At 49.7% G+C, this 46,193-nt stretch carries 40 protein-coding genes, 7 tRNA genes, 1 rRNA gene and 1 riboswitch; of the genes, 12 read left to right on the top strand and 36 right to left on the bottom strand.

Translation table 11 applies throughout. The features are described from left to right. The first annotated feature begins 50 nt into the window (after positions 1-50). Positions 51-968, top strand: a complete 918-nt coding sequence (locus BZG77_RS11260; protein WP_077647297.1) for an IS5 family transposase — start codon at positions 51-53, stop codon at positions 966-968. Between the two features lie 360 nt (positions 969-1,328). Here BZG77_RS11260 and glmS read toward each other — a convergent pair whose 3' ends face one another. The 29 genes from glmS to rpmH all read right to left on the bottom strand — a co-directional run bounded on the left by glmS (position 1,329) and on the right by rpmH (position 22,693). Further along, a complete protein-coding gene (glmS, locus tag BZG77_RS11250; protein WP_077647295.1) occupies positions 1,329-3,164 on the bottom strand; it encodes a glutamine--fructose-6-phosphate transaminase (isomerizing) in 1,836 nt (611 codons plus the stop codon). 21 nt (positions 3,165-3,185) lie between these two features. After that, positions 3,186-3,950 carry a DeoR/GlpR family DNA-binding transcription regulator gene (locus tag BZG77_RS11245; RefSeq protein ID WP_021022743.1) on the bottom strand — a complete coding sequence of 255 codons (765 nt, stop codon included), beginning with the start codon at positions 3,948-3,950 and terminating at the stop codon, positions 3,186-3,188. 153 nt (positions 3,951-4,103) lie between these two features. Next, a tRNA-Leu gene (locus tag BZG77_RS11240) sits at positions 4,104-4,188 on the bottom strand. A gap of 46 nt (positions 4,189-4,234) precedes the next feature. Next, positions 4,235-4,321 (bottom strand) — tRNA-Leu (locus tag BZG77_RS11235). 41 nt (positions 4,322-4,362) lie between these two features. After that, positions 4,363-4,439: transfer RNA gene (locus BZG77_RS11230), tRNA-Met, on the bottom strand. A gap of 9 nt (positions 4,440-4,448) precedes the next feature. Continuing rightward, positions 4,449-4,523 (bottom strand) — tRNA-Gln (locus tag BZG77_RS11225). Positions 4,524-4,562: 39 nt separating this feature from the next. Next, positions 4,563-4,647, bottom strand: a tRNA-Leu gene (locus BZG77_RS11220). 42 nt (positions 4,648-4,689) lie between these two features. Then, positions 4,690-4,766 (bottom strand) — tRNA-Arg (locus BZG77_RS11215). 2 nt (positions 4,767-4,768) lie between these two features. After that, a tRNA-Gln gene (locus BZG77_RS11210) sits at positions 4,769-4,843 on the bottom strand. A gap of 117 nt (positions 4,844-4,960) precedes the next feature. After that, on the bottom strand, positions 4,961-6,319 hold the full coding sequence (gene glmU, locus BZG77_RS11205; RefSeq protein WP_077647294.1) for a bifunctional UDP-N-acetylglucosamine diphosphorylase/glucosamine-1-phosphate N-acetyltransferase GlmU: 1,359 nt from the start codon (positions 6,317-6,319) through the stop codon (positions 4,961-4,963). 152 nt (positions 6,320-6,471) lie between these two features. After that, entirely contained in the window at positions 6,472-6,894 is a 423-nt protein-coding gene (locus BZG77_RS11200; protein WP_077461782.1) for a F0F1 ATP synthase subunit epsilon, read from the bottom strand. Between the two features lie 19 nt (positions 6,895-6,913). Then, positions 6,914-8,317, bottom strand: a complete 1,404-nt coding sequence (gene atpD / locus BZG77_RS11195; protein ID WP_025744735.1) for a F0F1 ATP synthase subunit beta — start codon at positions 8,315-8,317, stop codon at positions 6,914-6,916. A 36-nt stretch (positions 8,318-8,353) separates the two neighbouring features. Then, positions 8,354-9,220 (bottom strand): F0F1 ATP synthase subunit gamma, encoded by an 867-nt coding sequence (atpG, locus tag BZG77_RS11190; RefSeq protein ID WP_025744734.1) that lies wholly within the window; start codon positions 9,218-9,220, stop codon positions 8,354-8,356. A 47-nt stretch (positions 9,221-9,267) separates the two neighbouring features. Further along, complete coding sequence (gene atpA / locus BZG77_RS11185; protein WP_077647293.1) at positions 9,268-10,809, bottom strand: F0F1 ATP synthase subunit alpha; 1,542 nt, start codon at positions 10,807-10,809, stop codon at positions 9,268-9,270. 16 nt (positions 10,810-10,825) lie between these two features. Next, positions 10,826-11,359 (bottom strand): F0F1 ATP synthase subunit delta, encoded by a 534-nt coding sequence (gene atpH / locus BZG77_RS11180; RefSeq protein ID WP_077647292.1) that lies wholly within the window; start codon positions 11,357-11,359, stop codon positions 10,826-10,828. A 15-nt stretch (positions 11,360-11,374) separates the two neighbouring features. Further along, entirely contained in the window at positions 11,375-11,845 is a 471-nt protein-coding gene (gene atpF, locus BZG77_RS11175; RefSeq protein ID WP_025744732.1) for a F0F1 ATP synthase subunit B, read from the bottom strand. Between the two features lie 52 nt (positions 11,846-11,897). Continuing rightward, complete coding sequence (gene atpE, locus BZG77_RS11170; protein ID WP_025672872.1) at positions 11,898-12,149, bottom strand: F0F1 ATP synthase subunit C; 252 nt, start codon at positions 12,147-12,149, stop codon at positions 11,898-11,900. A 70-nt stretch (positions 12,150-12,219) separates the two neighbouring features. Continuing rightward, the gene (gene atpB, locus BZG77_RS11165; protein ID WP_025744730.1) at positions 12,220-13,008 is read right to left on the bottom strand and encodes a F0F1 ATP synthase subunit A; all 789 of its coding nucleotides are present in this window, start codon (positions 13,006-13,008) and stop codon (positions 12,220-12,222) included. 8 nt (positions 13,009-13,016) lie between these two features. Continuing rightward, positions 13,017-13,406, bottom strand: a complete 390-nt coding sequence (locus tag BZG77_RS11160) for a F0F1 ATP synthase subunit I (protein WP_077461786.1) — start codon at positions 13,404-13,406, stop codon at positions 13,017-13,019. A 180-nt stretch (positions 13,407-13,586) separates the two neighbouring features. Then, positions 13,587-14,477: a ParB/RepB/Spo0J family partition protein gene (locus BZG77_RS11155; protein WP_077647291.1), complete on the bottom strand. Its 891-nt coding sequence runs from the start codon at positions 14,475-14,477 to the stop codon at positions 13,587-13,589. A gap of 8 nt (positions 14,478-14,485) precedes the next feature. Then, positions 14,486-15,283 (bottom strand): ParA family protein, encoded by a 798-nt coding sequence (locus BZG77_RS11150; RefSeq protein ID WP_077647290.1) that lies wholly within the window; start codon positions 15,281-15,283, stop codon positions 14,486-14,488. 13 nt (positions 15,284-15,296) lie between these two features. Then, entirely contained in the window at positions 15,297-15,923 is a 627-nt protein-coding gene (rsmG, locus tag BZG77_RS11145) for a 16S rRNA (guanine(527)-N(7))-methyltransferase RsmG (RefSeq protein WP_077647289.1), read from the bottom strand. A gap of 1 nt (position 15,924) precedes the next feature. After that, positions 15,925-17,814 carry a tRNA uridine-5-carboxymethylaminomethyl(34) synthesis enzyme MnmG gene (gene mnmG, locus BZG77_RS11140; RefSeq protein ID WP_077576850.1) on the bottom strand — a complete coding sequence of 630 codons (1,890 nt, stop codon included), beginning with the start codon at positions 17,812-17,814 and terminating at the stop codon, positions 15,925-15,927. A gap of 392 nt (positions 17,815-18,206) precedes the next feature. Further along, positions 18,207-18,659 carry an FMN-binding protein MioC gene (gene mioC / locus BZG77_RS11135; protein WP_077647288.1) on the bottom strand — a complete coding sequence of 151 codons (453 nt, stop codon included), beginning with the start codon at positions 18,657-18,659 and terminating at the stop codon, positions 18,207-18,209. A gap of 219 nt (positions 18,660-18,878) precedes the next feature. Further along, entirely contained in the window at positions 18,879-20,243 is a 1,365-nt protein-coding gene (mnmE, locus tag BZG77_RS11130) for a tRNA uridine-5-carboxymethylaminomethyl(34) synthesis GTPase MnmE (protein WP_077576848.1), read from the bottom strand. Positions 20,244-20,342: 99 nt separating this feature from the next. Continuing rightward, complete coding sequence (gene yidC, locus BZG77_RS11125; protein ID WP_077647287.1) at positions 20,343-21,959, bottom strand: membrane protein insertase YidC; 1,617 nt, start codon at positions 21,957-21,959, stop codon at positions 20,343-20,345. Between the two features lie 2 nt (positions 21,960-21,961). Further along, positions 21,962-22,222 carry a membrane protein insertion efficiency factor YidD gene (gene yidD / locus BZG77_RS11120; protein WP_077456636.1) on the bottom strand — a complete coding sequence of 87 codons (261 nt, stop codon included), beginning with the start codon at positions 22,220-22,222 and terminating at the stop codon, positions 21,962-21,964. Further along, the gene (gene rnpA, locus BZG77_RS11115; protein WP_025744540.1) at positions 22,174-22,545 is read right to left on the bottom strand and encodes a ribonuclease P protein component; all 372 of its coding nucleotides are present in this window, start codon (positions 22,543-22,545) and stop codon (positions 22,174-22,176) included. Before rnpA ends, yidD begins: the two co-directional genes overlap by 49 nt. A gap of 13 nt (positions 22,546-22,558) precedes the next feature. Beyond that, on the bottom strand, positions 22,559-22,693 hold the full coding sequence (gene rpmH, locus BZG77_RS11110; protein WP_025672864.1) for a 50S ribosomal protein L34: 135 nt from the start codon (positions 22,691-22,693) through the stop codon (positions 22,559-22,561). A gap of 702 nt (positions 22,694-23,395) precedes the next feature. Between rpmH and dnaA the strand changes: the two genes are divergently transcribed. The 5 genes from dnaA to BZG77_RS11085 all read left to right on the top strand — a co-directional run bounded on the left by dnaA (position 23,396) and on the right by BZG77_RS11085 (position 30,100). After that, positions 23,396-24,793 (top strand): chromosomal replication initiator protein DnaA, encoded by a 1,398-nt coding sequence (gene dnaA, locus BZG77_RS11105; RefSeq protein ID WP_025744542.1) that lies wholly within the window; start codon positions 23,396-23,398, stop codon positions 24,791-24,793. A gap of 2 nt (positions 24,794-24,795) precedes the next feature. After that, complete coding sequence (dnaN, locus tag BZG77_RS11100) at positions 24,796-25,896, top strand: DNA polymerase III subunit beta (RefSeq protein ID WP_077647286.1); 1,101 nt, start codon at positions 24,796-24,798, stop codon at positions 25,894-25,896. Between the two features lie 3 nt (positions 25,897-25,899). Then, on the top strand, positions 25,900-26,979 hold the full coding sequence (recF, locus tag BZG77_RS11095) for a DNA replication/repair protein RecF (RefSeq protein WP_077647285.1): 1,080 nt from the start codon (positions 25,900-25,902) through the stop codon (positions 26,977-26,979). A gap of 18 nt (positions 26,980-26,997) precedes the next feature. After that, positions 26,998-29,415, top strand: a complete 2,418-nt coding sequence (gene gyrB, locus BZG77_RS11090) for a DNA topoisomerase (ATP-hydrolyzing) subunit B (RefSeq protein ID WP_077461796.1) — start codon at positions 26,998-27,000, stop codon at positions 29,413-29,415. Between the two features lie 244 nt (positions 29,416-29,659). Beyond that, the gene (locus BZG77_RS11085; protein ID WP_025744545.1) at positions 29,660-30,100 is read left to right on the top strand and encodes an Hsp20 family protein; all 441 of its coding nucleotides are present in this window, start codon (positions 29,660-29,662) and stop codon (positions 30,098-30,100) included. A 259-nt stretch (positions 30,101-30,359) separates the two neighbouring features. On the opposite strand, the gene BZG77_RS11080 is transcribed toward BZG77_RS11085, so the two are convergent. The 3 genes from BZG77_RS11080 to glyQ all read right to left on the bottom strand — a co-directional run bounded on the left by BZG77_RS11080 (position 30,360) and on the right by glyQ (position 34,985). Beyond that, the gene (locus tag BZG77_RS11080) at positions 30,360-31,613 is read right to left on the bottom strand and encodes a valine--pyruvate transaminase (protein ID WP_077461797.1); all 1,254 of its coding nucleotides are present in this window, start codon (positions 31,611-31,613) and stop codon (positions 30,360-30,362) included. A 381-nt stretch (positions 31,614-31,994) separates the two neighbouring features. Beyond that, positions 31,995-34,064 carry a glycine--tRNA ligase subunit beta gene (gene glyS, locus BZG77_RS11075; protein WP_077647284.1) on the bottom strand — a complete coding sequence of 690 codons (2,070 nt, stop codon included), beginning with the start codon at positions 34,062-34,064 and terminating at the stop codon, positions 31,995-31,997. Positions 34,065-34,073: 9 nt separating this feature from the next. Then, on the bottom strand, positions 34,074-34,985 hold the full coding sequence (glyQ, locus tag BZG77_RS11070) for a glycine--tRNA ligase subunit alpha (protein WP_025673809.1): 912 nt from the start codon (positions 34,983-34,985) through the stop codon (positions 34,074-34,076). A 174-nt stretch (positions 34,986-35,159) separates the two neighbouring features. Then, positions 35,160-35,269, top strand: a riboswitch (yybP-ykoY riboswitch). A gap of 92 nt (positions 35,270-35,361) precedes the next feature. Here glyQ and BZG77_RS11065 point away from each other — a divergent pair. Then, a complete protein-coding gene (locus tag BZG77_RS11065; RefSeq protein WP_077647283.1) occupies positions 35,362-35,922 on the top strand; it encodes a TMEM165/GDT1 family protein in 561 nt (186 codons plus the stop codon). A gap of 35 nt (positions 35,923-35,957) precedes the next feature. Here the strand turns inward: BZG77_RS11065 and tusA are convergent, their stop codons facing one another. Continuing rightward, the gene (gene tusA, locus BZG77_RS11060) at positions 35,958-36,206 is read right to left on the bottom strand and encodes a sulfurtransferase TusA (protein WP_077647282.1); all 249 of its coding nucleotides are present in this window, start codon (positions 36,204-36,206) and stop codon (positions 35,958-35,960) included. A 122-nt stretch (positions 36,207-36,328) separates the two neighbouring features. Here tusA and BZG77_RS11055 point away from each other — a divergent pair, with 122 nt between their 5' ends. After that, complete coding sequence (locus BZG77_RS11055; protein ID WP_077647281.1) at positions 36,329-36,532, top strand: hypothetical protein; 204 nt, start codon at positions 36,329-36,331, stop codon at positions 36,530-36,532. Positions 36,533-36,703: 171 nt separating this feature from the next. Here the strand turns inward: BZG77_RS11055 and acuI are convergent, their stop codons facing one another. The 3 genes from acuI to fadB all read right to left on the bottom strand — a co-directional run bounded on the left by acuI (position 36,704) and on the right by fadB (position 41,214). Further along, positions 36,704-37,696 carry an acrylyl-CoA reductase (NADPH) gene (gene acuI, locus BZG77_RS11050; protein ID WP_077647280.1) on the bottom strand — a complete coding sequence of 331 codons (993 nt, stop codon included), beginning with the start codon at positions 37,694-37,696 and terminating at the stop codon, positions 36,704-36,706. A gap of 157 nt (positions 37,697-37,853) precedes the next feature. Next, a complete protein-coding gene (gene fadA / locus BZG77_RS11045; protein ID WP_077461802.1) occupies positions 37,854-39,017 on the bottom strand; it encodes an acetyl-CoA C-acyltransferase FadA in 1,164 nt (387 codons plus the stop codon). Positions 39,018-39,033: 16 nt separating this feature from the next. Continuing rightward, the gene (gene fadB, locus BZG77_RS11040; RefSeq protein ID WP_077647279.1) at positions 39,034-41,214 is read right to left on the bottom strand and encodes a fatty acid oxidation complex subunit alpha FadB; all 2,181 of its coding nucleotides are present in this window, start codon (positions 41,212-41,214) and stop codon (positions 39,034-39,036) included. Between the two features lie 216 nt (positions 41,215-41,430). Here fadB and BZG77_RS11035 point away from each other — a divergent pair, with 216 nt between their 5' ends. The 4 genes from BZG77_RS11035 (at position 41,431) to BZG77_RS11020 (ending at position 46,159) form a co-directional block, all read left to right on the top strand. Then, the gene (locus BZG77_RS11035) at positions 41,431-42,054 is read left to right on the top strand and encodes a YigZ family protein (RefSeq protein ID WP_077461804.1); all 624 of its coding nucleotides are present in this window, start codon (positions 41,431-41,433) and stop codon (positions 42,052-42,054) included. A gap of 85 nt (positions 42,055-42,139) precedes the next feature. Beyond that, a complete protein-coding gene (locus BZG77_RS11030; protein ID WP_077647278.1) occupies positions 42,140-43,597 on the top strand; it encodes a TrkH family potassium uptake protein in 1,458 nt (485 codons plus the stop codon). 18 nt (positions 43,598-43,615) lie between these two features. Further along, a complete protein-coding gene (hemG, locus tag BZG77_RS11025; protein WP_077647277.1) occupies positions 43,616-44,152 on the top strand; it encodes a menaquinone-dependent protoporphyrinogen IX dehydrogenase in 537 nt (178 codons plus the stop codon). 554 nt (positions 44,153-44,706) lie between these two features. Continuing rightward, positions 44,707-46,159: ribosomal RNA gene (locus BZG77_RS11020) — 16S ribosomal RNA — on the top strand. The last annotated feature ends 34 nt before the right edge of the window (positions 46,160-46,193 follow it).

Genomic DNA, 46,193 nt, shown 5'->3' with positions numbered 1-46,193 from the left:
TCACTCTAGCGGCGATCAGATCATCAAGGCCTCAAAACAGGTCACCGATGATGAGCAAAGCCAAGTACAAAATCAGCAACTGGAAGCAATACAATCAGGCATTAGTTAACCGTGGTTCGATTACCTTTTGGGTTGATGACGCCGCTATCCAGGGCTGGCACTGCAAAAAGCATCATGGCAAACGAGGCAGAGGCTTTACGTTTACCGATGGTGCCATTGAAACAGCGCTGATGGTTAAAGGTATTTTCAAACTCCCTCTTCGCGCCCTGCAAGGCTTTCTCGACTCGATATTTGGCTTGATGGACGTGCCGCTAAAATCGCCGTCATACAGTTGTATCAGCAAACGGGCGAAGACGGTTGAGGTTAACTACCGATTACCCAGTCGTGGGCCCGTTGCTCACGTCGTCATTGATGCCACCGGTTTAAAAGTGTTCGGCGAGGGGGAATGGAAAATGCGCAAACATGGCAAGGAGAAACGCCGTGTTTGGCGCAAGCTGCATCTTGCGATTGACGACAGTACACATGAAGTGATTTCTGCCGTTGTTAGCTTGGCATCTGTCGGTGACAATGAAGCCCTACCGACGCTGCTCAATCCGTTACGACGAAAAATTGCCCAAGTCAGTGCTGACGGCGCTTACGATACGAAAGCCTGTCATCAGGTGCTCAAGAAAAAAGGCATCAAACCGACCATTCCACCGCGCAGCAATGCGGGTTACTGGGAGGACGGCCACCCTCGCAATGCAGCCGTCAGCGCCTTGAAATCGGGTAACTTGGAAGACTGGAAACAAGAAGAGGGTTATCACCAACGCTCCCTGTCAGAAACAGGCATGTCTCGATACAAAACGTTAATCAGCCCTGAGCTGACTCTACGTAACTACGATGCACAAGTTGGCGAAGCATTGGCCAACGTGAAAGCGATAAACAAAGTCATAAGACTTGGTATGCCTGTTAGTTACCGAGTTGATTGATGGGAGTAATCACATTGGGATCAGTGCGTTAGGTGACTGATTTGATCAACAACGCCGAAAAGGCCAGCTCGTAATTCTTGGATTGAACCAGTTCTCACTGCTTTATAAGTTGCTGGGTATCGAGCGGTGCCTTTGAAGAGGCTTGAGCCGTATGCAGTGAAAGTTGCACGTACGGTTCTTAGGGAGACGGCACTTGGTAACAAGTGTCGTCCACCCGACATTTTCGATTTAGTAATGGCAGCGTATCAACTGTGATCGTTGCCATTATAGTATGATACTTTAATACTTAGTATGAATCTTTATTACTTGGTATGAAACTTTATTCTACTCACACAAGAGCGTGGTGATTACTAGGCAGGATTATTCCACCGTCACCGCTTTGGCGAGGTTACGAGGTTGGTCAACGTCCGTGCCTTTAATTAAGGCAACATGATACGACAATTGCTGCATCGGGATGGTGTAGAACACCGGGGCGATGATGTCATCCACGTGTGGCATAGCGATAATTTTCATGCCTTCTTCCGGTGTAAAACCGGCATCTTGATCGGCAAACACATAGAGCTGGCCACCACGAGCACGTACTTCTTCAATGTTTGATTTGAGCTTTTCCAACAGCTCATTGTTCGGTGCGATCACAATCACCGGCATGTCAGCATCAATCAGCGCCAATGGGCCATGCTTTAGCTCACCAGCGGCATAGGCCTCAGCGTGAATGTAAGAGATTTCTTTTAGCTTGAGCGCGGCTTCAATGGCAATCGGATAATACTCACCACGGCCGAGGAAGAGCGCATGATGCTTGTCAGCAAAGTCCTGAGCGAGCTGCTCAATCGCTTTATCAAACGTGAGTGCCTGCTCAATGCTAGAGGGGAGATAGTGCAAGGCATCGACAACCTCACGCTCTTTATCACGGCCGATACGCCCTTGCATTTTACCCAGCGCGGTGACCAGCATCAGTAGCGCGGACAGCTGAGTAGTAAAAGCTTTGGTCGATGCAACGCCGATTTCCGTCCCTGCTCGTGTCATAAAGGCTAAGTCAGACTCACGAACCAGTGATGAACCTGCCACATTACAAATGGCCATGGTCGCCATATAACCACGCTCTTTCGCTAAGCGCAGCGCCGCTAGCGTATCGGCCGTTTCGCCAGATTGCGATAAGGTAATGAGCACACTGTTAGGACGGGTAACAAACTGGCGATAGCGAAACTCAGAAGCAATCTCGACATCACAACTAATCCCAGCCAACGACTCAAACCAATAACGTGCCACCATGCCCGCATTGTAAGAGGTCCCGCAGGCGATAATTTGAATGTGCTGCGCTTTGGCCAAAATATCGCTGGCGCCATTGCCAATCGCATCCACAATCACATGGTCGTTGCCCAAACGGCCTTCCATGGTGTTCGTCAATGCCGTGGGTTGCTCATAGATTTCTTTTTGCATGTAGTGGCGATATTGGCCTTTATCGGCGGCATCGTATTGAGCACTGGCTTCATGCACCTCGCGATCGACCGGTGTGCCTTCCTGATTATAAATTGTCACCTCGCGGCGAGAGATATCAGCCACATCCCCTTCTTCAAGGTAAATAAAGCGACGCGTCACATTCAAAAGCGCAAGCTGATCCGAGGCGAGAAAGTTTTCTCCTACCCCAAGGCCAATCACTAATGGACTGCCCGAGCGCGCGGCAATCAACCGCTCAGGTTGGCGTCGATCCATCACGACGGTGCCGTAAGCCCCTTCAAGCTGATCGACGGTGCGTTGAAATGCATTCAGCAAATCACCACTTTGTTGCATCTCCCAGTCAACTAAGTGAGCGATCACTTCGGTATCGGTTTGCGAATCAAATTGATAGCCACGTGCTTGTAGCTGTTCACGCAATGTCTGATGGTTTTCGATAATGCCATTATGGACCACCGCAATATCATTACCGGACATGTGTGGGTGGGCATTGGCTTCGCTGGGTTCTCCATGGGTGGCCCAACGTGTATGCGCAATCCCCGTTCCTCCGGTCGGATGAGACGCTGCAACGGCATCGGAGAGCGCAGCAACCTTACCCAAACGACGAACGCGGGTTAATTGCCCCTGGTCATCCGTGATCGCAACGCCAGCAGAGTCATAACCGCGGTATTCAAGACGACGTAGGCCTTCCACTAAAATTTCAGCCACATCACGCTGCGCCACAGCGCCTACAATTCCACACATAGTCTTTCCTTATTGGGTTTATCAGGTATCGGCACAGATCACATCTGTCCCCGTCTGTTCGATCGCGCGCTTGAGATCGTCGTCGAGTTGGCTATCGGTGATCAAGGTATCGATGCTGGACCAGGCAAGCTCCAAGTTAGGAATACGGCGACTGATCTTGTCAGATTCGATCATCACCACCACTTCACGCGCGACCTCCGCCATCACCCGTGTCAGGCCCGTCATTTCATTAAATGTGGTCGTGCCACGCCCGACATCAATGCCGTCGGCGCCAACAAAGAGCTGATCAAAGTCATAGGCACGTAAGGTTTGTTCGGCTACTTGACCTTGAAAGGACTCAGAATGGGTATCCCACGTTCCCCCCGTCATTAATAAGGTGGGTTCGTGTTCAAGCTCACGAATCGCATTGGCAACCTGCAATGAGTTAGTCATCACCACTAGACCGCGCTTTTTGTCGAGCAAAGGGATTAAAGCCGCAGTCGTGGTGCCACTGTCGACGACGATACGGTTATGATCTCGAATACGCGCCGCCGCAGTATCGGCAATACTTTGCTTTTGCTTCGACACTTTCACCGCCTGCTCCGATACCATTTCTTGCGGTACAGGTACAGCTCCGCCATAGCGGCGCAGTAGTAGGCCGTTTTTCTCCAGCTCGGCTAAATCTTTACGGATAGTCACTTCGGAGGTTTCAAAGCGTTGAGAGAGGGCATCAACACTCACCTGCCCTTGCTCTGTTAGCAAGGACACAATGGTGTGACGGCGTTGTTGGGTATTTCGTTTCGACATATAACCACTGAAGTTTCGATTCGAAACTTATGATAAACAAAACAAAACAAAGTTCAAGATGAAATGGCGAAAAGTATTAGAGGGACCGAGAAGTGTGACTGGCAGATAACAAAAACGAAAAAAGCCCACCAGCTGAAGCTAGTGGGCTTAATATGGTGCGGAAGGAGAGACTTGAACTCTCACACCTTGCGGCGCCAGAACCTAAATCTGGTGCGTCTACCAATTCCGCCACTTCCGCATGTTTTTTATGATAACTTAGCGGGCGGGCTAAGTATCAATTGTCTTGGTGCGGGGGGAGGGACTTGAACCCTCACGTCCTTTCGGACACTAGCACCTGAAGCTAGCGCGTCTACCAATTCCGCCACCGCCGCAAACCGGTGTGATTCACTGCATATGCAATAAATCAGAATAATGGTGGCTACGACGGGATTCGAACCTGTGACCCCATCATTATGAGTGATGTGCTCTAACCAACTGAGCTACGTAGCCGACCTAAAGTGGCTGGGGTACCAGGATTCGAACCTGGGAATGACGAGATCAAAACCCGTTGCCTTACCGCTTGGCGATACCCCAATTTTTCATGCCGCTTTACAGCCACATGTCTTTAATAAATGGTGCGGAAGGAGAGACTTGAACTCTCACACCTTGCGGCGCCAGAACCTAAATCTGGTGCGTCTACCAATTCCGCCACTTCCGCTTTCCAAGTTGTTCATCTTACTTCATGGTAGTCGAAGAAAGATGGCGCGTCCGGGAGGATTCGAACCTCCGACCGCCTGGTTCGTAGCCAGGTACTCTATCCAGCTGAGCTACGGACGCGTTGGCTGGGGTACCAGGATTCGAACCTGGGAATGACGAGATCAAAACCCGTTGCCTTACCGCTTGGCGATACCCCAACTGAGGCGCGCATAATAGGCTGGTTTTTATCGGGAGTCAATACCTGATTTTACCAACCGCACAACTTTTCGCCTATCAAGCTAAAAAGCCGCTGTGCGCGCTCAATAGTCAGTATTCTACTTTTTTTTCGGCCGTTGCCAAGCCTCAATTGTCCTTGGTTTGGCGCGAGTGATGATTAGTTGACCATCCGCGACATCTTTACTGATGGTACTGCCCGCGCCAACGGTGACCCCTTCACCAATCACTACTGGGGCGACGAGCTGAGAATCCGATCCAATAAAGGCATTATCTTTAATCACGGTTTTATGTTTATTGGCACCATCGTAATTGCAGGTGATCACGCCAGCGCCGATATTCACGCCGCATCCCACCTCAGTATCACCAAGATACGTCAGGTGGTTGGCTTTAGAGCCTTCGCCAAGTTGGCTTTTTTTCATTTCCACGAAGTTACCCACATGGGCATTGCGTGCCATTTCAGCGCCGGGACGTAGCCGCGTAAACGGCCCAACCGTGCAGTCTTCCCCGACGCTAGCACCTTCCACCACGCTATAAGGGCGAATTAAGGTGTTGTCATCAATCTCGCAATCAATCAGTACGCTTCCGGCCCCGATAGTGACGTTATCACCCAAGGTCACACTGCCTTCGATGATGACGTTGGCATCAATGGTGACATCTCGGCCACATTGCAACTGGCCGCGTAGATCAAAGCGCGCCGGATCGGTAAGCATGACGCCGCTCAGTAGCAGTTGCTCGGCTTGCATTTTTTGATACTCACGCTCAAGACGAGAGAGCTGCAGGCGGTTATTGACGCCTTCGACTTCGACAGCATTGACGGGGTGAACCGCTTGAATAGCCCGGCCTTGTTGATGCGCCAGCGCAATCACATCCGTAAGGTAAAACTCGCCTTGGGCATTATTATTGTCTAGCTGCGACAACCAATGACGTAGGTCGCGTCCTGTTGCCACCAATACGCCGGTGTTAATTTCGGTGATCGCAAGCTGACTGTCAGTCGCATCTTTTTGCTCGACAATCGCGACCACGTCCCCTTTTTCACGCACAATACGACCGTAACCGGTTGGATCGTCCTGATGCACAGTTAACAGCCCAATCCCGCCCTCTGGCTGCCCTTCTAGCAAACGCGTTAAAGTTTGCTCTGAAATTAAGGGCACATCGCCATAGAGCACCAACACTTGCTCATCATCGGCGAAATGTGGCGCAGCTTGTTGCACTGCATGGCCTGTCCCGAGCTGCTCGGCTTGTAAGCACCAATTCACCGGCGAGTGAGCTAACACACGCTGCATGGTTTCACCACCATGGCCATACACTAAATGAATTTGCGAAGCGCCGAGGCCATGGCAGGTATCAATCACATGCTCAACCATTGGTTTACCAGCCAATGTGTGAAGCACTTTAGGGGTTTGAGAATACATGCGCGTGCCCTTACCGGCCGCGAGAATAACCGCACTGTATTGCATAGTCTTTCCGTGATGAGGGTTGATTTGAATAAATAATGAGGCTCAGTGTAACGCTTTTTGGTGGTAAGACGCACCTAGCAGATGTCACGTCGCGCGGCACATAAAAAAAGCGACGCCGAAGCGTCGCTTATATTCTTACCGTAAGTGCCTGATTAACGCTTGTGTTTGGTCAGCTCGATCACTCGAAGCTTCGCAACCGCTTTAGCCAGGTCACTGGCCGCTTGAGCAAAGTCGACGTCTTTATGCTGATTATGGATTTTATCCTCAGCGCGACGCTTCGCTTCTTCTGCCTTGGCTTGGTCTAGCTCTTCACCACGAATTGCCGTATCAGCCAGTACAGTGACTGTACTAGGCTGAACTTCAAGCGTGCCGCCAGAAAGATAAATAATCTCTTCGCTACCGCCTTGCTTGACGATACGCACCATGCCCGGCGTGATAGCGGTCAGCAGCGGTGTGTGTCCTGCGTGAATACCCAGTTCACCTTCGCTACCGGTCACCTGAATATGCTCGGCACGGCCAGAGAACAATTGTCGCTCTGCACTGACCACATCCAGATGGAAGGTTATCGCTGCCATATCGCCTCCTACTCAAGCCTTACAGGTTTTTCGCTTTTTCGAGTACTTCGTCGATGCTACCGCAGTACAGGAAAGCCTGCTCTGGAATATCATCGTACTCGCCACTGAGCAGGCCTTTGAAGCTTGCAATAGTATCTTTCAGCGAAACATAAACTCCTGGTTGGCCGGTGAACACTTCAGCGACGTGGTAAGGTTGAGTCAAGAAACGTTCAATCTTACGTGCACGTGCAACCGTTAGCTTATCTTCTTCAGATAGCTCATCCATACCCAGAATAGCAATAATGTCTTTCAGCTCTTTATAGCGCTGAAGCACAGATTGCACACCACGTGCCATATCATAGTGGTCTTGACCTACCACCAAGGGGTCCAACATACGTGATGTCGAATCCAATGGGTCGATCGCTGGGTACATACCCATAGACGCGATGTTACGTGACAATACAACCGTTGCATCCAAGTGGGCAAAGGTGGTGGCTGGTGACGGGTCAGTCAAGTCATCCGCTGGCACGTAAACCGCCTGTACGGAAGTAATCGAACCAGTACGGGTAGACGTGATCCGCTCTTGCAATACACCCATCTCTTCAGCGAGCGTTGGCTGATAACCTACTGCTGATGGCATACGACCCAACAGTGCAGATACCTCAGTACCGGCAAGGGTATAGCGATAGATGTTGTCGATGAACAGTAGAACATCACGGCCATCATCACGGAATTTTTCCGCCATGGTTAGACCGGTCAGTGCGACACGCAGGCGGTTACCTGGTGGCTCGTTCATCTGACCATACACCATGGCCACTTTTGACTCTTCAGGGTTTTCGATATTAACAACACCCGCTTCCTGCATTTCGTAGTAGAAGTCGTTACCCTCACGAGTACGCTCCCCTACACCAGCAAATACAGACAGACCTGAGTGTTGCAGTGCGATGTTGTTGATAAGCTCCATCATGTTGACGGTTTTACCAACACCCGCACCACCGAACAAACCGATTTTACCGCCTTTCGCAAACGGGCAGATAAGGTCGATAACCTTAACACCGGTTTCCAAAAGCTCAGTGGAATTCGATTGTTCTTCGTAAGTTGGCGCTTCACGGTGAATCGAGTAGCGCTCTTTTTCACCAAGATCGCCACGCTCATCAATTGCATCACCCAGAACGTTGACGATACGTCCTAGCGTTGCTTCCCCAACAGGGACTTGGATTGCAGCCCCTGAGTTTTCTACTTCGATTCCACGACGCAGACCATCAGATGAGCCCATAGCGATAGCACGAATTACGCCACCACCTAGCTGCTGCTGAACTTCCAACACCAGACGCTCGCCTTCACGTTTCACATTCAACGCATCATATACCTTCGGCACTGCGTCTTGTGGAAACTCTACGTCGACTACCGCACCGATGATCTGAACGATCTTACCTGTAGCCATCGTTATTCCTCTAAACTAGTTCGTTAACCTTTGCCTTTACACCGCACTTGCGCCAGAAACAATCTCTGACAGCTCTTGGGTGATCGCAGCCTGACGGGCTTTGTTGTACACCAACTGCAGATCATCAATCAGATTACCCGCATTGTCGGTCGCAGCTTTCATCGCCACCATACGCGCCGCTTGCTCACTGGCGAGGTTTTCCACCACACCTTGATACACTTGTGACTCGGCATAGCGAACCAACAAAGTATCGAGCAAGGGCTTCGGCTCAGGCTCATAGATATAATCCCAAGCGTGGCTAGTCTGCATATCCTCGTCGTCTGACTTGGGCAAAGGCAGCAATTGATCGATCACTGGGGTCTGCACCATGGTGTTCTCAAATTTATTGAAAACAACATATAAGCGGTCCAGCTCACCTTCATTGTATTTTTTCAGCATCACCCCGACCGTACCGATCAGGTCTTCCAGTACTGGGGTATCCCCCAAACCAGAGGTTTGTGCGACTACATTTCCGCCGTAATTGTTAAAGAAAGCGGTCGCTTTCGCCCCAACCAATGCCATATCGATCTCAGCACCTTTGTGGGTCCAGCTTTCCATATCTGTGATAACATTTTTGAACAGGTTAATGTTCAGGCCACCACACAATCCGCGGTCAGTAGAAATGATGATGTAACCAACGCGCTTGGCTTCCCGCTCTTCCAAATAAGGATGACGGTACTCCAAGTTACCCAGTGCAAGATGACCGATCACTTTGCGCATAGTGACAGCATATGGACGTGACGACTCCATGGCTTCTTGCGTTTTACGCATTTTGGAGGCTGCCACCATTTCCATCGCTTTAGTGATCTTCTGTGTGTTTTTCACACTTCCGATCTTAGTACGAATCTCTTTTGCGCCGGCCATAGTTACTCTCCGTTAGTGGGTGACCACCTAAGTGGCCACCTACAATGTTACCAAGTCTGGGTCGCTTTGAAGTCGTCCAACAGCTTTCTCAACTGCGCTTCAACGTCATCGTTGTAAGCACCAGACTCATCAATCTGAGCAGCTAGGTCGGCATACTGCGCCTTCGCAAAGGCGAGCAGAGAGCGCTCAAAGTCACCGATCTTGTTCAGCTCAACGTCTTCCAAGTAGCCTTTTTCAGCCGCAAAAATAACCATGGCCTGCTCAAAGACAGACATTGGCGCATATTGCATCTGCTTCATCAGCTCGGTCACTTTCTGACCGTGATCCAATTGCTTCTTGGTTGCGTCATCCAGATCCGATGAGAACTGAGCAAATGCAGCAAGCTCACGATATTGTGCCAAGGCTGTACGAATACCGCCTGACAGTTTTTTCATGATCTTAGTTTGCGCAGAGCCACCGACACGAGAGACCGAGATACCTGGGTCAACCGCGGGACGGATACCGGCGTTGAACAGCTCAGTTTGCAGGAAGATCTGACCATCGGTGATCGAGATAACGTTGGTCGGTACGAATGCAGACACGTCACCCGCTTGGGTTTCAATGATAGGCAAGGCGGTTAATGAACCGGTTTTACCTTTCACTTCACCTTTGGTGAACTCTTCGACATAGTGCGCGTTTACACGTGCAGCTCGCTCAAGAAGACGAGAGTGCAAGTAGAAAACGTCACCCGGGAAGGCTTCACGGCCTGGTGGACGACGTAGCAGCAGCGAGATCTGACGATATGCAACAGCCTGCTTAGACAGGTCATCGTAAACAATCAGCGCATCTTCACCGCGGTCACGGAAATACTCGCCCATTGCACAACCCGAGTAAGGCGCAAGGTATTGCAATGCTGCCGCTTCAGACGCTGAAGCCACCACCACAATGGTGTTTTTCAGTGCATCATGCTCTTCCAACTTGCGAACTACGTTGGCAATGGTTGAGGCTTTTTGACCAATCGCGACATAAATAGAGTAGATACCAGAGTTTTTCTGGTTAATGATCGCATCGATCGCCAACGCGGTTTTACCGGTTTGGCGGTCACCGATGATCAGCTCACGCTGGCCTCGGCCGATAGGGATCATTGAGTCAACCGCTTTATAGCCGGTTTGAACAGGTTGATCGACCGATTGACGAGCGATAACACCCGGCGCAATCACTTCGACAGGCGAAGTGGTTTCGGTTTCGATCGGTCCTTTACCGTCGATTGGCTCACCCAAGGTGTTCACCACACGACCTAACAGTTCAGGACCCGTCGGTACTTCAAGAATGCGACCAGTACCGGTGACTTTCATGCCTTCTTGTAGGTCCGAATATGGACCCATCACTACCGCACCTACAGAGTCACGCTCAAGGTTTAATGCTAGCGCATAACGGTTACCAGGCAGTTCAATCATTTCCCCTTGCATCGCATCAGCAAGGCCATGGATACGAATAATACCGTCGCTGACTGACACGATGGTACCTTCGTTACGCGCTTCACTCACAACGTCGAATTTTTCGATGCGTTGTTTGATCAGATCGCTAATTTCCGTGGAATTAAGTTGCATGCTCCAATTCCCCAAATCAAGACTGCAATGCATCGCTCAGGCGGCGCATACGGCCACTTACTGAGTTATCGATGACCAAGTCTCCAGCTCGAATAATAACCCCGGCAACCAGGGCTTCGTCTACACTACAGTTCAGCTTTACTTTGCGCTCAAAACGCGTCGTTAGCTTTTCACTGATGGCTTGTTGTTGCTCTTCGGAAAGAGCCGTCGCTGACGTGACTTGCACATCAACTTCTTTTTCCAATTCCGCGCGCATGGCGAGAAACTGTTCACAAACCTCAGGAAGCGCTTTTAGACGCTTGTTTTCCGCCATCATTTTAATCAAATTTTGGCCGAAATCGTTGAGCTGATCGCCACCCACTGTGATGAAAGTCTCTGCTAATTTCTCGGCAGAGTAGGACGCGTCTAACATATGTTTTACGCGCTCATCACGGGCAATCTCAGCAGTAAAGGCAAGCATTTCAGCCCATTGGGCTAACTCGCCTTTTTCTACCGCAAAATCAAAGGCTGCTTTCGCGTAGGGGCGAGCGAGTGTTGTCAGTTCAGACATTGCTGCCCCTCCTTGTTACAGTTCTGCAGTGATTTTATCGAGAAGATCTTTATGCGCGTTCTGGTCAATAGAACGCTCAATAATTTTCTCGGCACCAATAACAGCGAGCGATGCGACTTGCTTACGCAGCTCATCGCGTGCACGGTTACGCTCTGCTTCCAACTCGGCCTTACCCTGGTTTAGGATATTGTCGCGCTCAGCAGCCGCTTCGGCACGTGCCTCATCGAGGATTTGTGCTTTGCGTTTGTTGGCCTGCTCGATAATGTCAGTTGCATTGCGCTTCGCTTCTTTCAATTGATCAGAAGCGTTCGCCTGGGCTAAATCCAGGTCTTTGGCGGCGCGATCAGCCGCCGCGAGACCGTCAGCGATTTTTTTCTGACGCTCTTCAATCGCTTGCATCAATGGTGGCCATACATATTTCATGCAGAACCACACAAAGATAGTGAACGCGATTGCCTGGCCTAGCAGAGTTGCGTTGATATTCACAACGGCGCCTCCTTAATCATAAGCTAAAGGGTCTGTTCAGCTATTAGCCAGTTTACAGTTGACCTACGAATGGGTTCGCGAACGTGAACAGCAGTGCAATTACGATACCGATCATTGGAACCGCATCCAGAAGACCCGCGATGATGAACATCTTAACTTGCAGCATAGGAGCCATCTCAGGTTGACGTGCTGCACCTTCAAGGAATTTACCACCCAGCAGGGCGAAACCAATCGCAGTACCAAGGGAAGCAAGACCTACAATGATGCCCACGGCAATTGCAGAAAAGCTCAATAAAGTTTCCATCACTATCTCCAGTTTTCGTTGTCGGCTATAAGCCAATAATGACTAACAAATTGCTTTCTAAAAAATGTCATCAATGATCTGAGTCTTCGTGCGCCTGCGAGAGATACACGACGGTCAACATCATAAAGACAAAGGCTTGAATCGTAATGACTAGAATGTGGAAAATTGCCCACGGCACAGAACCCAGCCATTGCGCCCACCACGGCAGTAACGCCGCGATAAGAATAAATACCACCTCACCGGCAAACATGTTACCGAACAGACGCATCCCAAGAGAAATAGGCTTCGCCAGTAACGAAACTATCTCCAACAGGAGGTTGAACGGAATCATGATCGGGTGATTAAACGGGTGTAACGCTAGCTCTTTAGCAAAGCCACCGATACCCTTTATCTTGATGCTGTAAAAAATCATCAAGAAGAACACGCCCAGCGCCATTGCAAGGGTGATATTTACGTCTGCAGTTGGAACCACTTTTAAATATGGAATACCCAACCAGTGTTCCGCCGGATAAGGAAGAAAATCGATAGGAATTAAGTCCATCGTATTCATCAGGAATATCCAGACGAAGATAGTCAGGGCCAAAGGTGCGATCAGCGGATTGCGTCCATGGAAGGTTTCGCGGACATTGTCATCAACGAACTCAACCAAGATTTCGACAAAACACTGAAGCTTACCCGGGACACCTGTCGATGCTTTCTTTGCCACTGATCGGAAAATGCCTAAGAAGACGATACCGATGAGGACAGAGAAAAACAGGCTATCAATATGAACCGCCCAAAACCCCTCACCGCTTGACAAGTGTGTCAGGTGGTGAGTGATGTAGCTAGACGGTGTAAGCGCATCACCTGACGCAGCCATAACTCATCCTATTTGTTGTTGTTAATGAATAAAACTGGCGCAAAGATATTAATCCCTAATGCCAGCAAATAGGCCAGTTTGAGGGGAACAAGTTCCACCTCGACATACAGGTAAGCAAGGACAAACAAGACGACGGTCAGTGAAATTTTTAAGACTTCACCGCCAAAGAAGGACGCGACCACAAATTTTGCAGCTCTTGCCCCACTAAAGAGGAAAGCACACGACGCAAACACAGCATTGGCTATCACAAAGATCCCCCCACCGATTAACGCGGATTTTCCCCAGTCGACATTGATAGCAAGTGCCATCAAGATTGCCGTTGCTAATACGACGCCAGCCTGCAAAAGCACCAATTTTGTCGCGATTTCACGACCCGGCCGCGCGAGCGTCGATACCATGTATTTGTTCCTCGATTCCGTTCCACTTAGCACTGTTGCCGTGCTGGGAAAACAGCAAAAATTATACGTTTCGCCCCGACTAATGCAATCGCATCAATGTAAAAAAGCAGGGAAAATTTTACAACAGCGTAACCTGATCACAGTAAGCACTTTTATGTAACAAAAAGCGACTGGCATAAGTCACATTTCTTCGTCGAAAATTGCAAGAATTTGCGCTAACTTTTCAGATTCTTCGAAATTAATCACTAATTTCCCACTGCCGTTCTTCTGTTGTGTTAAAGCGACACTCACGCCAAATTTATCGCCCAGGCGTTGCTGAAGGGCTTCAACTTCAGGTGATAATTTAGGCTTTTTCGCTTCAACTGGTGGCGAAAGCATTTTTTTTACCAGTTTTTCTATTTGGCGAACCGTCATTTTCTTATTGACCGCGGTCAAAGCCGCATCAATTTGTACGTCGCCTTCCAGTGCCAGCAAGGCACGTGCGTGGCCCATTTCGAGTTGTTTGTTAAGCAGCAATTGCCGCACCCCGGATTCCAAACCATTTAACCGAAGTAGGTTACTTATAGTGGTCCGAGACTTTCCCAGTGACTCAGCAAGCTGTTGGTGAGTCAGTTCAAATTCATCTACTAAGCGCGCCAATGCCTGCGCTTCTTCCATTGCATTCAAGTTTTCGCGTTGAATGTTTTCAATTAAAGCGACCGCGCTCGCGACCTTATTGCTCATTTCCCGCACCAAACAAGGAACTTGCTTTAATCCTGCTTGTTTAGCGGCTCGCCAACGACGTTCACCGGCGATGATCTCATAGCTTCCCGCCGCGATCTGACGCACGACTAAAGGTTGAATCACACCTTGAGCGCGAATTGACTCAGTCAGTTCTTCCAGTGCGTCTTCAGCCATGCCTTGGCGCGGCTGATACTGACCCGGCTCCAGCACGGTGACCGATAACTGTTGTAATTCGCTATTGCTGCTATCGGTCGATTCAGGGACCACTGTTTGTGAAGACTGTGCCTGTGCACTGGTCGCCAATAGGGCGTCGAGGCCCTTTCCAAGCCCGCGTTTCGCTGAATTCATTGTTTTCCTCAGGCATTGACAGCGTCTGGCGAGGAGCGAGCTTGCTCTTCGCGACGCAGAATTTCACCCGCAAGGGCGAGGTAGGCTTTAGCACCGCTCGATAGTTTGTCGTAGTACATGGCGGGTCGGCCATGACTTGGCGCTTCCGCGAGCCGCACATTGCGGGGAATCACTGTACGATACACCTTATCACCGAAGTGTTTTTTGATCTGATCCGATACTTCGGTCGCTAATCGGTTTCTTGGGTCGTACATAGTACGCAAGACACCTTCAACGTGAAGGTCGGCGTTCACCACGCTTGCCAGCTTGCTAATGGTATCCATTAAAGCAGTCAGTCCTTCCAGGGCAAAGTACTCACATTGCATCGGGACAAGAACGGAATTAGCCGCAGTCATCGCATTGATGGTCAGAAGGTTCAGGGAAGGGGGACAGTCAATAAAAATATAATCATAACGGTCAACAACAGTCTCGAGCATCGTGCGTAGACGAACCTCTCGAGCGAACACTTCCATGAGTTTTATTTCTGCTGCTGTCACATCACCGTTGGCTGCGACAAGGTGATAACTTCCCGCCGTATTTTCAATCACAACTTGTTCGAACGGTGTTTCTTCAATGAGTAGGTCATAGGCCGTTGCATGGACATCGTACTTATCGATGCCGCTCGCCATGGTCGCATTGCCTTGTGGGTCCAAATCGATCAGTAGCACCTTGCGATTGGTGGCAGCCAGTGATGCTGCGAGATTGACACTCGTGGTGGTTTTACCCACGCCGCCCTTTTGGTTTGCTACCGCGATAACTTTACCCACGTGCTTTCGACCTCTACTCGTTACTCTTAGCTCTCAAGATTACTAGATGACGCGCCCCTTCCAATCCCGGTACCTTCAAAGCTTTGATATCGGTCACAGAACAATCAGCAGGAAGCGCATCAATTTCTTGTTGGTCCACTTGTCCTTTCAACGCATAGAAGCATCCTTGCGCATGCGGTAAGTGGTGACACCAGCTCACCATGTCGCTCATCGATGCAAAGGCGCGACTGAGTACAGCATCAAATCCATGCTCAGGGGTAAAGTCTTCCACCCGACTTTGGACCGGGGTCACATTTGTCAGCCCAAGTTCGTGAAGAACTTGGCGAATAAAACGAATCCGTTTACCCAAACTGTCCAATAGGGTGAACTGTTTGTCCGGATTAGCAATGGCCAATGGGATGCCTGGTAGTCCCGGTCCTGTGCCGACATCGATAAACTGTTGGCCTTTGAGGTGGGGCGAGACAACGAGACTATCAAGAATATGTTTCACCACCATGTCGTCAGGATGACGGACCGAGGTTAAATTGTAAGCTTTATTCCATTTGTGCAGCAGACGCACGTAGTCCAGTAACTGCTGTTGCTGTTGTGCTGACAGGACAAGGCCAGCTTGCGCCAGCCCATATTCGAGTTGTTGTTCCATTTTATGCCCCTTTTTTCAGCATGCCTTGCTTTTTCAAATGGACAAGCAAAATGGAGATCGCCGCCGGCGTAACGCCAGAGATACGTGATGCTTTACCCACGGTTTCAGGACGCGCATCGGCGAGCTTACCTTTCACTTCGTTCGATAAACCTTTTATGTGGTCGTAGTCGAGATCAGTGGGTAATTCGGTATTTTCATGACGTTGTGATTTAGCAATTTCATCTTGCTGACGGTCAATATACCCCGCATATTTCACCTGAATTTCCACCTGTTCACTGGCTTGCTGATCCGCATGAGCCGGTTCAAAACTTGGTAATGTCACAATATCGCGATACCGCAACTCAGGACGACGCAGGAGATCCTCGCCATTCGCTTCGCGTGTTAACGGTGTTTTGAGCATCGCGTTCAGTGCTGCCACATCGTCAGAATGGGGATGGATCCATGTGCCACGTAACCGTTGACGCTCTTGCTCCATGTTTTCCATTTTCTGGTTAAAACGCGCCCAGCGCGTATCATCGACCAAACCGAGCTCACGGCCTTTTTCCGTCAAACGCATATCCGCATTATCTTCACGCAGCAATAGGCGATACTCAGCACGCGACGTAAACATACGGTAGGGCTCTTGAGTGCCCATGGTAGAGAGATCATCAATCAATACGCCCATATACGCTTGGTCGCGACGCGGGCTCCAACCGTCTTTGCCTTGTGCTTGCAGCGCCGCGTTACATCCTGCCAGCAAGCCTTGAGCCCCCGCTTCTTCATAGCCGGTGGTGCCGTTGATTTGTCCGGCAAAGAATAACCCGCTAATAAATTTGGTTTCCAGTGTTTGCTTAAGATCGCGAGGATCGAAAAAGTCATACTCGATCGCATAACCTGGGCGGATCACTTTGGCGTTTTCAAAGCCTTTGATCGATTGAATGATCCCCATCTGCACATCAAACGGTAAGCTGGTGGAAATACCATTTGGATACAGCTCATTGCTGGTTAACCCTTCAGGTTCAACAAAGATCTGATGTTTGTCTTTGTCGGCAAAGCGCATCACTTTGTCTTCAATCGATGGGCAATAACGTGGACCAATCCCTTCAATGACACCGGCATACATTGGGCTTCGAGATAAGTTTTCTCGAATCACGTCATGGGTTTTTTCATTGGTATACGTGATATAGCAAGGCATTTGTTGAGGATGTTGACTGACATCGCCCATAAACGAAAAGACCGGACGTGGTGTATCACCATGTTGGGTTTGCATCACTGAGAAATCGACTGAACGCGCATCGATACGCGGTGGCGTTCCCGTTTTTAAACGATCGACGCGAAACGGCAGTGCACGTAGGCGATCGGCAAGCTTGTTCGACGGTGGATCTCCAGCGCGCCCTCCGGAGTAGTTATCCATACCAATATGGATTTTTCCACCTAAAAAGGTACCGACAGTCAACACCACAGTGGTTGCGCTGAATTTCAGCCCCATTTCTGTTTCTACCCCAGTGACGCGATCCTGATCGACGATCAAATCCACCACGGCTTGTTGGAAAAGGGATAGGTGTGGCGTATTTTCCAGGGTATGGCGGATCGCCGCTTTGTACAACGCACGATCAGCTTGTGCTCGTGTTGCTCGTACTGCGGGTCCTTTCGACGCATTTAGGGTTCTAAACTGGATCCCGCCTTTATCGATAGCTTGCGCCATCGCGCCGCCTAAGGCATCAATTTCTTTTACCAGGTGTCCTTTCCCGATCCCGCCAATTGCAGGGTTACACGACATTTGTCCCAAAGTGTCGATATTATGGGTTAATAACAACGTTCTTTGATTCATTCGAGCGGCGGCTAGTGCTGCCTCGGTACCAGCATGGCCACCACCCACAACGATGACGTCAAAGTGATCCTGGTAAAACATGATTAAAGCCTCAACCTGGTTAAGTGTTTGCGCATGAACTAAGCAAAAGGGGCGACATTCTAGCGCTTTTTCTCTCAACAAGGAACCAAACCTTGATCCTGATCTTCTTAAGGCTTTCGCTTTATATATATAAGATCTTTATATAGATCCTTTATTAGATCTACTACTAAGGAAGCGGATCTCAGTGGATAAGCGGTAAAAGATCATTGAGATCAAGGATCTTGGAACGATCACTTTCTGTGGGTGGCCTTGGATCGGATCCTGTATCACCTGGGATCAAAATACCCTTTTATCCACAGGGCGATCAGAAAGAAAAACTATCAAATGGATAACTAAAGGAAGATCACTGGGTTATTCCTTAGTTATCCACAGTTTGTTTGATTAATTATTGTTCAATTAGATGCCTGAAGTAATGGCTCCCAATCGGTTAACCAGCGTTCCGCTTCATCTTCCGGAACCGGATGAGCTTGAATATCGATGTCGATTCGTTCGCCAATTTTGACGGCCCCGAGATCTTGTAATAGGGCGTCTGCTTTCATGCCAGCTTCACAAAAGGTGTCATAACTAGAATCGCCAATGCCAACCACCCCGTATTTCAACGCACGTAGCATCGGACGTTCGGTCATTAGCTGTTCCATCAAAGGGGCGATGCTCTCGGGGAAGTCGCCAGCGCCATGGGTCGATGTGACGACTAAGAGCGTGCTGGCGCCCAATACATCATCGAGGATCCCCTCATTGATAACCGCCGTTTGGTACCCCTTTGCCTGCAGTTGATCTGATAGGTGATCGCCAACATATTCCGCGCCGCCCAAGGTACTGCCTGTAATAATTGTTATATTGGTCATATTATCCTCACGATTAAGAGTCTCTTGCCTAGTATTGAGACCTTGTTGCTGGGAGTCAATTCTTGCTGAATATTGCGGGTATATTCGGGGATGCAGTCGAGGGGATCATGGTGAAAACTATGGGGATAACTTATGATCTTATAACAAGGATAACCGCGATCAACACAGTAGGATAAAGGGATCCTTTGTGTAAGGATCCCGTGATCAGGTTGGGGATAATTATTTGCCGATACAGAATGAGGAGAAGATTTTTCCTAATAAGTCATCAGCACTAAATTCGCCAGTAATGGTGTTGAGGTACTGCTGGGTCAAGCGTAACTCTTCCGCCAATATTTCACCGGCCATGTAACCTTCTAGTTGTGTTTGACCAATGTCCAGGTGTGCGGCTGCACTGGCGAGTGCGTCTAAGTGGCGGCGACGTGCCATAAAACCCCCTTCACTGCCTCCTGCATAGCCCATACAGGCTTTGAGGTGTTGACGGAGTGCATCGACGCCTTGGCCTGTTTTAGCGCTAAGGCGGATAAGCGCTGGGTGGTTGGTATCGCAGTGGCCCATAGGCTCGCCCGTCATGTCGGCTTTATTACGGATCACCGTCATGCCCATATCTTGGGGTAAACGGGACACAAAGTCCGGCCAGATATCATGTGGATCGGTAGCGTCAGTGGTGGTGCCATCCACCATAAATAAAACACGGTCTGCTTGTTCTATTTCGTCCCACGCTCTTTCCACACCGATGCGTTCGACCTCGTCGGTAGCGTCACGTAGGCCTGCGGTATCAATAATATGCAAAGGCATACCGTCGAGATGAATGTGTTCACGCAGCACATCGCGAGTGGTCCCGGCAATATCGGTGACGATGGCACTGTCTTTCCCCGACAAGGCATTGAGTAAGCTCGATTTACCTGCATTTGGGCGGCCAGCGATTACCACTTTCATTCCTTCACGCATGATGGCGCCTTGGTTGGCCTCTTTACGCAGTGTGGCGAGGTGTTCAATAATGTGGTTGAGATCGTTGGCGACCTTACCATCGGAGAGAAAATCGATTTCTTCATCGGGAAAATCAATTGCGGCTTCGACATAAATGCGCAGGTGAATGACCTTTTCTACCAGCGCGTTCACCTGGCTAGAGAAGGCGCCTTGTAGCGACTGTAGCGCCGAACGTGCGGCTTGCTCAGAGCTGGCATCAATCAAGTCAGCAATGGCTTCTGCTTGCGCGAGATCCAACTTATCATTTAAAAAAGCGCGTTCAGAGAATTCTCCCGGGCGAGCGGCTCGTACCCCGTCAAAGGCGCTAATCCTTTGGATGAGCATATCCATGATAACGGGGCCACCGTGGCCTTGCAGTTCAAGCACGTCTTCGCCCGTGAACGAATGAGGGCCTTTAAAGAATAGCGCGATGCCTTGATCGATAGGCTGACCATCCTGGTCGAGAAAGGGGAGGTAGTCAGCACGACGAGGCACCAGCTCACGTCCGGTCATATTTTTGCCAATCTCATGGGCGAGAGGACCGGACACGCGAACGATTCCCACGCCGCCCCGGCCAGTTGCTGTGGCTTGCGCCACGATAGTGTCTGTTTGAGCCATAATGCACACTCTGTTATTGCAGTGACAGGCCAGTGGGCCATTAACGTGAAAAAGGCGACCGCCAGGTCGCCTTTTTATTATTGCTTGACGCGGCCTGAGTTACGAGCGCGAATGCAGGCCTTTTTTCTCCAACGACTTGTAGATTAACGTCTGTTGGAGCAGCGTGACTACGTTCGATACCAACCAGTATAGAACCAGACCGGATGGGAAGAACAAGAAGAAGAAAGTGAAGACCACGGGCATAAAGGTCATGATCTTCTGCTGCATCGGATCGGTGACCGTGGTTGGGCTCATCTTCTGAATCAGGAACATAGACGCCCCCATCAACAGAGGTAGCACATAGAAAGGGTCTTGTGCTGACAAGTCTTGAATCCAACCAAAGAAAGGTGCGTGACGTAGTTCGACCGATTCCATCAATGCCCAATAGAGCGCAATGAAGATCGGCATTTGCAGCACTAGCGGTAGGCAGCCACCCAGTGGGTTAACTTTTTCGCGCTTGTACAGCTCCATCATTTCTTGGCTCATGCGCTGACGGTCGTCACCAATACGCTCTTTCATTTCTTGCAGTTTAGGCTGCAGCATGCGCATTTTCGCCATCGAGGTGTATTGCGCTTTGGTAAGCGGGTACATGGCACCACGGACGATAAAGGTCAGCATAATGATTGATAGACCCCAGTTACCGACAAAGGTCTGAATGGTTGATAGCAACCAATGCAAAGGCTTGGCGATAAACCAGAGCCAGCCATAGTCGACCACAAGATCCAAGCTTGGCGCCACTGCGGCCATTTGGTCTTGCAGTTTCGGGCCAACCCATAGCGTTGCCGTTAAGGTCTTACTGGTACCAGCAGGGACAGTGTCACTGGTTTTGGTCTGAATATAACCGTATTGCGAGGTGGTACGTGTGCTCAACACATTATTGTCGGCACGTGGGATCCACGCGGTGGCAAAGTAGTGTTGAATCATGGCCGCCCAACCTTGATCAAAGGTTACGCTGAGATTTTTGCTTTCCATGTCATCAAAGCTGTACTTCTCGTAACGCTTGTCGTCCGTTGAGTAAGCGCTGCCGCGATAAGTCGGCATGGTTAGGCTACCACCATCATCCAGCAAGTTTTGTTTGAGCTGGGTGTACATAGTGACGCTGGCATTCGCATCGGTTTGGTTATTAATTGTATGCTCAACGTCTACCGCATAACTACCACGTTTAAATACAAAGGTTTTGGTATAACTGATCCCTTCTTTTTCGACTGTCATCGGGACGCGCAAAGTGTCTTGATCGTCTGAGAGAGAGAAGTCGTTCTGGGTCACCTGGTATTGTGCGCGGCCTTCAGCGGTATCAATGCCATTGGCACCAATTAAACCACTTTGGGCGACAAAGGTATGATCCGGCTTAGTATGTAGCAGGGTGAAGGCATTATCAGAGTCCAGCTCAGCATCGTATTGTGGAAGCTCGGCATGGACAACATCACCGCCTTGCGTATCAATTTTTAGTGTTAATACGTCGGTTTTGATGGTGACGAGCTTGTCAGAGACAGGCTGTGCATCAAGAGACGTGGTATCGTTACCGTCATTGCTGCTTGGCACGTCACTGTGAGTCGTTTGCTGCTGCTCAACGCCCTGTCCCTGCGGCTGCGGGGATTCTGGTTTGCTCCATTCCATGTATAGCATGAAAGAAACGAACAATAGGGCAATCAACAGGATATTGCGTTGGGAATCCATTGTTAATTGTCTCTGTTATGGTGGTCGCAAGGCGGTACAGGATCGTAGCCGCCATCATTCAAAGGGTGGCATTTTAATAGACGTTTGCCTGCCAACCAACACCCTTTTATCACACCATGGGATTGAATCGCCATGATGGCGTAATGGGAGCAGGTTGGTGTGAACCGGCATCGTGGCCCAATTAATGGGCTAATCACCAGTTGGTATCCCCGAATCAGCGCGATGAGCGCTTTTTGCGCGGCGGTCGCGACAAACGTTGCCATAACTTGTCCAATTCGTCTCGCAGCGCTTGATTACTCAGGTTGTTGGCACTTTTTTTCGCGATAACCACAAAGTCTTTCGCCGGCAGTTGATGCTGACGTAAACGAAAACTCTCGCGAACCACACGTTTAAAGCGGTTGCGATCAACGGCAAGTTTGATTTGCTTTTTCGGGACAGCTTGACCGAGACGTGGGTGTTCGAGCGCGGTGTTTCTGGCGAGTATAGTCAAGTGCGGCGAACCTGCGCGATGAGGTTGCTGAAAGACGGCACTGAAATGTTCGGGAGTTAGCAGACGTAACTCCCGAGGATAAGCGAGCTTATTCACAAATCACTACGGATTATTTAGAAAGCTGCTTGCGGCCTTTCGCACGGCGAGCGGCAATGACCTTACGGCCGTTCTTAGTCGCCATGCGCGCACGGAAACCGTGAGTGCGCTTACGCTTTAGAACTGAAGGTTGAAAAGTGCGTTTCATGGTTTCTACCTTTATTACTGATCAGTGTTAGGTTTGTTAACCCGACGTGGGAGGATAGCAGTATGCTTGTCTCCGACGCCTCTCAACAAAGAGGGCGGATTGTAGCCATTGACTAACGATTAGTCAATCACAAAACCCACGCCACTTCGGGCCGTGAATTATAAGCGCTTAGTCGCAGATCGCAAGGATCCTTGCCAACTGATCGCAAATTAAGCGGTGATCCCGACTTGATTCAAAAACTTATGTAATCGGAGATCATCACAGTGATTAAGCGGCCAAGCCCTACGCGTTGTTGTTGGCCATCCGATAAAGAACCAGGATAGTGGCCGCATTTGTCGCCAAGCCCGGCTCTTTGATCTCAATGCGACCGTTTTATCTTTTAATTCCGCGACGGACTGAATCGTATGATTGCCCTTACGAACCGTGATTTCTTTATTGTTATGAATCATAGCGTATTAACAGGCGTGATGAGGATTGGTGTGGGACATGGTTTCGAATTCTCGAACTGGTCGCGACGATCATGTGCGCAATGTTGTGAGTAAAAAGCGGGTAGGCTGTGGCGATCTCTGGGTTATCTGTGGGATCTATGTGCATAAGTCGGATCTTATTCACTGATTTCGGGATCTTGTGGGTAGCGATCTGGGCGCGACAGGAGTACCATTATGACCTTTTCCTTTTCGGTATAACTGCGTGGAGTCAAACGTGTCATCATCGCTTTGGTTGCAGTGTCTTGAACGGCTTCAAGATGATTTACCTGCAACAGAATTTAGTATGTGGGTACGGCCACTTCAAGCCGAACTCAATGACAATACGTTGACCCTGTTTGCCCCTAACCGTTTTGTGCTTGATTGGGTGCGGGATAAATATTTGCATCAGATTAATCAACTGCTGAATGAGTTTTGTGGTGTCGACGTGCCTATGCTGCGCTTTGAAGTGGGCAGTAAACCGGTTGCTGCTGCGCCGCAATCTGCGCCAGCTGGCCCGGCGTCAGCCCCTGCGCCTCAACAAGCGGCCCCTGCCCCCACTCGTGGACGCGTTTGGGAGCCGGCACCGTCACCGGTGCAATCGGATGTCAATCATCGCTCCAACGTGAATCCGAAACACAAGTTTAATAACTTTGTGGAAGGTAAATCGAACCAGCTTGCACTCGCGGCGGCACGGCAGGTCTCGGGAAACCCGGGAGCGGCATATAATCCGCTGTTTTTGTATGGTGGGACGGGGCTGGGTAAAACGCACTTGCTCCATGCGGTGGGGAACGCTATTTCCGATCGAAAGGCAGATGCTCGCGTGGTTTACATGCACTCTGAGCGGTTTGTGCAAGACATGGTCAAAGCACTGCAGAACAACGCCATCGAAGAGTTTAAGCGCTACTACCGCAGCGTGGATGCACTCTTGATCGATGATATTCAGTTTTTTGCCAATAAAGAGCGCTCACAAGAAGAGTTTTTCCATACCTTTAATGCCTTGCTTGAGGGGAATCAGCAGATCATTTTGACCTCCGATCGCTACCCAAAAGAAATCAATGGGGTTGAGGATCGCTTGAAATCACGCTTTGGTTGGGGCCTGACGGTTGCTATCGAACCGCCTGAATTGGAAACGCGTGTGGCGATCTTGATGAAAAAGGCAGAAGACCACGCGATTCGTTTGCCGGATGAAGTTGCCTTCTTTATTGCTAAGCGGTTGCGGTCGAATGTCCGTGAACTGGAAGGGGCGCTTAATCGTGTCATTGCCAACGCCAACTTTACCGGCCGCGCGATCACCATTGATTTCGTTCGGGAAGCGTTGCGCGATTTGTTGGCGCTACAAGAAAAGCTGGTCACTATCGATAATATTCAGAAAACCGTGGCAGAATATTATAAAATCAAGATGGCGGATTTGTTATCTAAGCGCCGGTCTCGCTCGGTTGCACGCCCTCGTCAAATGGCGATGGCCTTATCGAAAGAGCTGACCAACCACAGCTTGCCAGAAATTGGTGATGCCTTTGGCGGTCGTGACCATACAACCGTATTGCATGCTTGCCGTAAAATTGAGCAACTGCGTGAAGAAAGTCACGATATTAAAGAAGATTACTCTAACCTGATTCGAACATTGTCGTCCTAATTATGAAATTTATTCTTACGCGTGAGCAGCTACTTCAACCGCTGCAACAAGTTTCTGGGGCTTTAGGTGGGCGCAGTACCTTACCGATCTTAAGCAATCTTCTGATTGAAGTCGCCGAGCAGCAACTTAAGCTCACCGCCACTGATATGGAGGTGGAGCTTAATGCAACGGCACCGTTGGAGGGAGAGCATCAAGATGGGGCGATAACGGTTCCCTCGCGTAAGTTCATGGATATTATCAAAGGCTTGAACAGTGAAGCTCGTATTACGGTTGCTCAAGAAGGTGATCGTGTCGTGGTGCGAGCGGGTCGAAGCCGGTTCACCTTGTCCACCTTGCCGGCTAGCGATTATCCCAACATCGATGATTGGCAAGCGGATGTAAGCCTGCAGCTGCCACAAAGTAAACTGAATCACCTGATTGATGCGACTCAGTTTTCAATGGCAAACCAAGATGTGCGGTATTATCTCAATGGCTTGCTGTTCGAAACCGATGGACAAACGCTACGTACGGTAGGGACCGATGGTCACCGTATGGCAGTGTGCCACCTGACCATGGATGAAAGCGCGCCAGCGCAACAAGTGATTGTGCCGCGTAAAGGCGTCAGTGAGCTAGCGCGTTTGTTGGATGATAGTGAAAATCCGGTCAATATTCAGATTGGTGCCTCCAATATTCGTGCGGTAGTCGGCAACGTGACCTTTACTTCGAAGTTAGTCGATGGACGATTTCCTGACTATCGCCGAGTGCTGCCGCAATCGACGTCTCGGACACTTGAGGTTAATTGCGCGGAGCTCAAGCAAGCCTTGTCGTTAGCCGCGGTGCTGTCGAATGAGAAATTCCGTGGTGTTCGGATGAATATTGATGGCAGTGAGCTGCGCATCTCTGCCAATAACCCCGAGCAAGAAGAAGCCGAAGAATTTTTGGAAGTGAATTATCAAGGCGAGGCCATCGAGATTGGTTTTAACGTCAGTTATGTTTTAGATGTGCTCAACGTTTTGCGCTGTAACACTGTCCGTTTTTCAATGACAGACGCGGTCGGCAGTACTTTGATTGAGGACTGTGATCGCGATGATGCCATGTATGTCGTGATGCCCATTCGCCTCTAGATTATGGCGCTCACTCGACTGGTCATTCATGACTTCAGAAATATTGAAGCCTGCGATATCGAACTGTCGTCAGGCTTTAACTTTTTAATTGGCCCCAACGGCAGTGGAAAAACCAGTGTCTTGGAGGCGATTCATTTTCTTGGCCACGGGCGCTCATTTCGCAGCGCACTGAACAGCCGTGTGATCCGTCATCAACAACCGAGCTTAACGGTCCATGGCCGGGTGAAAACGCAAGATGGGATCTTGCTTCCGGTCGGCATTCAAAAGCGCCGAGACGGCAGTGCCGATGTTAAAATAGGTCAAGAAAAAGGGCAAAAGCTAGTGGCACTGGCCAAAGTCTTGCCCTTGCAGCTGATTACCCCTGAAGGGTTTGAGCTATTAACAGATGGTCCTAAATTTCGCCGTGCGTATATTGACTGGGGGGTGTTTCATTCCCAACCCGGTTTTTTTGAAGCGTGGACGCGGGTCAAGCGGCTCACCAAGCAACGGAACGCCGCGCTTAAAACTGCGCGCAATTACCGTGATATACAAGTGTGGGATGCAGAACTTGCTAGCTTGGCCGAGCAAATTAGTGTTTGGCGACAAGCTTATGTTAATGCTGTGGCCGAGCGCGCAACGGCGTTATGCCAGGCATTTTTACCCGAGTTCTCGATTCAGTTTCGGTTCTCCCAAGGCTGGGAGCGCGGTGCAGATTACCAGGCTTTGTTGGCGACTAACTTCGAACGCGATCAGCAAATGGGCTACACGGTGTCTGGACCACACAAAGCCGATTTACGCATCAAGGTGGCCGGTACCCCGGTCGATGATGTGCTCTCTCGAGGGCAACTAAAATTGATGGTTTGTGCGCTTCGGCTTGCACAAGGACAGCTATATAGCGAAGAGCAAGGCATCGCCTGTATTTACCTGATCGATGACTTTGCCTCAGAATTAGACAGCCGCCGCCGGGCACTGCTCGCCAGTGAATTGACCCGGATCGGGGCGCAGGTTTTTGTCAGCGCCATTAGTGCCGATCAAGTCGCGGAAATTTGCGACGAAAATAGTAAGATGTTTCATGTGGAACATGGCAAAATTAACGCAGGATAAATAAGCGAGAGTAACTCAATGTCCAACGAATACGATTCATCGAGTATCAAGGTACTGAAGGGCTTGGATGCCGTCCGTAAGCGTCCGGGAATGTATATCGGCGACACCGACGACGGTACCGGCCTACACCATATGGTGTTTGAGGTGGTCGATAACTCGATCGATGAAGCACTGGCCGGACATTGTAACGATATCGTGACCACCATTCACGAAGACGGCTCTGTGTCGGTCCGCGACGATGGTCGTGGTATCCCTGTCGATATTCACGAAGAAGAGGGTGTTTCAGCTGCCCAAGTTATCATGACCGTGCTGCACGCCGGGGGTAAATTTGATGATAACTCGTATAAAGTGTCGGGCGGCCTACACGGTGTCGGTGTCTCTGTGGTTAACGCACTGTCAGAAAAGCTTGAATTGACAATTTGGCGTAACGGTTATGCCCACCAACTCAATTTTTCTCATGGTGAGCCACTGGGTCCCTTGGTTCAACTGGGCGAAACCGATCAAACCGGTACCCGCATTCGTTTTTGGCCGAGTGAAGAAACCTTCACGGATATTCACTTCAACTACGAGATCCTCGCCAAGCGTTTACGTGAATTGTCTTTCCTTAACTCGGGTGTGTCGATTCGATTGATTGACGAGCGCGAGGAAGACAAATCGGATCACTTTAAATATGAAGGCGGTATCCGTGCGTTCGTTGAGCATTTGAATAAAAAGAAAACCGCGATTCATCCATCGGTGTTCCATTTTGAACATATGCGTGATGATGGCGTTAGCGTCGAAGTCTCAATGCAGTGGAACGATGGTTACCAAGAGAACATCTACTGTTTTACCAACAATATTCCACAGCGCGACGGTGGTACGCATTTGGCTGGGTTCCGCGGTGCACTGACGCGAACCTTAAACAGCTTTATGGACAAAGAAGGCTATTCGAAAAAAGCTAAAGCAGCGACGTCTGGCGATGATGCCCGAGAAGGTTTGACGGCGGTGGTATCGGTCAAAGTCCCTGATCCTAAGTTTTCGAGCCAAACCAAAGACAAACTGGTGTCATCGGAAGTGAAATCGGCGGTTGAATCCGCCATGAGCAGCCACTTGTCTGACTTTTTAATTGAACATCCAGCCGATGCCAAAGTGGTGTGCTCCAAGATTATTGATGCCGCACGTGCACGTGATGCAGCGCGTAAAGCGCGTGAAATGACACGTCGTAAAGGGGCACTGGACTTAGCTGGCTTGCCTGGTAAATTGGCCGACTGCCAAGAAAAAGATCCTGCCCTGTCTGAGCTCTACATTGTGGAGGGTGACTCAGCCGGTGGCTCTGCGAAACAAGGGCGTAATCGCAAAAACCAAGCGATATTGCCGCTTAAAGGTAAGATCTTAAACGTGGAAAAAGCCCGTTTTGATAAGATGTTATCGTCGCAAGAAGTGGCGACCCTGATCACTGCCATGGGCTGTGGGATTGGTCGCGAAGAGTACAACCCCGATAAGCTACGCTATCACAGCATCATTATCATGACGGATGCTGACGTTGATGGCTCGCACATTCGTACCTTGTTATTAACCTTCTTCTATCGCCAAATGCCTGAGTTGATTGAGCGTGGTTATATTTACATCGCTCAGCCACCCCTTTATAAAGTGAAGAAGGGTAAGCAAGAGCAGTACATCAAAGACGATGAAGCAATGGAGCAATATCAGGTCGCGCTCGCACTGGAAAATGCCTCATTATTTGTGAACCCTGATGCGCCAGCGATGCACGGTGAATCGCTCGAAAAGCTGGTCAAAGAGTACAATGGTGTGCTTAAACTGATTCAGCGTATGAAACGTCGTTATCCCGCAGCATTGCTGAATGAGCTGCTGTACCAGCCGCGTTTAGCGGTCGAGGAACTTCGTGACGAATGGGCCGCGAAGAAGTGGGTTGAGAACATTGTCGACATCCTTAATCGCAAATCGACCGGTGAAAGCCACTATCAAGCGTCTTGTCGCTTTGATGAAGAGCACCAAGTTTGGGTGCCTGAGCTGGTGGTGCGAACCCATGGCGTTGATTATAAGTACCAGGTCAGCTATGACTTCCTGAATTCGAAAGAATATGGGCGCATTGCGAGCTTATCGGAAACACTCGATCAGCTACTTGACGAGGGGGCTTACGTGAAGCGTGGGGAACGGACCCAAAAAGTGGAGACCTTTGAGCAGGCGCTAAACTGGCTGGTTAAAGAATCCATGCGTGGTGTCTCGCGTCAGCGTTATAAAGGTTTGGGTGAGATGAACCCTGATCAACTTTGGGAGACCACCATGGACCCTGAAGGGCGCCGTATGATGCAGGTGACTATCCACGATGCGGTTGCGGCCGATGAGCTGTTTACCACCTTGATGGGTGATCAAGTTGAGCCTCGTCGGGCCTTCATTGAAAACAACGCGCTGAAAGTGGAAAACCTCGACGTGTAAACCACTGATCCGTTATTTGTCTCTATTAAGGCCAGCAGTATTGCTGGCCTTTTTAATATATATATGCAACATAATGCGCAAGGTATGACTGATTAAATACAGAAAAAAATTTAAAATCAGCCATTGAAATCAATCGGCGCAACCCTATATAGAGTAATGAGGCGATGCCTTTGGGTCGCCGGGGGCTTGTCCAGGTTGGAAAGCCGTAGATAACATTTTATTGCTTCATAGGAAGGGTAAGATTATGCGTAACTTTGATTTCTCTCCTCTCTATCGTACTGCGATTGGCTTTGACCGTTTGTTCGACTTGGTCGAGAATAGTAACACGAATAATGCGGGTGGGTTCCCTCCTTACAACATTGAGCAAAGTAAGGAGAACCAGTACCGGATTACGATGGCTGTTGCTGGATTCGGGCAAGATGAAGTCGATATCACTCAGCAAAAAAATAGCCTGACGGTCGCCGGCAAAAAAGCCGAACGAAACCAGAACACTAAGTTCTTATACCAGGGCATTGCTGAACGAGACTTCGAGCGCAAGTTCCACCTCGACGATCATATTAAAGTGATGGGGGCGGAAATGGAAAACGGCATGCTGCATATTGATCTGGTTCGTGAGGTGCCTGAAGAAGAAAAACCTCGCCGTATCGAAATAGGCGGTAACCGCATGCTAGAAAACGCAGAATAAGCGCGGCAGAGACATGAAAATTTAGCGGCGCAGCGACTCCAAGCAGTAAGTTAATCGTAACGAAGAGGGCAGCTAACGCTGCCCTTCATTTATGCATGTTGGTTTTTTTCAGTCTGCTTATCGTTGCAGTTATCTGGCTTGTCGATGATAACGATGGATGACTTGCCAGATTTTTACGTTGGTTCGAACTAAGCCTGAGCCAATGTTTCACGTGAAACAGTAAAGAATGAGCTCGGTAAGTGTTCCACGTGAAACAGTGTTAGCCCTCTTGGTAGGCACGGATGACTTCTTCGCCAATAATCTCTATGCCTCGTTGCATGGTATCGTCGTCTTGGACGTAGTTCATGCGAATACATTGTCTCGCATGAGGCCAATCCTCGCTTTCCACACCAATAAAGAAATATTCGCCTGGCACCACCAGTACACCACGGGCTTTTAGTCGCTGGTACAGTGTTTGGGTAGAAATGGGTAAGTCTTCAAACCACAGCCACAAAAAGATGGCCCCCTCGGGTTTATGCACGCGAACACGCTCATCATTAATAGTGTCCAACACCATACGAAGTGTGCGCTGTGATTTTTGTTGGTAGAAGGGGCGAACGACCTCTTTGCTTAATCGTAACAAGTCACCGCGTTCAATCATCGCCAGCGCCATTGCCGGTCCGACACTGTTTGGCGATAGGCTAACGATGCCGTTGATATTTGACATGGCTTGGATGACATCTTCGTTGGCGATCACGATTCCGCAACGCACCCCGGGTAACCCTAGCTTGCTGAGGCTAGAGCAAAGAATAGTATTGTCGTTCCAAAACGGGGCAACATCTTCAAAGATAATATCAGGGAACGGCGTACCGTAGGCGTTATCGATAATCAATGGAATGTTATGCTCGCGCGCGAGTTTATCAAGCTGCTGGATCTCGCTATCAGTGAGCACATTACCGGTTGGGTTGGTCGGCCGAGAGGCACAGATAGCACCAATGCTGTCATCAATGGTTAAGCGACTAAAGTCGACATGATATTTAAACTGTCGATTATCCATTAACTCAATGTCAGGTTGGTAGCTAACAAAGATATCGTCGCTGATCCCTGCATCGCCATAGCCAATATATTCAGGCGCCAAGGGTAGTAAAATCTTTTTATGGCTGCCGTCTGAATAACGTCCCGCTAAAAGGTTAAACAGATAAAAGAACGCACTTTGACTACCGTTGGTGAGCATGATGTTTTTACTGGAAAGCTGCCACCCATAGGTCTTATTGAGAAGCTCGGCGAGGGCATTCAGTAATGCCGACTTCCCTTGTGGGCCATCATAGTTGGCCATGGCATGGACGAGGCTACCATCATCCAGCATCGATTGGCTCAGTGTTTTGAAGTAATCGAGCATTTCCGGTATCGCAGCGGGGTTGCCGCCACCGAGCATAATCGCATCTGGATTACGTAAGCCATCATTCAAATCGTCCATTAACTGGGTGATACCCGAGTGGTTAGCGAGTTTCTCGCCAAAGTGAGTGACTTCCATGATTACTGCCTTCAAATATTTATGTCATTGTTTTGGTTAAGCTGCCATCAACATACAACAATCTATTGTCTAAAAGAAAGTCTGATAAGTTTGTTATCTCTTCGTCACTAATTGGCATGGTTGACGGGGGTTGTTACGTTATCGGTACACTCTCGGGAGAAAAGCCGCTGAAAGGGATAACAAGCCGCGTGTTTCACGTGAAACCAACTCGTTTTAGGCCGACAAACAGGGGGATTAGCATCATTGAGGTTAAGAACCAATGAGGAGGGTGTGAGTTGGTCGCTAAGAAGATGAGAGTGAGTAGCGAAGAGGGGCGTGGGCGTTTAAATAGCTAAAAAAAGCCCCGCGCAATGGCGGGGCTGAGTCGTGTATTGCTGATAATTACTTCTGTAGAACTGAGATATCTGCCACGTTGAGGAACTGCTCACGGATAAGGTGAAGCATCGCTAAACGGTTGGCTTTCAGTGCTGGGTCATCGGCCATGACCATCACATTATCAAAGAAGGTATCAACCGGTGTGCGTAATTGCGCCAGTTCGGTCAACGCGCCTTGATAATCGCTGTCAGCAAACAAAGGCTTAACCGCAGCGACTTTCTCTGCTACCACGTCTGCCAATGCTTTTTCTGCGTCTTCTTGGAGCAAGCTAGTATCGACGCTGCTAGGGAGCTCACCGTCATACTTGGCCAAGATATTACCCACACGCTTATTGGCCGCGGCCAGTGCTTCGGCTTCTTCCAGACTGCGGAAGTGCGACACCGCTTTAACGCGGCTGTCAAAGTCAGCTGGCTTGGTTGGACGACGTGCCAACACCGCTTGGATGATATCAACGCTATAGCCCATATCTTGATACCAGCTGCGGAAGCGGCCTAGCATAAAGTCTAAGACCTCGGTCTCTACTTCTTTATGGGTGAGGCGATCATCGTATTGGGCTTTGGCGTCGCGAATGAGGTCGACTAAATCCAGCTGATAGCCGTTTTCAACGATAATACGTAGCACACCGAGAGCGGCACGGCGTAGGGCGAATGGATCACTCCCTTTTGGTGCTTGGCCAATACCAAAGATACCGACGATGGTATCCATTTTGTCGGCCATTGCAACGGCTGACGATACTGGCGTCGTAGGTAGCTTATCACCGGCAAAGCGCGGCCAATATTGCTCGTTCAGTGCCAGCGCAACCGCTTCTGGTTCACCATCATGACGTGCGTAGTGCATGCCCATCACGCCTTGCGTTTCGGTAAACTCAAACACCATTGAGGTCATTAAGTCACACTTTGCCAGTTGGCCAGCGCGCTCGGTGTGTGCTTTGTCGGCACCGATACGCTCTGCAATCTGTCCTGCAAGTGCAGTAATGCGGTCGGTTTTATCTTTGATGGTACCTAATTGTTTTTGGAATACCGCGCTATCAAGCTCTGGCAGGCGATCAATCAATGGGCGCTTGCGATCAGTATCAAAGAAGAACTCAGCATCCGCGAGGCGAGGGCGTACGACTTTTTCGTTCCCTGAGATAACCTGTGTCGGATCTTTCGATTCAATGTTAGAAACAAAGATAAACTTAGGCAGTAGCTCGCCGTTGGCGTCATAAACCGGGAAGTACTTTTGGTCGCCTTTCATGGTGTACACCAGCGCTTCTGATGGCACCTTAAGGAACTTGTTCTCAAAAGAGGCAGTCAGTACCACTGGCCATTCCACCAAAGAGGTGACTTCTTCGACCAAGTCTTCATCCAGCTCAGCCATTCCGCCCACTGCGTCCGCGGCTGCTTTGGCATCTTTAATAATCAATGCCTTACGCTTTTCATAATCGGCCATGACCTTACCTTCAAGCTCGAGGCGCTCTGGGTATTGGTCAGCATGATCCAGCGTTAAGCTCGATTCACCCATAAAGCGGTGACCACGAATAACACGGTCGGACGCCACGCCCAAAATCGTGCCTTCAATTAAGGTTTCACCGTATAGCATTACCAAGGTTTTCACCGGGCGGATAAACTGGGTGTCTTTATCACCCCAGCGCATGGGTTTAGGAATAGGCAACTTGTTTAGCGCGTTATCGGCTAGCACGGGCAGCAAAGCGTCAATGGCTTGGCCAGGAACGTGTTGACGATAAAGCAGCCACTCACCTTTATCGGTTTTTAAGCGTTCAGCTTCGCTGACATCAATACCATTACCGCGCGCCCAACCCATGGCGGCTTTGGTGGGATTGCCGTCGGCGTCAAAAGCAGCGCTGACCGCGGGTCCGCGTTTTTCTACGACCTTATCGGGTTGGCGATCGCTCAAAGCGGCCACTTTTAACGCCAGCCGGCGAGGTGATGCATACCAAGTAACACCTTGGTGGCTCAGGTCAGCGTCTTTTAGTTGCGCTTCAAACTGACTTGCGAAAGCTTCAGCCAGTGTACGCAATGCTGTCGGTGGTAGCTCTTCCGTACCTAGCTCTATCAGGAAATTTTGCGTTGCCATGATGCTCCCTTATTGAGTGTGGCGGCACATGGGGAAGCCCAGTGCTTCGCGTGATGCATAGTACGCCTCAGCAACCCGCTTAGTCAGGGTACGAATGCGTAAAATATAGCGTTGGCGTTCAGTCACTGAGATGGCTTTTCGCGCATCCAGTAGGTTAAACGCATGACCAGCCTTTAGGATCTGCTCATAAGCAGGCAAGGGGAGCGGCTGCTCGAGATCCAAGAGCTTGGTACTTTCGGCTTCGCACTGATCAAAGTAGCGGAACAGAAAGTCAACATCAGCGTGTTCAAAGTTGTAGGTCGACTGCTCCACCTCGTTTTGATGGAAAATATCGCCGTAGGTCACTTTGCCAAACGGACCATCCGTCCAGATTAAGTCATAGACAGAGTCGACTTCTTGGATGTACATGGCCAGGCGCTCGATACCATAAGTGATTTCGCCAGTAACGGGTTTGCATTCCAGACCACCGACTTGCTGGAAGTAGGTAAACTGGGTAATTTCCATTCCGTTAAGCCACACTTCCCAGCCTAAACCCCACGCACCCAGTGTTGGGTTTTCCCAGTTATCTTCGACAAAGCGAATATCGTGAACTTCGGGATCTATACCCAGCACACGCAGCGAGCCTAGATAGAGCTCCTGAATGTTATCGGGTGATGGTTTGAGGATGGTTTGAAATTGATAATAGTGCTGCAAACGGTTTGGGTTCTCACCATAACGACCATCGGTTGGACGACGAGAAGGTTGAACGTAAGCCGCTGCGATCGGTTCTGGTCCAAGGGCACGCAAGCATGTCATCGGGTGGGAGGTTCCCGCCCCCACTTCCATGTCTAGCGGCTGAACAATGGTACAGCCTTGCTGGGCCCAATAATCCTGCAGCGCGAGGATCATACCCTGAAAGGTTTTGATATCGAATTTATGCATTGTCAGGTTCGCGCGAGTTGATGAATGGAGAAAATAGCTGGCAATTATAACTCGCAGCGCGCTCAAGCAGTAGGGGGCTGGCGGATTTTTGTGCGTCTTTAACCGACTTATCGATACAGCGATAATGTGGATAAATAGGCGTTGCCAAATGATTGTTCAAATCGTAAACTAGCGCCGTCTTGGGGAGTAGTCGACCACTGCACAGTCAGTGGGGCAATCATCAACATAGTTGAAGCAAAATCTTCATGGTGATTGCAAGCCCACCTTTATGGTGCTCTGGGCTTGACGAGACCAACGGCAATCGCACGAACCGGGGTGGGGCGTGTGTGTTGTCGTGGTTGAATCATAATAAGCCCTGCCCCAGATGAGCATTGTCATGAGCGTTCTTGCTATTTCTATTTCCACCGTCACCTTGGCGGAAATAGGGGATAAAACCCAGTTACTATCTTTGGCGTTGGCGACCCGGTTTCGAAAACCCGCGGTGATTGTCAGTGCCATTCTATTAGCCACTTTGATTAACCACGCAATAGCCGCATGGCTTGGTGTGGTGGCCGCAGACTTTCTAACAGACACCGTTTTACACGTCATTTTGATTATCAGTTTTAGTGTGATGGCGGTTTGGATGCTGATCCCAGATAAGCTTGAGGATGAAGGTATACAGGGAAAGAGTGCATTTTGGGCCAGTTTTGTCGCCTTTTTTGTCGCTGAAATAGGCGACAAAACTCAATTGGTGACCACGGCTTTGGGGGCACAGTTTAATGATGCACTGTGGATTGTGGTGACTGGTTCTACCATTGGGATGCTGTTAGCCAATGTTCCCGTGGTTTTAGCCGGGGATAAGATTCAGCGCCATGTGCCATTTGCGGTGGTACGCGCGCTCGCCGCGGCCATGTTTGCGGCATTGGCTGTACTCGATACCTGGTATCTACTGAGTTAACGCAGGACAATGATGAATTGGTATAAGGGTTGGCATTATGCCAGCCCTTTTTTGATCAAAAATTGAAACGGTACGGTCTCTGTTTGGGCTGCGACCAGGGTATGGTCCATAAAGCGACAAAAACTCGGAATATCTCGTGTCGTAGAGGGATCATCAGCGGTGATAAGCAAGGTTTCGCCTGATGCCATATGGCGAATATGTTTACGCACCATCATTACAGGCTCAGGGCAACGCAACCCTAAAGCATCAAGCTGATGATCAGCATGGTTAAAAAGCGTCGTCATGTCGGTGTCCTCAAAAAATGTCGACCTGATCATACTTACGAGTCAGAATTATTCAAATAGGGTTGTGATTGTAAAATTGTTGTGTAAATTAATTAACAAGTCGTTAACGAATGGCGAGTGGCATGAGAAAAGCAAACGAGCAACAATTTGGTTTTAATTATGGCTACCGTGTATTGGCTTATACAGGATTGAGCGCCCTTGCTTTTTTAGACTTAGCGCATAGTCAGGGTCACGCTCTATTAACGACTTTAGCATTGCTGGTGTCTGCGCTGGGGTTGTTGATGGAAACATTGACCGTTCAGCCAACAGATTCTTCGCAAGGCTAGCTAACTCACTCAACAGCGACACTCACTCTCACTCCCTAGTTTTCTTGGGCTTCCCCGCTTTCAGAGCGGGATTTTTTTTGCCTGTTATTCAGAGAAAACCAGTAACGGAAACAAGGCCAATATCTCGCTAAGTATTGACCTTGTGTCATATGATGAATCTTACGTTTATGGTTAGTCTTGCTTGGTGATATCAATCACCACGCGGCCTTTTATTTCGCCATTGATGATTTTATCGGCGTACGCTGGCGTCTGGGCAAGGGCGATAGTGTGGCACGCTTGTTCAAAGTAGCGTGCGGGTAACAGCTTGGTGAGTGACTGCCATGCGGCGAGCCGTTGTGGTCTCGGGCAAGAGACAGAGTCCACACCTTGCAGGCGTACATTCCGCAAAATAAATGGCATGACGGTGGCAGGGAGATCAAAGCCACCAGCAAGGCCACATGCAACGACCGTACCACCATACTGAATTTGTGACAGCACGTTGGCAAGCATTTGACTGCCGACGGTATCAACTGCGCCAGCCCAGTGTTGTTTATCAAGCGGGCGCCCAGGGGCGCTAAATGCGTCACGCGGTAAAACGTCATCGGCACCAAGCTGTTCAAGCCAGGTTTGGTTTGCGTCTAGGCGGCCAGTGACAGCACTGACGCGATAACCGAGAGCATGTAATAAGGTGACGGCGACAGAACCTACGCCACCACTGGCGCCCGTGACTAACACTTTGCCGTCTTCTGGCTTAACGCCGCCATCAATCAAGGCTTGTACGCATAACATGGCAGTCAACCCAGCGGTGCCGACCATCATGGCTTGTTGTTCAGTCAGCCCTTCGGCTAAGGGGACTAACCAATCACCGTTAACGCGCGCTTTCTCAGCCATGCCACCCCAGTGGCCTTCACCGACGCCCCAGCCGGTCAGCACCACTTTATCTCCAGGTTGATAGTCTGGGTGCTGGCTGTCTGCAACCGTGCCAGCAAAATCAATACCTGGCACCATCGGAAATTGGCGCACAATTTTCCCTTTGCCGGTAATGGCGAGGCCATCTTTGTAATTGAGTGAACTATAGTCAATATCGACGGTAACATTGCCGTCAGGGAGATCACTCTCTGCTAAGGCGGTGATGTTGGCGCGGGTTTGTTTTTCGTGTTGTTCGAGGACAAGCGCGTTAAACATGGCATTCTCCCGGTTGGAATAAGTGAGCGGCCATACTAGGCCGAGCGAATAAGCGACCACTTGAGTTATATCAATCACTATGCGATTGCGAGTGGGGGTGACGCAAGCCAAAAAAAAGAGCGGTAAACACCGCTCTTTTTTCGTCACGAAGAAGGCATTACACGCGTTCGAACACGGTGGCAATCCCTTGACCCAAACCAATACACATGGTTGCCAACCCTAAGGTGGCATCTTGACGCTCCATTTGATGCAACAAGGTGGTCGAGATGCGAGCACCTGAACAGCCTAATGGGTGACCCAAGGCAATGGCGCCGCCATTGAGGTTGACCTTTTCATCGACTTTATCCATCAGGCCGAGATCTTTGACGCAAGGTAGTGATTGCGCGGCAAATGCTTCGTTCAGCTCAATAAGATCAATATCATCGATACTCAATCCAGCGCGTTTCAGTGCTTTTTGGGTGGCTGGCACTGGGCCATAACCCATAATTGATGGATCACAGCCGGCAACGCTCATCGCTCGAATACGTGCTCTAATAGGGAGCCCGAGTGATTTGGCTTTTTCTTCGCTCATCACTAGCATTGCTGATGCGCCATCTGATAGCGCTGATGAAGTACCCGCCGTGACTGTGCCCGTAACAGGGTCAAAGGCGGGGCGCAGGTTAGCCAAGCTTTCAACCGTGGTTTCTGGACGAATCACCTCATCATCTTCAACCAGAGTTAGTAGGCCGTTAGCATCATGGCCTTCGATAGGGGCTATCTCTTGTCTAAAACGCCCTTCTACCGTGGCTGCGTGAGCACGCGCATGAGAGCGAGCAGCAAACTCGTCTTGCATTTGGCGGCTAATACCATGCATACGACCAAGCATTTCTGCAGTAAGTCCCATCATGCCTGCTGCTTTTGCAACCGATTTAGACAAACCAGGATGGAAGTCGACCCCATGGTTCATCGGCACGTGTCCCATATGCTCCACGCCCCCAATCATGAAGGTGTCACCATCGCCCACCATGATTGCACGCGCTGCATCGTGTAGCGCTTGCATCGACGAACCACACAGGCGGTTGACGGTGGTAGCACCAACGGAGTGTGGGATCCCCGCTAATAAAGCGGCATTACGCGCAATATTAAAGCCTTGTTCTAGCGTTTGCTGGACACAGCCCCAATAAATATCTTCAATTGCGCTGCTTTCGACTGCTGGGTTGCGAGTCAGTAAGGATTTCATCAAGTGCGCCGATAAGTCCTCCGCGCGTACATTGCGAAATACACCGCCTTTAGAGCGGCCCATTGGTGTACGAATACAGTCAACGATCACTACATTGTTCATTGTTCTCTCCTTAACCTTAGGCTGATTGCGGTGCGTTGACCGGGGTCACATCAAAGTAAGCCTGTTTGTCGCCCGCACGACGTTTCATATCCGTTGGGACATGATACAAGGCGCCAAGATCAGAGAATTTGTCTGCCATTGCGACATAGTGATCAACACCCAGAGTATCAACATAACGGAAAGCACCACCGCGGAATGGCGGAAAACCAATGCCATAGACCAAGGCGATATCTGCTTCAGCAGGAGAGGCGATAATGTTTTCTTCGAGACAACGTGCCACTTCATTGACCATCGGCACCATCATACGAGCAATTATATCTTCATCACTGATATCTGACTGATTCCCCTCGATCACGGAGGCAAGTAACTCAGGTACGGCTTCATCAGCTTCTTTTTTCGGCTTCCCTTTTTTATCGATAGAGTAGCGATAGAAACCCTTGCCGTTCTTTTGACCGAAACGCTCGGCGTCGAACATCACATCAATCGCATCACGACCTGATTTACTCATGCGATCAGGAAAGCCTTCTGCCATCACCGCTTGCGCGTGGTGCGCGGTATCGATACCAACCACGTCGAGCAAGTAGGCAGGGCCCATTGGCCAGCCAAATTGCTTCTCCATAATCTTATCGATGCGTTGGAAATCCACACCGTCACGAAGAAGAAAGCTAAAGGCATGGAAATAGGGGAAGAGTACGCGGTTGACGAAAAACCCGGGACAGTCATTGACAACAACCGGTGATTTGCCCATTTTCGCTGCATAGGCAACCACACGGGCAATGGTTTCATCGGAGGTCTTTTCGCCTCGGATCACCTCGACCAACGGCATGCGGTGGACGGGGTTAAAGAAATGCATGCCACAGAAGTTTTCTGGGCGCGCCATTGACTTGGCCAACGTATTGATAGGAATGGTGGAGGTATTCGATGCAATTACCGCATCCGCACTCACTTGCTCTTCTACCTCTTTGAGAACACTGGCTTTGATTTTAGGGTTCTCTACCACAGCCTCAACAACTACATCGCTATGTTCAATGCCGGCATAGTGTAGACTTGGGGTGATTGACGACAGCACTTGGCCCATTTTAAAGCCATCGATACGACCGCGTTCGAGTTGCTTATTGAGTAGCTTGGTGGCCTCTTTCATGCCCAAATCTAGCGATGCTTGTGCAATGTCTTTCATCATTACAGGCACGCCTTTTAGGGCCGATTGGTAGGCGATGCCGCCGCCCATAATACCTGCACCTAGAACGGCACCACGCTGGGTATCTTTCCCTTGTTTAGCGGCTTTTTTCGCCTTGCCTTTGATTACTTGATCATTGAGGAAAATCCCGACTAAGGCTTGAGCAACGTCGGTTTTTGCCAGTTTGACGAAATAGCGATTTTCGACCTTGAGTGCCTCATCGCGTGTCATGCCGGCCGCCTCTTCAATGGCCGTCACGGCAGTCATGGGCGCTGGATAGTGCTTACCGGCTACCTGAGCCACCATGCCTTTAGCCATAGTAAAACTCATGGTGGCTTCTGTGCGGTTTAGCCCCAATGGTTGTTTTTTCTGCTGACGACGGCCTTGCCAATCAATTTTTTCATTGATGGCTTCAGTGAGCATATTGATTGCCGCGTCACGAAGGTTATCTACTTCAACGACGGCATCCACTAATCCTTCTTTGAGCGCTGCTGCTGCGCGTTTTTCTTTACCTGCAGTGATAATTTCCATCGCTGTATCGGCACCCACTAAACGCGGTAAGCGCACGGTGCCACCAAACCCAGGCATAATACCCAGTTTGGTTTCGGGGAGACCAATCCGTGCGTCAGAGCTTGCAACACGTAAATCGGTAGAAAGAATACACTCGCAGCCGCCCCCTAAGGCATGGCCGTTGACGGCGCTGATCGTCGGATAGGGGAGGTCTTCTAAACGATTGAAGATTGCGTTCGCGCGCGAAACCCAATCAGAGAGCTCTTGGTCGGGCTTGGCAAATAAACCGAGAAACTCGGTGATATCGGCGCCGACAATAAAGGCCGACTTTGCAGATGTGAGCATGAGCCCCTTTACATCTTCTCGGCCTGCTAAGGCGTCGAGGGCTCGGTCTAAGCTTTCTAGCGTCGACAGATCCAGTTTGTTGACAGAACCCTGGCTGTCCAGTGTCAGTTCTACAATGCCGTTTTCCAATGCACGAACTGAAAGGTTATCTCCTTGGTAGATCATGGTTTTTCTCCACGTTGGCCGTACCATCCTGGTTGAATACTGTTCTGGTTAGACCAGATGAGCTCTAGTGTGGATCATTGTTATAATAAATGACAACCAAAAGTTAAACGAATGTTTAAAATATGTGGTGTGGATTGTTTTTACTGCATGGGCGTCCCTGTAGAAGAAGCGGAGATATGATAAAGTGCAAGGTAGAAACTGAAGGATTATATCATTATGCCGATCACGCCTTATGCGGTTCCTGCAGAGACTGTCAGGCACGAGCTTGAAATAAAAAAGAGCCGATTTATCACCTATCTTGCTCACACACCGGGTGAGGCAGACGCGAAGCAGTTTATTCAATCTTTACGCAACGCTTACCCTGATGCGCGCCATCATTGTTGGGCCTTCGTCGCGGGAAGACCCGAATCATCGGTACAATGGGGCTGTGGTGACGATGGCGAGCCCGCAGGAACCGCAGGTAAACCAATGCTTGCGCAACTGTCGGGCGCAAAGGTCGGAGAGGTCTGTGCGGTGGTTGTCCGTTATTTCGGTGGGATCAAACTGGGTACCGGGGGCTTAGTGAAAGCATACGGTACCAGTGTGCAACAAGCGCTAAGCTTATTAACAACGCGTGAGGTTGCTGTCACGGTTCCTTACACAATAAGCTGTGAATATGCTCACATTGATACTATCGAGTTGCTACTAAAGCAGTACCATGGCATTCAGCTTGATGCAGCGTTCAGTCATAATGTGCAACTAGCTGTCCGTATTGATGCGCGATTCATCGAAGGTTTTCTCGATGCGCTAAAAAATCAAACTCGTGGGCAGGCACAAGCTTGCTCGACAGAACATCAATAATTAACGTCAGGCATTTAGCCTGCTTTACGTGTAACGATGAGACGGCAGTAAAAGGCTGTCGCTGATAAGAGGGCCACGTCAGGCTATGCAATTTCGTTCCATTACCCGCATCGTCGGACTTCTACTGGCCCTGTTCAGCATTACCATGCTCGCCCCTGCGCTGGTGGCTTTTATTTACCGTGACGGTGCTGGGCTCCCGTTTGTATTGACATTTTTCTTACTGCTTGCGGGGGGGGGATTGCTTTGGTTTCCAAACCGTGATTACCGGCATGAACTCAAAGCGCGCGATGGCTTTTTAATTGTCGTGCTGTTCTGGACGGTGATCGGCAGCGCAGGCTCTGTGCCGCTGATGTTGTCGGAACAGCCTGATTTATCGGTCAGTGAGGCGTTTTTTGAGTCCTTTTCGGGGTTAACGACGACAGGGGCGACCGTGATTGTTGGTCTGGATGAGTTGCCTAAGGCCATTTTATTTTATCGCCAGCTGCTTCAATGGCTGGGCGGAATGGGGATTATCGTCTTAGCGGTGGCGATTCTTCCCGTACTTGGCATCGGGGGCATGCAGCTTTATCGTGCAGAGATCCCTGGGCCGGTCAAAGATACCAAAATGACGCCCAGGATAGCCGAAACCGCGAAAGTCCTTTGGTACATTTATCTGACACTGACGGTCAGCTGCGCGTTAGCCTATTGGTTGGCCGGTATGTCAGCGTTTGATGCGATTGGGCATAGCTTTTCAACCGTTGCAATTGGCGGTTTTTCAACCCATGACGCAAGTATCGGTCACTTTGACAGTACGGCCGTAAACCTTATCACCGTGGTCTTCTTGTTGATATCTGCTTGCAACTTTTCGCTTCACTTTGCGGCATTTGCTAATAACGGGCTCAATCTAAAGTTTTATTTACGTGATCCCGAATTTCGCGCGTTTTTACTTATTCAACTTCTACTATGGCTGGTCGTCTTCACCATGCTTAGTGGCCATCAAGTCTATGACAGTTCCGCTGAAACTTTCACTCAAGCATTATTTCAGTCGGTATCTATTTCAACCACCGCAGGCTATACCACGACGACATTTGCTCATTGGCCGCTGTTTTTACCTGTTCTATTGTTATTCACTTCCTTTATCGGCGGGTGTGCAGGCTCAACAGGTGGGGGGATGAAAGTCATTCGTATCTTATTGCTTTCACTACAAGGTACGCGCGAGCTTAAGCGCTTAGTCCATCCCCGAGCAGTGTATACGATTAAGGTGGGCAACAAAGCCTTACGTCAACAAGTCGTCGACGCGGTATGGGGATTTTTCTCCGCCTATGCGTTGGTCTTTGTGATCTGTATGCTTGCGTTAATTGCAACCGGCATCGAAGAGCTGACCGCTTTTTCGGCTGTGGCGGCCACACTCAATAATCTCGGCCCAGGCTTGGGCGAAGTGGCTGCTCACTTTGGTGATATTAATGACACAGCGAAATGGGTACTGATCCTAGCGATGCTGTTTGGTCGTTTAGAGATATTCACATTACTGGTTTTATTTACCCCCACTTTTTGGCGTAGCTAAACAGGGGAAGGAGAAGCAATGAGCAACGCAACGCAGAAAGTGCTGCTGTTACACTCAAGTCGGGAAGGGCAAACTAAGAAGATTCTACATTATATAGAGAGTCAGCTTGGAGAACGTGCGCAGTGTGACGTGAGCGATCTCCATCAAGTGCCAACACTCGATCTTACCCAATATGATCGGGTGTTAATCGGAGCATCGATTCGTTATGGCCACTTCAATAAAAAGCTCTATCAATTTATCGATACGCACAGCGAACAGCTAAACCGAGTGAAAGCGGGCTTTTTTAGTGTCAATTTAACCGCGCGTAAACCTGGTAAAGATACCGCAGAAACGAGCGCCTATAGTCGTAAGTTTCTAGAAAAGTCGCCATGGACGCCTCAGTTGCATGGCGTGTTCGCCGGAGCCCTCTACTACCCGCGCTATAAATGGTTCGATCGTATGATGATTCGCTTTATTATGCATATTACCGGCGGCGAGACGGATACGAGTAAGGAAGTGGAATATACCGATTGGCAAAAAGTGAAAGCATTCACTGATCAATTTGCTCAGTTTTAGCCCATGGCGCTGATTCTTTGACCGAACGGCGGCTTTTTGCAAAAAAAGTCGCTTTTCCCTCTTGCTAAGGCGATCAACTTCTCTATAATGCGCCTCCATCGACACGGCACACAGGGCAAGCGCTCAGCGCCATGTTGAAGTAAAAAATCAAATAAAAATAAACGCTTGACGTGAGTTTTTAAAAGATTAAGATAGCTGTCCACTTAACGCCAAGCGTTAGGGGAGTCAAAAAGAGGTTTTATTTCCGGCCTGAGGGTTGAAAATAAAAGATAAAATTTCTTCTTGACTTTAACGGTAAGGCGCGTATCATACGCAGCCCTGACCAAGCGAAGCGCAGCTTCGCACAGTCAACGCTCTTTAACAATTTGACCTATGCAATCTGTGTGGGCACTCGTTGAGAATAGACAAAAAGATTTATTCGATGAACTGAGTGACCAATACGATATAACTTTTAGTTATTCGGCACAGTCAATTCGTTTGTCTCGCAAGAGACGAACAAAACAGTATTTATCGAGCCGTTTGTCTTTTCTTWGGAAARGCAAACACCAAAACTTTAATTGAAGAGTTTGATCATGGCTCAGATTGAACGCTGGCGGCAGGCCTAACACATGCAAGTCGAGCGGAAACGGCAGTATTGAAGCTTCGGTGGATGGACCAAAGGTGGCCTCTACATGTAAGCTATCGCGTTGGGATGGGCCCAGTTAGGATTAGCTAGTTGGTAAGGTAATGGCTTACCAAGGCRACGATCCTTAGCTGGTTTGAGAGGATGATCAGCCACACTGGGACTGAGACACGGCCCAGACTCCTACGGGAGGCAGCAGTGGGGAATATTGCACAATGGGGGAGACCCTGATGCAGCCATGCCGCGTGTGTGAAGAAGGCCTTCGGGTTGTAAAGCACTTTCAGCAGTGAGGAAGGTCGTGTACTTAATACGTGCACGGCTTGACGTTAGCTGCAGAAGAAGCACCGGCTAACTCCGTGCCAGCAGCCGCGGTAATACGGAGGGTGCGAGCGTTAATCGGAATTACTGGGCGTAAAGCGCATGCAGGCGGTTTGTTAAGTCAGATGTGAAAGCCCGGGGCTCAACCTCGGAACCGCATTTGAAACTGGCAGGCTAGAGTCTTGTAGAGGGGGGTAGAATTTCAGGTGTAGCGGTGAAATGCGTAGAGATCTGAAGGAATACCAGTGGCGAAGGCGGCCCCCTGGACAAAGACTGACGCTCAGATGCGAAAGCGTGGGTAGCAAACAGGATTAGATACCCTGGTAGTCCACGCCGTAAACGCTGTCTACTTGGAGGTTGAGGTTTTAGACTTTGGCTTTCGGCGCTAACGCATTAAGTAGACCGCCTGGGGAGTACGGCCGCAAGGTTAAAACTCAAATGAATTGACGGGGGCCCGCACAAGCGGTGGAGCATGTGGTTTAATTCGATGCAACGCGAAGAACCTTACCTACTCTTGACATCCAGCGAAGCCTTTAGAGATAGAGGYGTGCCTTCGGGAGCGCTGAGACAGGTGCTGCATGGCTGTCGTCAGCTCGTGTTGTGAAATGTTGGGTTAAGTCCCGCAACGAGCGCAACCCTTATCCTTGTTTGCCAGCACRTAATGGTGGGAACTCCAGGGAGACTGCCGGTGATAAACCGGAGGAAGGTGGGGACGACGTCAAGTCATCATGGCCCTTACGAGTAGGGCTACACACGTGCTACAATGGCAGATACAGAGGGCAGCGAGACAGCGATGTTTAGCGAATCCCTTAAAGTTTGTCGTAGTCCGGATTGGAGTCTGCAACTCGACTCCATGAAGTCGGAATCGCTAGTAATCGTGGATCAGAATGCCACGGTGAATACGTTCCCGGGCCTTGTACACACCGCCCGTCACACCATGGGAGTGGGCTGCACCAGAAGTAGATAGCTTAACCTTCGGGAGGGCGTTTACCACGGTGTGGTTCATGACTGGGGTGAAGTCGTAACAAGGTAGCCCTAGGGGAACCTGGGGCTGGATCACCTCCTTACTGACGCTATTCTTGCGAGTGTTCACACAGATTG

Origin of the sequence: Salinivibrio sp. IB643 (genome assembly GCF_001996105.1) — a bacterium.
In the GTDB taxonomy this organism is placed as follows: Bacteria; Pseudomonadota; Gammaproteobacteria; order Enterobacterales; family Vibrionaceae; genus Salinivibrio; species Salinivibrio costicola.
Note: the sequence above shows the minus strand (reverse complement) of the source record. Positions and strands in the feature narration are given on the sequence as shown.

Coding starts and splice junctions, on each gene's coding strand:
- BZG77_RS11035 (WP_077461804.1), top strand. CDS start 41,431: ATGCCGATCACGCCTTATGCGGTTCCTGCAGAGACTGTCAGGCACGAG.
- BZG77_RS11245 (WP_021022743.1), bottom strand. CDS start 3,950: ATGTCGAAACGAAATACCCAACAACGCCGTCACACCATTGTGTCCTTG.
- atpB (WP_025744730.1), bottom strand. CDS start 13,008: ATGGCTGCGTCAGGTGATGCGCTTACACCGTCTAGCTACATCACTCAC.
- BZG77_RS11085 (WP_025744545.1), top strand. CDS start 29,660: ATGCGTAACTTTGATTTCTCTCCTCTCTATCGTACTGCGATTGGCTTT.
- tusA (WP_077647282.1), bottom strand. CDS start 36,206: ATGACGACGCTTTTTAACCATGCTGATCATCAGCTTGATGCTTTAGGG.
- mioC (WP_077647288.1), bottom strand. CDS start 18,659: ATGACCAATATAACAATTATTACAGGCAGTACCTTGGGCGGCGCGGAA.
- BZG77_RS11080 (WP_077461797.1), bottom strand. CDS start 31,613: ATGGAAGTCACTCACTTTGGCGAGAAACTCGCTAACCACTCGGGTATC.
- atpA (WP_077647293.1), bottom strand. CDS start 10,809: ATGCAACTTAATTCCACGGAAATTAGCGATCTGATCAAACAACGCATC.
- acuI (WP_077647280.1), bottom strand. CDS start 37,696: ATGTTTAACGCGCTTGTCCTCGAACAACACGAAAAACAAACCCGCGCC.
- atpG (WP_025744734.1), bottom strand. CDS start 9,220: ATGGCCGGCGCAAAAGAGATTCGTACTAAGATCGGAAGTGTGAAAAAC.
- glmS (WP_077647295.1), bottom strand. CDS start 3,164: ATGTGTGGAATTGTAGGCGCTGTGGCGCAGCGTGATGTGGCTGAAATT.
- mnmE (WP_077576848.1), bottom strand. CDS start 20,243: ATGGCTCAAACAGACACTATCGTGGCGCAAGCCACAGCAACTGGCCGG.
- glyQ (WP_025673809.1), bottom strand. CDS start 34,985: ATGCATAAATTCGATATCAAAACCTTTCAGGGTATGATCCTCGCGCTG.
- recF (WP_077647285.1), top strand. CDS start 25,900: ATGGCGCTCACTCGACTGGTCATTCATGACTTCAGAAATATTGAAGCC.
- rsmG (WP_077647289.1), bottom strand. CDS start 15,923: ATGGAACAACAACTCGAATATGGGCTGGCGCAAGCTGGCCTTGTCCTG.
- BZG77_RS11055 (WP_077647281.1), top strand. CDS start 36,329: ATGAGAAAAGCAAACGAGCAACAATTTGGTTTTAATTATGGCTACCGT.
- atpH (WP_077647292.1), bottom strand. CDS start 11,359: ATGTCTGAACTGACAACACTCGCTCGCCCCTACGCGAAAGCAGCCTTT.
- gyrB (WP_077461796.1), top strand. CDS start 26,998: ATGTCCAACGAATACGATTCATCGAGTATCAAGGTACTGAAGGGCTTG.
- yidD (WP_077456636.1), bottom strand. CDS start 22,222: ATGGCAACGTTTGTCGCGACCGCCGCGCAAAAAGCGCTCATCGCGCTG.
- BZG77_RS11260 (WP_077647297.1), top strand. CDS start 51: ATGAGCAAAGCCAAGTACAAAATCAGCAACTGGAAGCAATACAATCAG.
- fadA (WP_077461802.1), bottom strand. CDS start 39,017: ATGAACAATGTAGTGATCGTTGACTGTATTCGTACACCAATGGGCCGC.
- rpmH (WP_025672864.1), bottom strand. CDS start 22,693: ATGAAACGCACTTTTCAACCTTCAGTTCTAAAGCGTAAGCGCACTCAC.
- mnmG (WP_077576850.1), bottom strand. CDS start 17,814: ATGTTTTACCAGGATCACTTTGACGTCATCGTTGTGGGTGGTGGCCAT.
- BZG77_RS11030 (WP_077647278.1), top strand. CDS start 42,140: ATGCAATTTCGTTCCATTACCCGCATCGTCGGACTTCTACTGGCCCTG.
- glyS (WP_077647284.1), bottom strand. CDS start 34,064: ATGGCAACGCAAAATTTCCTGATAGAGCTAGGTACGGAAGAGCTACCA.
- atpD (WP_025744735.1), bottom strand. CDS start 8,317: ATGGCTACAGGTAAGATCGTTCAGATCATCGGTGCGGTAGTCGACGTA.
- glmU (WP_077647294.1), bottom strand. CDS start 6,319: ATGCAATACAGTGCGGTTATTCTCGCGGCCGGTAAGGGCACGCGCATG.
- yidC (WP_077647287.1), bottom strand. CDS start 21,959: ATGGATTCCCAACGCAATATCCTGTTGATTGCCCTATTGTTCGTTTCT.
- hemG (WP_077647277.1), top strand. CDS start 43,616: ATGAGCAACGCAACGCAGAAAGTGCTGCTGTTACACTCAAGTCGGGAA.
- fadB (WP_077647279.1), bottom strand. CDS start 41,214: ATGATCTACCAAGGAGATAACCTTTCAGTTCGTGCATTGGAAAACGGC.
- BZG77_RS11200 (WP_077461782.1), bottom strand. CDS start 6,894: ATGGCAGCGATAACCTTCCATCTGGATGTGGTCAGTGCAGAGCGACAA.
- BZG77_RS11155 (WP_077647291.1), bottom strand. CDS start 14,477: ATGAATTCAGCGAAACGCGGGCTTGGAAAGGGCCTCGACGCCCTATTG.
- BZG77_RS11160 (WP_077461786.1), bottom strand. CDS start 13,406: ATGGTATCGACGCTCGCGCGGCCGGGTCGTGAAATCGCGACAAAATTG.
- BZG77_RS11065 (WP_077647283.1), top strand. CDS start 35,362: ATGAGCGTTCTTGCTATTTCTATTTCCACCGTCACCTTGGCGGAAATA.
- atpE (WP_025672872.1), bottom strand. CDS start 12,149: ATGGAAACTTTATTGAGCTTTTCTGCAATTGCCGTGGGCATCATTGTA.
- dnaN (WP_077647286.1), top strand. CDS start 24,796: ATGAAATTTATTCTTACGCGTGAGCAGCTACTTCAACCGCTGCAACAA.